Annotated in this window: 41 protein-coding genes (1 of these 41 cut by a window edge); 20 read left to right on the top strand and 21 right to left on the bottom strand. The window is 65.7% G+C overall.

Annotation, left to right across the window (positions count from 1 at the left end):
* Nucleotides 1–214: 214 nt before the first annotated feature.
* The 3 genes from AAGA68_05525 to AAGA68_05515 form a co-directional block, all read right to left on the bottom strand.
* The gene (locus AAGA68_05525; protein MEM9384501.1) at nt 215–3,058 is read right to left on the bottom strand and encodes a hypothetical protein; all 2,844 of its coding nucleotides are present in this window, start codon (nt 3,056–3,058) and stop codon (nt 215–217) included.
* A gap of 162 nt (nt 3,059–3,220) precedes the next feature.
* Nucleotides 3,221–4,600, bottom strand: coding sequence for an FAD-binding oxidoreductase (locus AAGA68_05520; GenBank protein ID MEM9384500.1), 1,380 nt, complete (start codon nt 4,598–4,600; stop codon nt 3,221–3,223).
* Nucleotides 4,594–5,697 carry a TauD/TfdA family dioxygenase gene (locus tag AAGA68_05515; GenBank protein MEM9384499.1) on the bottom strand — a complete coding sequence of 368 codons (1,104 nt, stop codon included), beginning with the start codon at nt 5,695–5,697 and terminating at the stop codon, nt 4,594–4,596. The genes AAGA68_05520 and AAGA68_05515 overlap by 7 nt, the downstream gene beginning before the upstream one ends.
* 261 nt (nt 5,698–5,958) lie before the next feature.
* Between AAGA68_05515 and AAGA68_05510 the strand changes: the two genes are divergently transcribed.
* The 4 genes from AAGA68_05510 to AAGA68_05495 all read left to right on the top strand — a co-directional run bounded on the left by AAGA68_05510 (nt 5,959) and on the right by AAGA68_05495 (nt 10,931).
* Nucleotides 5,959–6,576 carry a LysE family translocator gene (locus tag AAGA68_05510; protein ID MEM9384498.1) on the top strand — a complete coding sequence of 206 codons (618 nt, stop codon included), beginning with the start codon at nt 5,959–5,961 and terminating at the stop codon, nt 6,574–6,576.
* A gap of 198 nt (nt 6,577–6,774) precedes the next feature.
* The gene (locus AAGA68_05505; protein ID MEM9384497.1) at nt 6,775–8,982 is read left to right on the top strand and encodes a hypothetical protein; all 2,208 of its coding nucleotides are present in this window, start codon (nt 6,775–6,777) and stop codon (nt 8,980–8,982) included.
* A gap of 263 nt (nt 8,983–9,245) precedes the next feature.
* On the top strand, nt 9,246–10,139 hold the full coding sequence (locus AAGA68_05500) for a class I SAM-dependent methyltransferase (GenBank protein ID MEM9384496.1): 894 nt from the start codon (nt 9,246–9,248) through the stop codon (nt 10,137–10,139).
* A 24-nt stretch (nt 10,140–10,163) separates the two neighbouring features.
* Nucleotides 10,164–10,931, top strand: coding sequence for a siderophore-interacting protein (locus tag AAGA68_05495; protein MEM9384495.1), 768 nt, complete (start codon nt 10,164–10,166; stop codon nt 10,929–10,931).
* An 81-nt stretch (nt 10,932–11,012) separates the two neighbouring features.
* On the opposite strand, the gene AAGA68_05490 is transcribed toward AAGA68_05495, so the two are convergent.
* On the bottom strand, nt 11,013–11,462 hold the full coding sequence (locus tag AAGA68_05490; GenBank protein ID MEM9384494.1) for a nuclear transport factor 2 family protein: 450 nt from the start codon (nt 11,460–11,462) through the stop codon (nt 11,013–11,015).
* Nucleotides 11,459–12,349 (bottom strand): AraC family transcriptional regulator, encoded by an 891-nt coding sequence (locus AAGA68_05485; GenBank protein MEM9384493.1) that lies wholly within the window; start codon nt 12,347–12,349, stop codon nt 11,459–11,461. The genes AAGA68_05490 and AAGA68_05485 overlap by 4 nt, the downstream gene beginning before the upstream one ends.
* A 269-nt stretch (nt 12,350–12,618) precedes the next feature.
* Here AAGA68_05485 and AAGA68_05480 point away from each other — a divergent pair, with 269 nt between their 5' ends.
* The 4 genes from AAGA68_05480 to AAGA68_05465 all read left to right on the top strand — a co-directional run bounded on the left by AAGA68_05480 (nt 12,619) and on the right by AAGA68_05465 (nt 16,346).
* On the top strand, nt 12,619–14,376 hold the full coding sequence (locus AAGA68_05480; protein MEM9384492.1) for a hypothetical protein: 1,758 nt from the start codon (nt 12,619–12,621) through the stop codon (nt 14,374–14,376).
* A 135-nt stretch (nt 14,377–14,511) separates the two neighbouring features.
* Nucleotides 14,512–14,928: an ester cyclase gene (locus tag AAGA68_05475; protein ID MEM9384491.1), complete on the top strand. Its 417-nt coding sequence runs from the start codon at nt 14,512–14,514 to the stop codon at nt 14,926–14,928.
* A 133-nt stretch (nt 14,929–15,061) separates the two neighbouring features.
* On the top strand, nt 15,062–15,274 hold the full coding sequence (locus AAGA68_05470) for a hypothetical protein (GenBank protein MEM9384490.1): 213 nt from the start codon (nt 15,062–15,064) through the stop codon (nt 15,272–15,274).
* 190 nt (nt 15,275–15,464) lie between these two features.
* Nucleotides 15,465–16,346 (top strand): MipA/OmpV family protein, encoded by an 882-nt coding sequence (locus AAGA68_05465; protein MEM9384489.1) that lies wholly within the window; start codon nt 15,465–15,467, stop codon nt 16,344–16,346.
* 57 nt (nt 16,347–16,403) lie between these two features.
* Here AAGA68_05465 and AAGA68_05460 read toward each other — a convergent pair whose 3' ends face one another.
* Complete coding sequence (locus AAGA68_05460) at nt 16,404–17,747, bottom strand: hypothetical protein (protein ID MEM9384488.1); 1,344 nt, start codon at nt 17,745–17,747, stop codon at nt 16,404–16,406.
* A gap of 500 nt (nt 17,748–18,247) precedes the next feature.
* Here AAGA68_05460 and bfr point away from each other — a divergent pair, with 500 nt between their 5' ends.
* Nucleotides 18,248–18,715 (top strand): bacterioferritin, encoded by a 468-nt coding sequence (bfr, locus tag AAGA68_05455; GenBank protein MEM9384487.1) that lies wholly within the window; start codon nt 18,248–18,250, stop codon nt 18,713–18,715.
* Nucleotides 18,716–19,170: 455 nt separating this feature from the next.
* A complete protein-coding gene (locus AAGA68_05450; protein ID MEM9384486.1) occupies nt 19,171–19,851 on the top strand; it encodes a PEP-CTERM sorting domain-containing protein in 681 nt (226 codons plus the stop codon).
* A 74-nt stretch (nt 19,852–19,925) separates the two neighbouring features.
* On the opposite strand, the gene AAGA68_05445 is transcribed toward AAGA68_05450, so the two are convergent.
* Nucleotides 19,926–20,864 (bottom strand): DUF1028 domain-containing protein, encoded by a 939-nt coding sequence (locus AAGA68_05445; GenBank protein ID MEM9384485.1) that lies wholly within the window; start codon nt 20,862–20,864, stop codon nt 19,926–19,928.
* Between the two features lie 166 nt (nt 20,865–21,030).
* Between AAGA68_05445 and AAGA68_05440 the strand changes: the two genes are divergently transcribed.
* Nucleotides 21,031–21,540: a retropepsin-like aspartic protease gene (locus AAGA68_05440; GenBank protein ID MEM9384484.1), complete on the top strand. Its 510-nt coding sequence runs from the start codon at nt 21,031–21,033 to the stop codon at nt 21,538–21,540.
* 30 nt (nt 21,541–21,570) lie between these two features.
* Here AAGA68_05440 and asnB read toward each other — a convergent pair whose 3' ends face one another.
* The 3 genes from asnB to AAGA68_05425 all read right to left on the bottom strand — a co-directional run bounded on the left by asnB (nt 21,571) and on the right by AAGA68_05425 (nt 26,722).
* The gene (asnB, locus tag AAGA68_05435; protein MEM9384483.1) at nt 21,571–23,568 is read right to left on the bottom strand and encodes an asparagine synthase (glutamine-hydrolyzing); all 1,998 of its coding nucleotides are present in this window, start codon (nt 23,566–23,568) and stop codon (nt 21,571–21,573) included.
* A 256-nt stretch (nt 23,569–23,824) separates the two neighbouring features.
* On the bottom strand, nt 23,825–25,606 hold the full coding sequence (locus AAGA68_05430) for a hypothetical protein (GenBank protein MEM9384482.1): 1,782 nt from the start codon (nt 25,604–25,606) through the stop codon (nt 23,825–23,827).
* A 228-nt stretch (nt 25,607–25,834) separates the two neighbouring features.
* Nucleotides 25,835–26,722 (bottom strand): SDR family oxidoreductase, encoded by an 888-nt coding sequence (locus tag AAGA68_05425; protein ID MEM9384481.1) that lies wholly within the window; start codon nt 26,720–26,722, stop codon nt 25,835–25,837.
* A gap of 253 nt (nt 26,723–26,975) precedes the next feature.
* Here AAGA68_05425 and AAGA68_05420 point away from each other — a divergent pair, with 253 nt between their 5' ends.
* Together AAGA68_05420 and AAGA68_05415 are read left to right on the top strand one after the other, a co-directional pair.
* On the top strand, nt 26,976–29,174 hold the full coding sequence (locus tag AAGA68_05420) for a hypothetical protein (GenBank protein MEM9384480.1): 2,199 nt from the start codon (nt 26,976–26,978) through the stop codon (nt 29,172–29,174).
* Between the two features lie 153 nt (nt 29,175–29,327).
* Nucleotides 29,328–30,305 carry a DUF4097 family beta strand repeat-containing protein gene (locus tag AAGA68_05415; protein MEM9384479.1) on the top strand — a complete coding sequence of 326 codons (978 nt, stop codon included), beginning with the start codon at nt 29,328–29,330 and terminating at the stop codon, nt 30,303–30,305.
* A gap of 50 nt (nt 30,306–30,355) precedes the next feature.
* Here the strand turns inward: AAGA68_05415 and AAGA68_05410 are convergent, their stop codons facing one another.
* Nucleotides 30,356–31,882, bottom strand: coding sequence for a DUF945 family protein (locus tag AAGA68_05410; GenBank protein MEM9384478.1), 1,527 nt, complete (start codon nt 31,880–31,882; stop codon nt 30,356–30,358).
* A 126-nt stretch (nt 31,883–32,008) separates the two neighbouring features.
* On the bottom strand, nt 32,009–32,449 hold the full coding sequence (locus AAGA68_05405) for a DUF1801 domain-containing protein (GenBank protein MEM9384477.1): 441 nt from the start codon (nt 32,447–32,449) through the stop codon (nt 32,009–32,011).
* A 350-nt stretch (nt 32,450–32,799) separates the two neighbouring features.
* On the opposite strand from AAGA68_05405, the gene AAGA68_05400 reads away from it, so the two are divergent.
* Nucleotides 32,800–33,993: an OmpA family protein gene (locus AAGA68_05400; GenBank protein MEM9384476.1), complete on the top strand. Its 1,194-nt coding sequence runs from the start codon at nt 32,800–32,802 to the stop codon at nt 33,991–33,993.
* A gap of 272 nt (nt 33,994–34,265) precedes the next feature.
* Entirely contained in the window at nt 34,266–36,056 is a 1,791-nt protein-coding gene (locus tag AAGA68_05395; protein ID MEM9384475.1) for a hypothetical protein, read from the top strand.
* A gap of 146 nt (nt 36,057–36,202) precedes the next feature.
* On the opposite strand, the gene AAGA68_05390 is transcribed toward AAGA68_05395, so the two are convergent.
* The 3 genes from AAGA68_05390 to AAGA68_05380 form a co-directional block, all read right to left on the bottom strand.
* Nucleotides 36,203–36,922, bottom strand: a complete 720-nt coding sequence (locus AAGA68_05390) for a hemolysin III family protein (GenBank protein ID MEM9384474.1) — start codon at nt 36,920–36,922, stop codon at nt 36,203–36,205.
* A 105-nt stretch (nt 36,923–37,027) separates the two neighbouring features.
* On the bottom strand, nt 37,028–38,659 hold the full coding sequence (locus AAGA68_05385; GenBank protein ID MEM9384473.1) for a cation acetate symporter: 1,632 nt from the start codon (nt 38,657–38,659) through the stop codon (nt 37,028–37,030).
* Nucleotides 38,660–38,706: 47 nt separating this feature from the next.
* Nucleotides 38,707–39,024 carry a DUF485 domain-containing protein gene (locus tag AAGA68_05380; GenBank protein MEM9384472.1) on the bottom strand — a complete coding sequence of 106 codons (318 nt, stop codon included), beginning with the start codon at nt 39,022–39,024 and terminating at the stop codon, nt 38,707–38,709.
* Between the two features lie 166 nt (nt 39,025–39,190).
* Here AAGA68_05380 and AAGA68_05375 point away from each other — a divergent pair, with 166 nt between their 5' ends.
* Nucleotides 39,191–39,658, top strand: a complete 468-nt coding sequence (locus AAGA68_05375; GenBank protein MEM9384471.1) for a hypothetical protein — start codon at nt 39,191–39,193, stop codon at nt 39,656–39,658.
* On the opposite strand, the gene AAGA68_05370 is transcribed toward AAGA68_05375, so the two are convergent.
* Nucleotides 39,652–41,460 carry a DUF885 family protein gene (locus AAGA68_05370; protein ID MEM9384470.1) on the bottom strand — a complete coding sequence of 603 codons (1,809 nt, stop codon included), beginning with the start codon at nt 41,458–41,460 and terminating at the stop codon, nt 39,652–39,654. The genes AAGA68_05375 and AAGA68_05370 overlap by 7 nt on opposite strands.
* Nucleotides 41,461–41,548: 88 nt before the next feature.
* Nucleotides 41,549–42,223 (bottom strand): hypothetical protein, encoded by a 675-nt coding sequence (locus tag AAGA68_05365; GenBank protein MEM9384469.1) that lies wholly within the window; start codon nt 42,221–42,223, stop codon nt 41,549–41,551.
* Nucleotides 42,224–42,586: 363 nt separating this feature from the next.
* On the opposite strand from AAGA68_05365, the gene AAGA68_05360 reads away from it, so the two are divergent.
* Together AAGA68_05360 and AAGA68_05355 are read left to right on the top strand one after the other, a co-directional pair.
* Complete coding sequence (locus AAGA68_05360; GenBank protein MEM9384468.1) at nt 42,587–44,161, top strand: sulfotransferase; 1,575 nt, start codon at nt 42,587–42,589, stop codon at nt 44,159–44,161.
* A gap of 50 nt (nt 44,162–44,211) precedes the next feature.
* Nucleotides 44,212–45,057 carry a hypothetical protein gene (locus AAGA68_05355; protein ID MEM9384467.1) on the top strand — a complete coding sequence of 282 codons (846 nt, stop codon included), beginning with the start codon at nt 44,212–44,214 and terminating at the stop codon, nt 45,055–45,057.
* Between the two features lie 18 nt (nt 45,058–45,075).
* Here AAGA68_05355 and AAGA68_05350 read toward each other — a convergent pair whose 3' ends face one another.
* Both AAGA68_05350 and AAGA68_05345 read right to left on the bottom strand, forming a co-directional pair.
* Nucleotides 45,076–45,612, bottom strand: a complete 537-nt coding sequence (locus AAGA68_05350) for a disulfide bond formation protein B (protein MEM9384466.1) — start codon at nt 45,610–45,612, stop codon at nt 45,076–45,078.
* 176 nt (nt 45,613–45,788) lie between these two features.
* Entirely contained in the window at nt 45,789–47,897 is a 2,109-nt protein-coding gene (locus AAGA68_05345) for a glycoside hydrolase family 97 protein (protein ID MEM9384465.1), read from the bottom strand.
* 317 nt (nt 47,898–48,214) lie between these two features.
* Here AAGA68_05345 and AAGA68_05340 point away from each other — a divergent pair, with 317 nt between their 5' ends.
* Nucleotides 48,215–50,143: an alpha-amylase family glycosyl hydrolase gene (locus AAGA68_05340; protein MEM9384464.1), complete on the top strand. Its 1,929-nt coding sequence runs from the start codon at nt 48,215–48,217 to the stop codon at nt 50,141–50,143.
* Complete coding sequence (locus tag AAGA68_05335) at nt 50,140–51,801, top strand: alpha-glucosidase (protein MEM9384463.1); 1,662 nt, start codon at nt 50,140–50,142, stop codon at nt 51,799–51,801. Before AAGA68_05340 ends, AAGA68_05335 begins: the two co-directional genes overlap by 4 nt.
* Before the next feature lie 23 nt (nt 51,802–51,824).
* Here AAGA68_05335 and AAGA68_05330 read toward each other — a convergent pair whose 3' ends face one another.
* Nucleotides 51,825–52,904: a LacI family DNA-binding transcriptional regulator gene (locus AAGA68_05330; protein MEM9384462.1), complete on the bottom strand. Its 1,080-nt coding sequence runs from the start codon at nt 52,902–52,904 to the stop codon at nt 51,825–51,827.
* A protein-coding gene (locus tag AAGA68_05325) for an MFS transporter (GenBank protein MEM9384461.1) crosses the window boundary here: on the bottom strand, nt 52,901–53,853 show its 3' portion. Its footprint extends 577 nt past the window's final position; the window shows 953 of its 1,530 coding nt (coding positions 578–1,530); its start codon lies off the right edge, out of view — the gene reads right to left on this strand; its stop codon occupies nt 52,901–52,903. The genes AAGA68_05330 and AAGA68_05325 overlap by 4 nt, the downstream gene beginning before the upstream one ends.

Below are 53,853 nucleotides of genomic sequence, written 5' to 3'. Positions count from 1 at the left end.
GTTCAACCACCGGGGCGAGGAATTCGTCGGGGACCGCGTCCCATTGCCTGCCAACCGGCCGGATCTCGAGGACTTTCGCCTCCTCGAAGACCTCGAGCGCCGCGAGGACCATCGGATGCGACGCACTAGGGCGCTGCCCTAACCCGTGCGTCAGGCGATCTGCTGCGAGCCCAAGCAGCAGATCGCCAGCGCAGCCCTTCGGTGCGCTCGCCGCTTACTCGCGGCAATCGGACCACTGCAGGAAGAAGTCTCGCAGATCCAGCTGCGTGAACGCCCCGTCACGATTCCAGTCACCCACGCAGCGCTCTGCGTCCAAGGCGAAGCGGAACGCTCGCAAGTCGACGCCGTTCACGATGCCATCCTGGTTGATGTCCGTGAGCGCGCAGGACGTGGTGGTATCCACGCTCTGCAGCCAGGTGCGCCAGGAGTTGTTCAGCGCGTACTCGTGATGCGCCCAGTACACGGTGGGCTCCACCGGGTCGAACTGGACCGCGCTGTAGTCCCCCCAACGGCCGAGCGTGTAGCCGCCCACCGTGTCCTGGTGCTGAAGCGCTTCGACCACCGTGCCAGGGCGTGAGCAGGGGCTGCGGTAGGCGCTGCCCATGGAGATGAATTCACTGGCCGAAGAGCGCGAGTAGGTGATGGCCACGCTGCCGTCGTCACCGGCGTTGATCGCGCCGAAGTAGGTGCGCACGTCGGGCCCGAGGTCAATGTCACCGGACTGCACCAGCGCCGGCTGATCGCCGGAGGTGGGCCAGCCGTTGATGGCCAGCTCGTACCAGCGCGCCACCACGCGCGTGGGGTTGATGTGGTGGGTGGCCCATAGGTTGCCGTCTGGGCCCTGGTCGACGGACCAGAAGCGCGCGTCGAAGGTTTCCGGCCGGCTGGTGGTGCCCGCTTGCGGCGGGTCTTCCGGGGCCCCGTAGGCGGGCACGGTGACGTCCACGAAGTCCGTCGTGGGGGCGCCGAGCAGATCGCTGAAGGCGATGATGCGCACCTGCGTGTTGTTGTCGAAGGCTTCCTTGTGCTCGACCAGGTAGAGCGTGTCGCCCGTGCCCGTGGTCACCCGCGGGTAGCCCGCCGACTGGGTGATGGTAGGAAACAGGAATTCGCGGCTGATGGCCGGCGGGTCGCCCGCCAGCAGCGAGGCCTTGTCGTAGGCGTAGACGGCATAGACGGCACCGCGGCCGAAGCCATCACCGGTGATGACCAGCGCATCGTCGGTCACGCCGATGTTTGGCGAGTCGAAGAGGTCGCCCGAGGTGGCGGTGGTGTCGAAGCGGTAGCGGAACCAGTCGCCGTTGGGATCGTCGTCGTCGGAGACGGCCACCAGCACGTAGCTGCGCCCGCCCGGGGCGAAGGCCTCGGCGGCCATCGCGATGAAGCGGCCCGCGCCAGCGTCGTAGATCGCCTCCGGGTCGAAGATGAAGTCCGATGCGCCGACCGAGCCCCAGAAGCCATCGGCGCCTTCGATGCCGTCGCGGAAGGTGCGGGTGCCGTCCTTGGTGTAGAAGGCGATCTCACCGTTCACGATGGCCACCAGGTGCTCGGGGCCCACGGCGAGGTGCGGGTCAGGCGGCGTGACGCCCGTGTTCACTACCCCGGTAAAGCCGATGCCATTCGCCGAGGCGATCACCTCGCGTTGCTCGGGCCCGGCAGGGCGCTCGCCGAAGGTCGGCGGTAGGTGAGGTTGAGCGCCGAGGGCGACCTCGCCCTCGCCCTGCGGTGCCCCGGCGACCGGCAGGTAGGGGCGCATCGTGTCGGTCACGCCGGCGAGGCGGTGCGCGTCTGCCTCGACGGGTGCGGCGTGGCGTAAGGTGACGCCGACGCCGTGCTCGTCTTGCGCGTCGAGGGCGCCGTGCCAGGTGGCGAGCAGCGTGCCGTCCTTGGCGAAGGCCAAGCGCTGGGTGCCGACCGCCTCGGTCAAGGTCTTGGGTCCGGTGCTTGCCAGGGCGAGCGGTGAGGGCGCTGCGAGCGGCGAGAGCGCGGCATCGAAGCGCCTCAGCAGCACGTCGCTTTGGGCGCCACGGTGGCGGTTGAAGGCGATGGCGATGGTGCCGTCGGCGTGAGCGGCGATGGCCGCACCGTTGTGGTGATCACTTTCGTTAGGTTCGGTGACCTCCACGGCAGCGCCCAGGCGCCCGCCCAGGTCATCGAGGCGTGCCGCGATGACCTGGTACGCGGCATCCTCACCTGCGTAGGGCGCATGCCAGGCGATGACGTAGCCGCCCGGGTGGGCGGTGATCACCGGTTCCACCGCGCCGGCGGTGCTGACGCGGTGTGCCGCTCCTTCCCAGGCGCCGTCCGCGCTCAGCACGCGGCGCCACACGCCCTGGCTGCGCCCGGTGGTGGCGTCGGAGCGCACGTAGGCGACGGCCACCCTGCCATCGCGACCGAGGGCGACGCTCGGCGATGTGGTGCGATAGGTGTTGCCCTCATCGACGGCCATCTCCTCGCCGCCGGTGCCGCCTTTCGTTAAGCGCCTCAGCACCACCTGGGGCATTGCGTCCGGTGCGCTGTCCGTCCAGGCGATGGCGGCGCCGCCGTCTGGCAGCGTCGCGAGCGCGGGAGTCATCTGGTCACCGGCGGTCCTGGTGTTGACGAGCAGCTCCGAGCCGCCCTGGCCGTCGGCGTCGAAGCGGCGAGCGATGATGGCCGCGCCGTCGCCATCCTGGCCGGCGCTCTGCCACGCGGCCCAGGCGGAGCCGTCCCGCGCGTGATCGACGACAGGTGCCGTTAGGTGATGTTTGCGCCACAGGCCGAGGGGGTTCTCTTCGCCGAGGGCGAATCCCGCGGCATCGAAGCGCTGGCGAAGCACGGTGGCGCGACCAGATTCCTGCCGTCGACTCGTCCACACCACGGTGAAGCTGCCGTCCTCGGCGACGGCCAGGGCCGGCGCATGCTGAGCGGAGTAGGTAAACGTGTTGGCGCGGAATTCAGTCACCTTCGCTGTCGGTCGATCCGGCGCTCGCTCGGTGGCGACGGTGCTGGCGAGGGGGAAGCTGAGGGCGAGGCTGATCGAACTGATCAAGGCCCAGCTGGGAACGGAGCGTTGCATGTTGGGAACCATCCTTGGGGTCAAAGTGCAGCGACCCCACCAGTCTAGCCAGGGGCTCGCCGCTACGGATAGGCCAGCCGCGCCGCACCATGCATCGCCGCGTGATTCGTCGGGGTAAGTGGTGGACGGGCCCTGGCCGGCACCCTGATCTAGGGCGGGCCCCTAGATCACGCGGCCAGCGTTCAAGATGCCGTTGGGGTCTAAGGCGCGCTTCAGGCGTCGCATCAGGGCGATTTGCGCGTCGTCGCGACACAGGTGGAGCCAGTCTTTCTTGGTGCTGCCGATGCCGTGCTCAGCCGTGATCGTGCCGCCGACTCGTTCCACACGACGGTAGACGATGTCGTAAATCGTCGGTAGGTCCTGCTGCTTGCCGGTGGTCACGAGGAGGTGAAGATTGCCGTCGGCGATGTGGCCGAAAACCAAGGTCTGGCAGGCGCTGAAGTGCTCCTCGAGGGCGGCGCGCGTGTCCTCCACGAACTGCGCCATGCGCGGGATGGGTACGCCCACGTCGAAGGGGGCGACCGGTTGCATGTGGGGGATGAGCTCGCTGACCCCGTCCCGGATGGCCCACAGGGCAGCGGCCTCGCGCTGGTTCTTGGCGATCGTGGCATCGGCCAGAATCCCCTGCTCAAGCGCGCCCTCGAGGGCCGCTTCGGCCGCGGCCATCCCGCTGCTTTCGCTGATGCCCTCGGTCTCGATGAGGATGGCGAAGCCGCCGGTGCCGTCGAAGGGGTCCCGTGCGTCGATGGCCTGAACGGCGGCCCGGTAGTAGTCCTCCCACATCACCTCGTAGGCGCTGATGACCGGCAGCGTGCGCTCGAAGTGGTGGAGTAGGGCGAGCACGCGCTCGAAGTTCGCCACCTGGCAAAGGGCCGTGGGCCGGCTCGCCTTGCGCGCGAAGAGGCGGAAGGTCACCCGGGTGACGATGCCTAGCGTACCCTCCGTGCCGATGAACAATTGCTTTAGGTCGAAGCCGGCGTTGTTCTTCAGCAGCTTGTTATCGTCGTTGATGATCGTGCCGTCGGCGAGCACCGCTTCCAGTCCGAGCACCAGGGCCCGGGTCATGCCGTGCTGTACGACCTGGTTGCCGCCCGCGTTGGTGGCGACGATGCCGCCGGCGAGGCAGGAGCCGCGAGCGCCGAGATCGATCGGGAACTCGAGCCCCACCGCCTGCGCCGCTTCCTGGATGGTCTGCAGGGGCGTGCCGGCGCCCACGGTGATCGTGCGCGAATCGACGTCGAGTTCGTCGATGCGATTGAGGCGTTCCGTGGAGAGGCTGCATTCACCGGGTTGGGGCGTGGCGCCGCCGGAGAGGCCGGAGAGACCCCCTTGCACGACCAGGCGTTGGCCCGCCTCTTGGCACGCCGAGACGATGCGAGCGACGTCCGCTGTATCTCGCGGGCGAAACACGGCCGCGGGACGGTGCGGGTGTTCGCCGCTCCAGTCGCAGGCGTAGCGATCGCTCACCTGGTCGTCGAGCAGGTAGAGATCCGGCGCCAGGTCGGCGAGGACGGCTTCGATGGTCTGGCGTCGTCCTACCATTTTCCCGGCACGATGCCGAGGCGGTCGAATTGCTCGCCGAGCATCACACCGAGCTCGCGCTCCTCGCCCGTCTGGAGGTGGATGGCGGGGCGGCCGTGGGCAAAGCGGTAGTTGCACACCACGGCGATGTCGCCCACGCGCCAGTCGATGGGAATGCCGTAGCGGTCGTAGACGTCGATGAACAGCTTGAGCTCCTCGCGGGTGAAGGGGCTGTCATCGCCGAAGGTGAGCGTGAGGGGGCGCTCCTCGTAGGGCAGGTGCATGACCATCGGCCAGGCGTCGAACCACACCCCGTGGTCGGCGACACTGCAGAAGAGCAGGTTGCGCTCGAGTTGGGGGAAGAACTCGAAGGCCGAGGCGTAGTAGCGCGTCTTGAGGAGGCGCTTCGGGCCCCACTCGGTGCGCAGGCCGCGCGACTGGGCGATCGCCTCCGCCTCGGCCGGATCCTCCGTGGCCATGGAGTGCTGCCAGTGGTTGTAGACGCCGATCGGCGCCTGACTGTGGAAGGCGTCGCGATCCGTTAGGTTGCGGTGATAGCACACGCCGAGATCGCGCAGCTTCGCGCCAAGTTCGGTCTGCATGAGGGCATCGGTGGCCTGCAGATTATCCGAGACGTAGGTGTGCCCCCGGCCCGGCACCGCCTTATGGCAGAGGAAGGCCAGCATGCGCGTGCTGGCGCCGACGTAGGCCATCTCGTGGTGGTAGTGTAGCCAGGCCGTGAGCGGCGCGCCCACGTCGTACACGTTGGTCTCGATGGGGCTGCGCGGGTTGGCGCCGGCCGTGTAGTCCATCTCCCGGCGCATCACGTGCTTGGCGAAGCCGCGCATGGCCTCGAGGTCCTTGAGCCGCGTGTTGACGAGCAGCACCAAGCCTGTCGCGTCGAAGGTCCGTCGCATGCGCTCGGCGAGCGCGCTGTCGGGGGCGAGATCCTCCGCGGTCATGGCGTAGGCGTTGCAGTCGATGCGGTAGCTGTCGCTTGGCAGGACCGGTTGGTCGTAGCTCCAACGGGGCTCGATCACGTCGGGCAGGGGGGCGTGGTGTTCGGCGTGCACGGCGAAAACTCGGTTGGTCTCGAAATAGCCCGCGGGCGCCCTCACCTAAGCAGGCTTCCGCGACACCCCGGCGGGCCTCGTCAGCGGAGTATGCACACCGCATTGCGCCGCCGCTACGGTTCGGTTCATGGGCTGTGTTCGCAGGCTGCAGGGGGTGGCGTTGCTTCCACCTTTATGACGTGAAATCGAGGTCCGTTGGAGGCGCAACCATCGGGGCCGAGGGTGCCTATCGCCATCGGCCGGTGCGTCCCCTTATGCTGGCGGCACGTCGCCCTCGGCGTTAGCCCCGCTGTATAGGTTACCTAGATGATCGACTGGCTGATCTTCCTCCCGGCATGTTTCGCCCTCAATCTCGCCTTCGGGCCGAGCAATCTTCTGGCCATGACCCACGGGTCGCGACGCGGAATGGGCTTTGCCCAGCGTGCCGCGTGCGCGCGGCTGCTGGTCTTCGTCCCGATGATCGCCCTGAGCGCGCTCGGACTGGGTGTCTTGCTCACCGCCTCAGCGGCGCTGTTCACGGTGCTCAAAGTGGCAGGCGCGACGTACCTGATCTGGCTTGGCGTGTCGCTCTGGCGCGGGGCTGAGGCTGTGCCTACGCAAGTGGTCCAGGGGCACGAACTCACGCTGCGACGTGCCTTTCGAGCGGAAGCCCTGGTCGCGATGAGCAATCCTAAAGCGCTACTGATTTTCGCCGCGTTCTTTCCCCAGTTCGTGGTGGTAGAGCGCTACTGGCAGAGCTACGCTATGCTGGGCGCAGCGTTCATCGCCATGGAAGCGGTGGCGATCGCGGTCTACGCCGCCCTGGGACGCTTCGCAGCGCGATTTACGTCTGCCCGACTGCCCGCGGTGCAGCGCACCTCCGGGGCGACGATGGTGCTTTTCGGACTGCTCCTGCTGCTGAGCCCGCAGCCTTCGCGTTCCTAGCACTGTCGAGTACGCATGCGCGCCACACCGTGTGTCCTAGGTCTAGGCGCCCACTGCAAAGGGGGCGTCGGCGGGTCTTACTTCGCTCGCTCATGATTAGCCCACGCTGGCGTGCCTTACGCGTTTGTTTGCTAGCCAAGAGCGGTGAGCGCTAGCATCGCGCCGGGGAGTCGTGGCCGCGCAGGAGGGGTCGCCGTCGTGCTTGCAAACGTAAGAGTGCTGCTATTGGGTGTCGCTGCCGGCACGGTGTTGGGGATCTCGGCCGCGAACTGGTGGATGCGGGGCGCCGCAGACGGACCGGGCGCTGACCCGACGGCCCCTTCCCTCGCCAGCCTGCCGGACCGCGTGCCCGGGCAGAACCTGTCCTCCCGCGCCCTGGCGCGCGTCGACGCCCAGACCGCGCCGGCCCTGTCCTCCGCCCTGGCCCTGCCGACCGCCTTCGCCCGCGACCTTGCCCTGCATCGCCTGGCGCAGGAGAGCGACGCGGACGCGCTCGCGCAGATGATCGGTGCGGTGGCGGGCACGGGCCGTAGCAGCGGCGGGCGTTCGGCGGCGGCTGGGATCTTCCTCCAGCGCCTGGTGGGCCTCGCGCCCGAGCGGGCGCTGCAGATCGCCGTCGACGCGATGCCGATCGACACTGAGTACTTTTTGAGCGTCGTGTTCAGCAGCTGGGCGGAGAATGATCTCGAGGCGGCCCTGGCCGCCGTGGCAGGGTTGCCGTCGCGCCAGGCTCAGCAGATCGCGGGCGATGCGATCCTCTATGCCTGGGGGCGCGTGGACGATGAGCGCTTAGCCGCGATCGTGGATCGCTTGCCCAGTACCTATCAGTCTCGCCAGGCGCGCAACCGGGTGTTGGGTCGCCAGGTGGCGGAGGACCCGACGGCCGCCCTGGAGGCGGCCTTGGCGGTCGGCGATCGGGTAACGCGCTGGCAGCAGGTGGCTGCGGTGGGGCAGCTTTGGGCCAGTCGCGACCCAGCCGCCGCCCTCGCCTCGGCCGAGACCATCACCGATGCCAACGCGCGCCTGGCCTTCGAACGCGCGGTGATCTCGCGTTGGGCCAACACCGATCCCCACGCCGCTATCGCCACCGTCTCCAGACTGCGCCCGGGGCGAGAGCGCGGTCAGTGGCTGAGTTCGATCCTCGGCAAGCTGGCCAAGCAAGACGCTGGTGCCGCCCTGGAGTGGGCGGCGCAGCTACAAGCGGTGCATGGCCACCCGGGCTACGCGCAGGTGACCCTCAGGACGATTGCCGAGTACGACGCCGCCTTGGCCGCGGCCAATCTCGATCGACTGCCGAATGCGCAGGACAGGCGCTCGGTACTACCCTCCTTGGCTGTCGCCTTCGCCCGCCAGCAGCCTGAGACCGTGATGAGCTGGGTGAATTCTCTCGATAACAACAGCGAACGCCAGACGGCGTACGCAGCGGCCGTGAACGCCATCGCCCTCAGCGATCCCCTTGCAGCGCTGCAGCTGTTGCAGACCGCACCGAACGCGGCGATGCGAGATGAGGCGCTGGCCGGCGCCGTCCGCGTGGTGGCGGAGCGCAATCCCCAGGGGGCGGCGATGTTGCTCGACGCAGCGCCCGCCGGCAGCCTGCAGCATCGCCAGGCGGTGCAGACGCTGGCCTATCAGTGGGCAGTGGCAGAACCCTACGCGGCCCTCGCTTGGGCCCGCGAGCTGGACGATGGCGCGCGACGGGAGGCGATCGGGTCGGTGCTTGGCACTCTGGCGCAGCGCGACCTGTTCGCCGCGACGGAGTTGCTCGGCACCCTGAGCGGCGCCGACCGCCACCATGCGCTGCAGGGCGTGGCGCAGCGCTATGCGAGCCAGCGCCCGCAACAGATGCTGCAGTGGCTCGAGGCGTACGAGGGTGAACCTGGTTACGACGACGCGCTGCGCAACGCAATTAGCACCTGGATGCGCAATGATCCGAACGCCGCCTTCGACGCCGTACTTCGCCAGTTCGAGGCAACTGCTCTGCAGGATCTTGCGCCCTCGATGATGATGAGCTGGTCACAGCGCGATCCGGCGTCGGCCGCGGCTGCCATTGAACGCATGCCCGAGACGCTGCAGGCCAGTACGGCTAGCACGGTGGCCAGCATGTGGGCCCAGCAGGACAGCCGCAGCGCCCTGCGCTGGGCCGACGGACTGGATCGGGAGGCCGGGCGCGATCAAGCGATCGCCTCGGTCCTCACCAGCGGTCGGACCTTTGCTGGGGCCATGGGGGAGGAGGCCTTCGATTGGGTCGAGGAGATCGACGATGTGGAGCAACGTCAGATGACTGCCTACAACGTCCTCTCCAAGATCGCGCGAGACGACCCCCAACTCGCGCTCGCGAACCTCGATCGCGTGCCCTTGCCTCCGCGTCAGCGGGCGCTGTTGGTGCAGCGTATCGAGGATCAGTAGGCGGGAGCGGACGCCTCGCTGCGCGGTGATCATCGGACTACCCCCAGCACTCCAGCCGCGCCTGCCAACGAGCGCGGATCTGGCGAAGGAGGTATCCCTATAGCGGCCTCCAGGGCCTCGTCCCACCGACGCCAATCGCGAGATCGACAAGGGCCGTGGGCGCGAACATCCTCATCGCGTCGCTACCTTATGCCAGGTCCTATTTGATAATAATTCTCATTTGCATATAATGATGTTGCCTGAGTGGTCGACGAGACCGCCTGGTGCCTCTGCCACGTCACGATCCCGAGGGAGCGCCATCCATCACAGCCACGAGCAAAGCGTCGGTCGACCTCGGCGCCGTGCAGGAGACCCTGCTGATCCCGCTGGTTGGGCGGGCGATGGAAACGCGCAAGGGCCACGGTCTGATCGACGATCCTCTCGCGGTGGAGATCGTCAACGCTCTCGACTACGACTTCGATCGCTGGCGCAACGCCCCCAGCCTGGTCGGTGCATGCTTTCGCACCCGCATCTACGACGGGTTCGTGCGCGAGTTCCTCACCCGCTACCCCATGGGCACGGTGGTGGAACTCGGCTGCGGGTTGAACACGCGCTTCGACCGCGTCGACAACGGCACCGTCGAGTGGTTCGACCTGGACCTCCCCGACGTGATCGCCCTGCGCCGCCAGTTCGTTGACGACAAGCCCCGCTGCACGATGCTCGCCGCGTCGGTGCTGGACCTCGATTGGATCGCCAAGGTGCAGGCGAGCGACGGCCCGTGGATGTTCGTGAGCGAAGCGGTGCTGATTTACCTCGAGGCGGCCGAGGTGAAGACGGCCCTGCGCAACATCGTGGCCAGCGTCCCGCGCGCCCTGATCGCCCTGGACACGACCTCGACCGAGATGGTCAACACACAGGCGAAACACGATGCGATGAAGCACCTGCCGCCGGAGAGCTGGTTTCGCTGGGCCTGCGACGACCCGCGAGAGATGGAGGCATGGATGGCAGGCGTCTCCTTGGATCGCTCGCTGACCTTTCTCGACATGGACAAGGACCTGATCCGCTACCTGCCCTGGCCCCAGCGCATAGTCATGCGCTTCGCGCCAGGCCTGATGGCCCGGCGCGTGGGCGGCTATCGGATGAATTTGCTGAGGACCGGCGCCCCGCCGCTGGCCTGAGCCCAACCCCACTGGAGCGTTTGTATGCCAACGCAGTACGACCTCAGCGTAAGATCGAACCGCCCACTGTCGCCGCACATGCGCCGCATCGAGCTGCAGGGCGATTGCCTCGCGAACTTTCCCGAGGGCTACGAGAGTGCTCACGTGAAGGGCGCCTTTCCCGAGGGCGCCGGCGTGGTGCGGCGTTCCTACACGGTGCTCGAATTCAACCGCGATCAGCGCTACCTGACCATCGACTTCGTCGATCACGGCGATACGGGACCGGCCTCCCGCTGGGCTCGCCAGGCGCGGGTGGGCGATCCGCTGACTCTCTACGGACCGGGACCTAAGAAGCTCGTCGACCCCGCCGCGGATTGGTTCCTCATCGCGGGCGACATGACCGCCTTGCCGGCGATTGGTGTGAATTTGGCGCAGCTGCCTGGGCACGCTCGCGGCTACGCGGTGATCGAGGTGGTCGACGGTCGCGATATGCAAGACCTCACCGCGCCATCGGGCATCGAGGTGGTGTGGATCGTCGCCCCCGATAGCCGGCGTCCGAATGCGGCCCTGGTAGATGCCGTAGTCGCGCTGCCTTGGCTAGAGGGCACGCCGTACCCTTGGTTCGCCGGGGAGTTCGACGCCATGCGCCGCGTGCGCACCTACCTACGCGAGTACCGAGGTTTAGATAAGGGGCGCATGTACCTGAGCTGCTACTGGAAGTACGGCGACACGGACGAGGGCATGAAGCGCGCGAAGCGTTTGGATGCGCAGGCCGAGGCGTCGCGCGCCGAGGTGCTCACCCAGGCGGTGTAGTCCCGAGCGATCGTGATGCGTTTGGGGCGGTCCGCCCGGGAGGGCAGGCGGACCGCCTGATCACCGTGTCATCGCGTTGCGTTAGCGCCCCTCGCACTGCGCCGGCGTATCCGTCTCGTAGAAGACGCGGTCTTCGACAACCTTGCCATCCTCGAAGCGCAGCATGGCCGCGATGGGCAGGCGGAACGCCGCCCCGGGGAGCTCTGAGGACGCGGTGAACATCACCGCCACCCTATCGCCCTCAGCCACTACCACTTCCACCTGGTCGTGCACGTCGGGGATCTGCTCGAAGAGCGCCGCGTAGTTCGCGGCGATCGCCTGCGCGCCGATAGTCGGGCCGCAGTGCTCCGGTGAGAACACGCGCGCGTCTTCCGTGTAGAAGGTCTTGAGGGCGGTAACATCGTGGGCGTTGAAGGCCTCGAACATGGCGTCGACGATCTCCTTGTTCGACGGGGCGGTCGCGGTGGCAGCGGCACTGGCCATCAGTGCGCTCACGGCGGCCAGGGTTATCAGGCGAGTGGCGTCTTTCATGGGGTCACCTCCAGGTGATGGGTATCTAGGGGTAGGTACAGGTCGGTGCGCAGGGCCTCTTCCGGGGTCTCCTCCGGATCGTCTAAGTAGTGGAAGAGCAACGGTTGGTCGGCGATGCGCACGTCGGGGTCGGCGAGCGCGAAGCGGTACAGGTGATCAACCGCGTCGGGTAGGCCCGCGTACGTACCTATGTTTCGCGTGAGCAGGAAGCGACCACCGCCGACATTCTGGCGAGCGATATTGCTCGGTAGGTCGTTCGGCACCTGCAGAACCTTCAAGCCGCAGTCGAAGGGCAGGGCGGTGCCCTCGCTGGCGGTGATGTCCTGCCAGGGCCGGCCGACGATGGCCTCCACCAGCGCCGGATCGCCCACCGCTTCGAACAGCGCGATGTAGGTGGCGTTGAGCTTTGGGTAACGCCCCTCCGTGCGGATCGCCAGTATGCTGAAGGGCTCGAAGGACGCCAGTTCGATGCGCAGGGCAGGATCCTCCTCTCCCTGTGCCTTGGCGGGCGGTGCCGTGAGGGTCTGCACGGTTTGCGCAAGTCGCTGCGGGTCTGCCCGCAGGGTCGAGGCGGACTCGCTCACGTGGCGCCGAAAGGCCTTGGCGAAGGACTGGCTCGAGCCATACCCCGCTTCGAAGGCGGCGTCAGTCACCGACGTCTTTGGGTTCTCCAGCGCGCGCGCCGCCCTAGCCAAGCGCAAGCGGGTGAGCGTGTCCTGGCAGGTCTCGCCGGTCACGAGCGTGTACAGGCGGTGGAAGTGGAACTTCGAGAGCCCGACGTGCTGTGCCACCTCGTCGAGACTCGGCGTGCGTTCCTCAGCGAGCACGTCCGCCATGTATTGGGCAGCGCGTTCGATGCGTTGAATCGTGTCATGTGTCGTAGCCATGGGTTACCTCGTGTTTTCAGACAAGGTAATCCAAGGCAGGAGGCCCTGCGTGTCCGATCTTGCGCCCGCGGCGGTGGTGGCGCGCGGTCAGATCCAGGGTCCCTCCAACGCCCCAGGTCCATCGGCCGACACCACCGCTTCAGCGTGGGCGTGACCCTCTTTCCGATCTTCTGCGCCTTTCCTTAGTCGAGACCCTGACGCGTGTCCTGCCCCTTGCTGGCGCGGGCCGCCCGGGGTGATCCCTGACGCAGAAAACGGACGAAAACCCAATGAAACACTGTGCTCGACTCATCGGAATATTGCTGGCTTTGGCCTTGAGTGCCCCCAGCTTTGCCCAGACCATCATCCTGCACTTCGCCGACGGTTCCGAGGCCACGCGGGCCCCGGCGCTTGCGGATATCGATCTCGCCGACCTTCCCGCATCGGCGCATACCCTCTCCGGTGCCGACCTCGTGCTCGACACGCAGGTGCTGATGCGCGACGGCCAGACCCTCGAGGAGATCGTTTCGGCCCCACCAGGCGCGGAGGTCAACTTCGCCACTCGCTTCAACCGCCTTGATTCGCTGGAAGTGCCCTTCGACGATCTGGTCGGCAGGGTCTTCGTCACCGCGGTGATCGCACCGACGCTCGGCGTGCAAGTGGTGATTCCCATCGTGATAGAGGCAGACGACGGGGCGATCGTCGGCATCAGCGTGAACGCCTCGATTCCTGCCGAGGCGAGCCCGGGCCCGTTTCCGCTGATCGGCCTGAATCGGGTGGTGGGATTCACCTCGGCCGAGGACACTGCCGTGCTGGTGCGCTTCGTGGACGAGGCGATGTCGCCAGAGTTGGTGCAAGTCGGCGATGTCATTGCTGGCGCCATCAGTCAGGACCAGGACGGACGCGTGGTGGACATCTCCGATGACGGTTTACGCGTGGTGTTAGGAACTTCACTAGGTGATGCGGGGCGCGTCAACGGCGGTCAAGTGCGCGTGTTCGAATGGAACGGCAGCGCCTGGGGCCAGCTTGGCCAGACCCTGGTGAACCCGGACCCCGCACAGCGCCCCTGGGGCGAAGTGGAGGCGGTCTCTATCTCCGGCGACGGCCAGCGCCTCGCCATCGGCAATGCCCTGACGCTGCAGAGCGACGGACGTCGCGGCAGCATCTGGGTCTACGAGTGGATCGAGGATCAGTGGGTGCAGATCGGTGCCACAATCACCACGCCCTTCGATCCGGGTAACACGGGGATCAACGGATACGGGGTCGCGGTGGCCCTGTCCACCGATGGCTCACGCCTGGCCGCAGGCGCATGGCTATCGAGCGCAACGCCCAACGGCGTGGAGGGCGCCTTCACAGTGTTTCAATTTGAAGGCGGCGGCTGGACGGAACTCGGCGCCAGCGTGTTCGGTACCCAGCCGGGCGAGGACTTCGGCGCCTCGGTCGACATCAGCGGTGACGGCGCGCGCGTGATCGTCGGGGCCCCCGCCTACGACGAGTTGACTGAGGAAAACGTCAGCATTACGCGAGGACGCGCCCTGGTTTACGACTGGGACGGTGTTAACTGGGTGGCCGTAGGCGGCCCCATCCTCGGGCGCTTCGACGGCCCCAGTGACATCCGCTTGGGTCAGAGCGTCAACATCGCCCAGGACGGCTCGCGCGTTGCCACCTTCGGCAATTTCTCCGGCGACCGCGTGCGTGTATTCGAGAACTTCGCTGGAGACTGGACGCAGCTCGGCGAGTTCTTCGAAGTGATCGCAGCCTTCGACCTGCACCAGCCGATGGCGCTCTCCAGCGACGGCAACCGCATCGCCATCGGCGGCCCCTTCGCCACCGGCAACAACAATGGCCGCCTGGCCATCTTCGACTGGGACGGCAATGTCTGGATGCCCTACGCGCCGCAGGTTGAAGGTGAGGTGATCGGCGATCAGTTGGGTTGGTCCGTGGCGATGACGCCGGATGGTCAGCGAGCGATCGCTGGCATGCCCGGCTGGGATGACGGTAACCCCGGCGCGATCGTCGGCGGCGCCCGTGTCTACGACATCCGCTAGCACCTGCGCTTAGGCGCCAGCAGACGCCCGGTGGCATTGGGCTGCCATCGGGCGTCGTCAACCGGCGGCGGCTATTGCCGTGACCTTGCACTTGGTCATGCTATGTTTCGAAGGGTCCTCACATGGAGACGTGCCGTGAGCCAGCGACTTGAAACCGCCGCGAAGTTCTTCGATGCCTGCGAAACCGGAAAGGGCTGGGAGGTGTGCCAAGCCTACTGCCACGCCGATGCCAGCTTTTCCGCCCAGGCCGACGCACTGGCGCAGATCGACACCCTGGCCGCGTACGCGCAGTGGATGAAGGGGCTCTTCACTCCTGTGCCGGACGCGCGTTACGAACTCAAGGCCATCGCCGAGGACGAGGGTCGCCAGACCGTGCTGGTCTTCGCGGTGTTTTTCGGCACTCACACGGGGCCCGGTGGTCCGGTGGATCCCTCCGGCAAGGCGGTGGCTGCGGATTACGTCTACGCCATGCAGTTCGACGGCGAGGCGATCAAACACATGACGAAGGTCTGGAACGACGCCCTTACGTTGCGTGCACTTGGCTGGGCGTGAAGCCTATCCTCTTTACCCGGTGATTACGTGAAGCTCTTCTCATCCTACGCGTTCGCCCGCGTACTAATGCACGGTGGGTCGGTCGCTACTTCTAGTGAAATTGTCGGGGAGTAGGCCACCCGCGAGCACGCCCTTGAACGAGCCCCGACACCTGATCGGTTGCGTCCTAAGCTTGATCTTGTTGTACAGCCTGCAACAGCACGCCACCGCCGTCGACACGCCGGACCCCGAAAGCGGATCCCCGCCAGCGGCGTTGGCGCAAGATGCCCCAGCTTCGGGAGTGCGAGACTCCGCGGCGCTCGACGACCCGCTACAGGCCAACCTCGCCCTCGACGTGATCGAGTAGGTTGATCCGTGTTCCCGTGCGGCCTGGTTCGCAGGTCCGAGGACGCCGGCACACTGCACCAGCCAACAATTTGCCACAGGCCCGCCGGAAGCCCCTGCTGCCCCGGTAGACTCGGACGCCTGAATTCGGGTTGATCACTCGCCACGTGCTCACCTGAAACCCTCCGTAGTCGACCCGCGCAGGAGTTCCGGTGACAGACGTCTTCCGCTGCGGCTGCTGTCGCTTGCTGAATGCGGCGGCAATCGCCTTATTGCTGATCAGCAGCGTCGCCCTGGGGCAGGGGCTTGCCCCGCGCGACGAGACAGGCGAGCCCGGCCGCTGGGCGCGGTACTGGGAAGATCTCAAAGATGACATCTACGTGGGCGTCCAGGTGAGTTTTTCCCAGGACCCCTACATCGGCGACGACGTGGACATCCTGCCCCTGCCCCGCCCAGAACGTCTCGAGGACTACGTCTTCAACGATGACATCTTCTCCGTGCGCGAGCGCCTGGCCTGGTGGCGCGTCCACGACCCTCTGGACTCCCCCTTCGAGTTCGCCCTCGTGGGCCTGCTCGATACCCGCCGCTACAACGCTAGCAACCTGGAGTTCTTCGAGGGCATGGACGATCGCAAGTTCACCCTGGCTGGCGGCATGGGCGCGGCGTGGCGCGGTGACGGTGTTTTCGTGGAGGCGTGGGGCGTGACGGACTGGCTGGAGCGCAGTGAAGGGCAGACCTACGCGGTCTCCGTCGGCTTCCCGCGCAAGTTCTTCGACGGGCGCCTCGAGGTGATCCCCCACCTCGATGTGATTCGCGATTCCCCGTCGGTGGTGAACTACTACTATGGCGTGCGTCGCGAGGAGGCGACGCCTGAGCGGCCCCAGTTCGAAGGTGAAGCGAGCAATACGCTTAGGCTGGCGACCCGCGGCAGCTTCCGTTTCGCGCGCTGCTGGGCCCTGACGGGGCGCTTCCTGGCCGATTTTCTTGACGATGCGGTTACCGACAGTCCCCTGGTTGATCGTGATTTCGCTTGGAGCGGCAACATCTCCTTTGTCCGTCGCCTGCGCTGCGGCAAAGAGGAACTCACCCCCTAGCGGGCAACCGGCGGCAAGCGCTAGGGACGCTTCCCGCCGGTCCACGCTTACCTCACCTCACTGCACCGTGCGCACGGTGAAGCCGCCGCTGCGCAGGGTGCCCACAGTCCAATCGTCGAACTGGATGTTGGTCACCGCCCCGCCTCGCACGGAGCCCACGTGCGTGAGGTCGTAGCCGCCCGTATCGCTCGCCACGTCCTGGTTAAAGCCGCCGAGGCCATCGTCGGCGATGATGAAGGGCGAGTGGGTGTCCGCGCCGTCCACGGTGCCGTCGAGGTTGGTGTCGCCGTCCAGGAAGCCGTTCAGGAACGCTGGGTTGGCGACCAAGCCGTTGCCGAGGCCGCGGATGTTGTCCAGGTACCAGCTGGCGGTGAAGTTGTTGCCGCGCTCCACCAGCTCGCCGGTGAACTGAATGCCACCGGCCAGGGCGTCGAAGGGCACGTTCGCTTGCGCTAACGCGCCACCGGCGCCGGCCTCGTTGGCGCAGTGCACGCCGTCGAGGTAGTTTGGGCCAGGCGTCGAGGTATCGATGGCGCTCAGGTCGGCGCCCGAGTCGGCCTCGTAGCAGCCGTTGCGGAAGTTGGCGATCAACACGTTCCCTAGGCGAATCTGGTCCGTGTTGTCGGCGAACAAGATGCCGAACTCATTATCGGCATCGCCGCCGACCACACTTGCGCTGTCCCTACCCACCAGGGTGGCGTTGACGATGCGCGGGTTGGAGTCGCCGTTCACGATGTGGAAGCCATCGCGGGCGGAGTTGTGGGACTGGACGAAGGTGAGCGTCGTCGTGTCGTCGACACCGTTCAGCACGATGTTGTCCTGATAGGTCACGGTTTGCCCGTCGATGGTCACGGCAGTGGCAGCGCCCGCCTCGGCGACGACCACGTAGTCCAGTCGATTGGCGCCCTGGGTGCCCGTGAGCGTGGGCAGGCCGTTGAAGCCGCGCAGGAACACGCCGCCCCATTCGCCGCGGCCATCAACGCCGTCGTCGTCGGAGAGCAAGCGCACGGGGCTGGCGGCGGTGCCGTTGGCGCGCAGGGCGGAGCCAGGGAAGACGAGTAGCGCGTCGACCGCGCCTTCGGCGTCGCCGCGTATCTCCGTGCCCGCGTCGATATCTAGAGTGACCGCGTTGGTCTCGTCACCGACCTGCAGGGTGCCCTCGAGGAACCAGGTCTGGCCGACCGTGAGCACGCCCGGGGCGGTGAGCACGCCGCCGAGCTCGCATTGGTCGGGGCCGAGTTCCACGGGGGTGAGGTTGCCGACATCCGGGCAGGTGCTGGCGACCGGTGGCGGGGCGTCGTTGTCATCTTGAATGGGGTCGATGCCGTCACCGCCGCTGCAGGCGGCGAGCAGGCTCATCGTCCCGAGTAGGGACAGGGTGCGAAGGGGGGGTAGGCGCATTGTCGTATTCCTTGCGGATCATGTTCCAAACAACGGACGAGGGGGCGGGGGTAACGCTCGTCCACTGTGTGGGTAGTCGCCTGGTCGCCCGGAACGGTTCAAACGCGTTGTTGCAATAGCCATGGTCTATACTATTGATAGAGATAGGTGAGTTATCACGCATTGATAACGACTTGCGCGCGAACGAGGGGGCGCCGAGATGGGCGGCGCCCGCCGTCACTGTCTTGTGTTGTTTTGGGGTGGGGCTCGTGGTGGGGAGAGGGCGTCGATGGGGCGATGCGGTTGATGCGTCGCTGGTTGCTGCGTGGCGCACAGGCGGGCGCTCGCAGAATCCCGAACCAACGAACGCGTTAGTCAAGGGTATGGCTGCAAGGGTTGCGAACGATTCGTAGTGCGCTTCTCGTGCAGGAACGCGTTTGAGGCCCCTCGGAACTTCCCAGGTATCATGTGAGCCCGCGCAGGTAGCGCACACACCGCGCCGCACACATGAGGAGTGGACGATGAAAGGCAGTCAACGGGTGATCGAGCAGCTGGCGAAGCTACTCAGTGGCGAGCTCGCCGCGCGAGATCAGTACTTCGCTCATGCGCGACACTACGCCGATTGGGGCCTTACCAAGCTCTACGAGCACACCAAGCACGAGATGGAGCACGAGACCCAGCACGCGGACGAGCTCATCGCGCGCCTGCTGTTTCTCGAGGCGGACGTGGATCTCTCAAAGCAGGATCCGCTGAACGTGGGCGACGATGTGCCATCGATGCTGAAGAACGACCTCGACCTTGAGTACCAGGTGGTGGGAGACCTGCGCGCAGCGATGGCGATCTGCGAGGAGGAGCGGGACTACGTGTCGCGCGACATGCTGCTCAAGATGCTCGACGACACGGAGGTGGATCATGCGCACTGGCTAGAGCAGCAGCTTGGCCTGATCAAGCGAGTGGGCTTGCCAAACTACTTGCAGAGTCAGATGTAGTCGGCAAGGACGGTGTTTCGGGACCGGGCCATTCGCAAGCGGGGGGCCTCGGGCCGTAGTAGTGCCCTCATGGCGTTGCTGCAGTGCAGCCCGCGGGTGTGTCGTCTAGGCGGTGGGTGCTGCGCAGCAACAGTGCGGCGGTCCCCCAGCGTGGCCCGGACTTTATCGAGCGGAAACGAAACGTCACGGGTGCGAAGGCGGGACGAGTTGACAATTGACAGCGATGTCAGACACTGTGCCTGAGAGCCCTTGGGAAAGAACCGCATTGAACTTTGCCGAACGCCCGAAAATGACAGCGCTGTCAAAATGGGTGTCACCAAAGTCGCGTGACCGCCTCTCGGGCTGCTCCATCTGGGAAGAGGGTGGTGCAGCTGTTCCTGCCGTGGCATGCGGACGGGATGCTCGTGATCTGATGTTTGAAGCTTCGAACCCGACCTAAGAAGAATGGGGGACTAATGATTAATCGAAACAACGCAGCCCTAGTGTGCTTGCTCGGGCTGTTTTCGCTGGCCGGTGCCGCGCAGGCAGCCAACGTCGACATCGCGATCGACGGGGGCTTTGAGGATGCCGGCGTCAACGGATTTCCTATCGATCCGCCGGGGCCCACGCCTCCCGGTTGGGTAGGCTTCACGGGCGGTGGCACGATCGGTATCACCACCGACAACCCGGCTGAGGGCACCTATGCCGCGCAGATCGCGACCACCGGTCCGATCCAGGGCGTGGTAATCAAGAACGCTAACCTGGCTATCGGCCTTGTGCAGCCGAACAGCGAGATCACGATCTCCTTCTCCGCGCGCGGCGTGGGCCTCGATGGTGGCGTGCACTTCGCCGAGCTGCTCTCCGAGTTTTCCGGTGGCGGTGCGACCAACGAGATCCTCGGCGGCGGTCCGCTGGCCCTGAACCCGGATCCGAACGTGTGGACGGACTTCATGTTCACCACCACGACGGGTGGTGATGTCTCCGGCGGTGTCTCGCTGCAGTTCGTAGCAGCCTCCGGTGGTGCGGCGAACAGCTTCTCGGAGCTCTTCGTCGACAACATCTCGATCGAGGTGGCCGCTGTGCCCGTTCCGGCAGCCTTGTGGCTGTTCGGCACCGGCTTGGGTCTGCTGGGTCTGCGTCGCCGTCGCGCGGCCTAAGGCTCGACTCGTGACGTTGCTGGCGCCCGTGTGCGCCAGCAACGTTTTTTCGGCGAGCACACCTCTCAGGCTAGCTAACCTCCCGAGCAGCGGACACCGTCCGCGGCCGCGCTCAGCGATGCGGCCCATCCAGGGTTTAGGACCTGGAATCGGCAGGCGCAGCGCCTAGCCATCTCCTCCCAGCCCCGCGCTGCCGCCAACCGTGCTGCTGCCAGCCAGAGGCGATCCCAGGTGGGGGCTCTCTCGAGAGCGCTTTCCACCAGTGCAATCGCCGGCCCATCCTCGGACAGTCGCCGGGCACGGAACAGCATGGTGCGTGCCCTATTGGCATTGTAGGCAGTGCGAACCCGAGCAATAGCCTCACCGGGGGCGAAGTCCGCGCGCAGATCGATGTCTACGGGCCAGCCCTCAGGGCTTGCCACCCGCAAGGCCGCGGACAACACTCCGGTTCGCTGACCGCCTGCCGCGTATCCCGCCTCTAACGCTTGCAGCAAGCGCTCTGCGAGGGGCCCTTCGCTGGCGTGATAGGTCTCCCACATCGCTTCGATCACCTCAGGACCGGTCAGACCGTTGCCCGCCACTGCGACGGCTTCCCCGATGCGCTGGCCGGCATACTCATTGGCATTACTGCCCGTGTGGGCGGCGGCTCGACCCGTTGGTGCTACCACCGTGGTCTGGCGATCCTCGTCGGTGTAGCCGTCAGGGCACCGCCCCGATGCGTCCAACGCGGCGCTCAGCGCATTTTCTGTTGAATCTCCCTGGCGCAAGGCGTCCAGTGCGACGGGCGCATGACACGGGTTGGTCTCGGCCTGGGAGATACCCGCGCCGACCCACGCCTGGGCGAACGGGGCGCCGTGGCCGACGGCGAGGTTGTTGGTGGCGACGGCGACGCCGCAGCGCCCGCTAGGGACCTCGCACGCGGCGATCGAGAAGGTGGCTCGGGCGGGCCGCAGCGACAAGGCGGCGGCGAGGACCGTCACTAGGGCGAAACAGATCGCAGGGGAACAACGCATCGATTGACTCGCTCTGAAAACAGATGGGATCTTGGCGCTTAGATGCACCGGCCCAGCACCGGGGTTTGAGCCACCGTGCGAGGATGTATCTGACGTACATGGAATCTTGCCTGCATGGCCCCGGTGCCAATCGGGTATACCCGATCCTCAAGAGGAGGAGCTCTCGTTGTCTGAATCGATGCGATCCCTAGCGCCGATGCTGGTGGTTTTCGCCGGGCTCATGGGGTTGATGTACCTGGGTTTCGATCGCGTGCTCGCCCATCGCAATAACCCAAATCTGCAAGTGGCAACGGGCGTAGATGCGCCCACGCGCGTGGTGCTGAAGCGTAGCCCGGCCGGTCGTTACCTCGCGCCAGGCACGATCAATGGCGAGCCGGTGACCTTCCTCATCGATACGGGCGCAGACCACGTGGCGGTACCTGCGCGGATCGCTGAGCGCGCGGGACTGACCAGGCGATCGTCGACTCTGGTCAACACGGCGGGCGGCGTGGTGAAGGCCTACGACACACAGATCGAGCGCATGAGGCTCGGCGGTATCCAACTCAACTACATCGAGGGCTCGATCAACCCGTCGATGACGGGCGACTACGTGCTCCTCGGAATGTCGTTCCTGCGCCATGTGGACTTCAGCAAACGGGGCGATGAGCTGATTATCGAGCCTCCAGCCACTTACTAGCGTTGCGATTAGGCGGCGCCTATGCCTAGCCTAGGACGCACTGGCAGTGGTAGAGACGTCGTTCGTGCCGCCGCCTGCGGGCAGCGAGATGCCGAAGGTGTCGGCCCATAGGGCCAGATTGACCAGAGGCCATAGCGCGATGCTCAGGCCGTTGTGCTCGCAGTTGTCCAGCAGGAACTTGACAGCGCCCGTGTCACACAGGCCGTTGATCAGCTCGGATTCGCGAAGCGTGCGCGTCGCGAAGTCATGCCAGGGGCCCGCGAAGCACTCCTGGAATGGCACCGGGAAGGACATCTTTGCGCGAGTTAGGATCTGCTCAGGCACGACATCCCGGAATGCTTCGCGCAGGGCGCGCTTAGCGTTTAGATAGCCGCCCTGCTCTAACTCAACGGCATTCATCGCCTGGCCGCGCGCGCGCGCGGTTTCATCGATGAAGTCCAACTTGTCCGTGTCACGCAGGTTGAAGGCACTTCTGATGAGATCCGGGTCGGTGAAGGGTACGCGGCTCTCGACGCTGGCGGCCATGGTGCTCGAATCCAGTCGACTGAGTAGACCTTCCAGGTTGGTTTGGGCGAGCAGGTGTAGGTAGCGATCCATGGGCGTGAGGTGCTCTAGGGCGCCGAGCAGGTGTCGATAGTGGTGCAGCATCGGTTCGTCGTGCTGTGCGCCGACGATCGCGTCCACGGTGAGAATCTTGTACTTGAGGCTCAGGGGGATCCACGAGTTTAGGCGCAGGTAGTGATCGGCTTGGTTGGCGAACTCGCACGTTCCGTAGAGGCGCGTCAGGGAGGCCTGGTAGCGCTCGCGTGTCTGCGCGGGCCAGGCGTTTGCGAGCGTCGCACGTTCGAAGTCCCATGCGGACGCGTAGGCCGTGGCGTAGCCGGCGTATACCTCATCGGCACCTTCGCCGCTAAGCGCCACCGTGTAGCGCTCTCGTAGCGCCTGGGCCAGGCGGAAGATCCCCACTTCGTTGGGGGTGCTCAAGGGCTGTCCCTTGTCGTGCACCAGGTACGCCCAGTCGTCCAGGTAGTCGCCCTCGTCGAGTTCGATGCACTGGCACTGCACGCCGAGGTCGCGGCACGCTAGCTCGACGTAGGGGAATTCATGGTAGGCGTTGCCGTTCGCGCCCCGGCGGGCGTAACCCACGGAGTAGCAGTGGTAGCTGCCGCCGCTGAGCTCGCTGGCCACGCTGGCGATGATCGTGGAGTCCAAGCCGCCGCTCAGGAAGCCGCCTAGGGGCACCTCGCTGATGAGCTGTCGATCGACGGCCCTGCGCACTTGGAAGCGTACCTCTTCCGCTACCTCGCCGATATCGCGTTCGCGCTTGGCTTGCGCGGGAACGATGGGGAGTGACCACCAACGCTGCGCTGGCGCGCCCTCGGGGTGGCGCGGGGACAGTTCCAGGAAGTGACCCGGAGCGAGCGTACGGACTCCCTCCACCAGCGTGCGCGTGCCCAAGGTCGAGCGGACGGTCGATAGGTAGTGGGAGACGGTGGCGAGATCGAGGCCACGCGGTACGTCCGGAAAGCTCAGCATGGCGGCCATCGTCGATGCGAAGTAGCAGCGCTCGCCTAGGAAAGTGAAGTAGAGGGGTTTGATGCCCAGGTGGTCGCGGACTAACCACAAGCGCCGGTCACGCGCACGGTACCAGGCGAAGGCGAACATGCCGTTGAGCCGTTGCAGGGCGGCACGACCCCAGTGCTGCAGGGCGCGAAGGAGCACTTCGGTGTCGCCTGCGGAGCGGAAGTGAGCGCCTTCGTGCGCGAGCGCCGAGCGCAGGTCACGGAAGTTATACAGCTCGCCGTTGAAGACCAGGACGTCACCGGTTGTGGCGTCAACCCAGGGCTGCGCGCTTCCCTCCAGGTCGATCACGCCCAGGCGGCGGTGCGCCACGGCTAAGCCAGGCGCTTGCGCAAAGCCCTCCGCGTCCGGCCCCCGGCGCCGCATCGTTGCGGCGGCGGCTTGAACGTAGGTGAGCGGAAGTGGGACTTGGGTAGTGGCGTCAAAGGCGCCGGCGATTCCGCACACGCTGATAACATCTCAACCAGGGCACGAGCCTTGTCGGCGAAATGCGGCTGGGGTTGAGCGAGAGCGCGCGTAACTACTGCCCAAGTAGCGTTAGCACGCCGCTGAATCCTGGCTGGGTCACAGAGTGGACGTCGGCTGGGGCCGAGCGAGATGTCTAGGTCACCGCATGGGAAGGGCCTGCCCACGTGCGATAGCTTGGCCTAGGCTTGAATGGGGGCGCGGAGGCAGCCGAGCGATCTACCTCCGCGCACGTCGGTCAGGGTTGGAACTCGAGCAGCTCCCAGCCGCCTCCGCGGGTGAAGTAGGGTGGTGCGTTCGGCAGCACAAGGTTGTAGGGGTTGGCCGATCCGATGAACATGCGCCCGTCCAGCTCCACGGCTGTGCGGAAGCCGTAGTTGAACGGATTGTCAGCGCCTTCGGTCGTCACCGGCGTTGCCGGCGCCTCCACCGAGTCGAACACCCACAGATCACCGCCGCCCTCGCGCACCAAGTCCCCCTCGTCGGTAGTGGGGGAGGTGAGGTCGAAGGTGCCGATGTAGCAACGGTCTTGATAGTTGAAGGCAAGCCAAATGTAGTGGGTTTGCGGGTTGCCGAAGCCCGCGCCGTCGGGGCTCAGGTTCTCCGACGGTAGGCCGCCCGAATTCGGCACCGTCTCCCATAGATCGACGCCGTCGAATGCGGGCAGCATTTCGCTGCCGTAGAGCATCTGCAGCACCGGATTCTCACTGCCCGGATCGCGCAGCGTGAAGACGGAGGCCGGCCGGGCCACCAGCGTGTCGATCTGGCCCTGGTAGGGGCCACCCGGTTGGTACAGTTCCGGGTTCAGCGAGAAGTGCGCGACCTTGGCCGATGAGGGGAAGGTCATGGTGCCGAAGAGCAGATCGCCGTTGCAATCCACCACGTCGCCCATCCCGATCAGACGGCTGATGAGGTCGTCGGGTTCGTAGTCTTCGCGAAGGTTGAACAGCACCTCCCAACGCTCCTGCGAGGCGCGGTAGCCCTGTGGAGGGTGCACGGGCCCGCGCCAGACAGACGCGCGCCTGGCGACGGAGACGCCCGCCGTGCGGCGGTTTGCCCAGCTGGTCACGAACACGCGATTGTGAGCCGGCGACCAGGCGATGTTGGCCCCGCGCCCGTTGAGACGGCCGACCACGGCGTAGTCGAAGGGCGAGGACTTGTCGCCGATCATCCGGATGATCGCTCCCTCATCGCGCGCCGTACCCACGGCGCAGTAGGCGATGTTGGGCTCGCTGCCCGGTACCACAACACACTTGCGCAGGAGGCCGAGCTCGGGGAGCAACGCCCAGTCGATGAACTCGAGCGTGCTCGCATCGAAAGCGAAGGCGTTGATGCCACCGCGAATCGATGGGCCGAACAGAATTACTAGGTCATTCCATGCAACGGCGCCACGCACCCCGTTGGTGATCTCCAGTGCCGCTTGCGCATCCGGCGGCAGGAGGGGGCCCTGAGCGCCGGACAGTGGCACCAGCGTGCCGCTGTCGAGCAGGTAGGCGTACATGCCTGGTGGGCGCAGATCGGCGATGAAGTCCGGTAGCGGGCCGCCGTTCGACTGGCTGTCGGGCGCGAGGGCGAACTCGCAGGCGACCGTACCGTCGGTGAAGGGCTCTAGGCCGTTGGTCAAGCCGAAGGCGCCAGCCGTTTGGCACAGGGGATTGGAGGCAGTGCCGAAGAAGATCTTGGCGCCCGGCTCTCCGCCGTTCTCGCCGCTGGCGACGATGCCCGCCATCGACCAGATGTAAGCCTCGTTGATCTTGGGCTGGTAGCCGGCCTCGGCGTCGCATCCCGTGTTCGGAAAGGCCTCGAAGTCGATGGGTGCGCTATCGCCTAGATCACGAAAGCACTCGTCAGGCAGGGCGCGCGCCACCTCCGTGAAGGTGGCCGCGGTGGCCGGCCCCGACATCGCCACGGTGGCCACCAGGGCGATCGGGGCCAGGGCGGCGAGCGGGTAGCTGCGGTGCGGCATCGGCGTGTATTGCGCTGAATTGCTCGGCCGGTGCTGGGGGTGGCTGCGCGTCATCGTTCCCTCCTTGGGCGAGATCCGGATCGATCCTTGACCCTTGCTGTTGTTGTAGCCGTTGGGTCAGGTTATGCCATTGGGCTTAGGTACTTTCAACCGAGGGCTGGCCTTGCTCCAGCCTCGCAGGGCGGGTCCTCCGCCGCCCTGCCGACATCGTACGGACACGCCCTGCCACCGCGACAGGTAGGTGTGTGGGCGGTCGCTAAATTTGGGCGAGCGATCGCAAGCCTACTCTGCCTCTTCGGCCAGCACTGCAGCTAAGCCCTCACGAAAGGTGGGATACGCCGGCGAGAACCCAAGTTCCCGCTTGGCATTAGTGGTGATCAGGCGCTTGCACTCCGAGTAGAACTGTCGGGCCATCGGCGAAAGATCCTCGTCCTCAAAGGTCGTGGCGGGTGGAGGCGGCAGACCCAACAGGCTGGCGGCGTGCGTGAGCACCTCATCGGCCGGGGCGGGCTCGTCGTCCGCAAGGTGGAAGATCGGCCCTGCCTCCGGCCGCGCCATGGCTAGCGCCAAGGCCGAGACTATGTCATCCACGTGGATGCGATTGAACACGTGCCCGGCCTTGAGAACGCGTTGGGCGGTGCCCGCCCGCAGGCGCGCAAAGGGCGAGCGATAAGGCCCGTAGATCCCAGGCAGACGCAACACCTGCACCGCCTTGCCGGTGGCCTCGGCCCAGCGCAGCCAGCGTGCCTCGCACGCGACTCGCCGGCGGCCCCGTTCAGCGCTCGGGCGCAAGGGAGCAGTCTCATCGATCCACGCGCCATCGACATCCCCATAGACGCCGGTGGTGGAGAGCAGGGCGCTCCAGCGCAAGGTTGGCAGGTTTGCCAGGGTCTCGCCATGCACGCTAATCACTCCGTCCTCACCGTCCTCACCGGGCGGGATCGAGCAGAGGACCTCCGTGACGCCATCGAGAGCATCGGCGGGTAGTGCGCCTCGGCCGTCGAATACGTGGCCTACGACGCCGAGGGCGGTCAGCCGCTCGATGCCCTCGCGGGTGCGCGTGGTGCCCGAGACACGGGCGCCGCTAGCGAGCATCCGCTGGGCGAGGCGCTGGGCCGTGTAGCCGCATCCAAAGCAGAACAAATGACGGGGGGATATGGGATCAGCCACGGGCAGCTCGCTGTCCTCGGGCGGGTGACGGCACAGTGTACGCCCCTGCTCGATGAGGGAGGCAACGGCCAGCGCTGCCAAGCCGATGACTACGATGCGACGAGTTCACGGAAGTTAGCGTCGTTTTGTTGGCTATTCGCGCGCGACCTCCTTACCATTCGACACGATCTCGACCGGTTCAAATGGGGTGGGAACTGGGAGATCGCAGACACTATCAACGATCAGCCAAGGGCGCGCTGGCGCAGGGAGAACCATGGCGAAGCAACACAGGCATCAATGGCGCTTTCAGCGCCTCGGGGGATTCGATCAGGTCACGCTGGAGACGGCGGAGGACCTAAAGAGCCTAGGGGAGTTCGACCAGAAGCTGTGGGCGGCGTTGGCTTGCCCCACCAAGGGCATCGAGTTCGATGAGCGCACGCTCGCCTTCCTCGATACGGACGGTGACGGGCGCATTCGAGTGCCGGAACTACGCACCGCCATCGCCTGGGCCTGCGGCTTGCTGAAGAACCCTGCAGAGCTGCTGCAGCCGACGCAGGGGCTGCCCCTGAAGTCGATCGATGACAGCTCGGAAGACGGCGCCAAGCTGCGCGCCAGTGCGGAGCAGATTCTGAGCAACCTGGGCAAGGGCGACGCCGCGGTGATCACGCCGGAGGAGACGGCGGACACGAGCCGTATCTTCGCGGACACGGCCTTCAACGGGGATGGGGTGGTGCCGGCGAGTTCGGCCGAGGACGACACCGTATCAGCGGCGATCGACGAGATCATCGGCTGCGTCGGTGGGGTGGCGGATCGGTGCGGCGCCGATGGCATCGACGGCGAGCACCTCGAGCAATTTTTCTCCGAGGCGCAGGCCTTCGCCGACTGGTGGGGCGAGGGCGAGGCGTCTAACGTGCGCCTGCTCGGCGACAAGACCGACGCGGCTGCCGACGCTCTGGAGGCGGTGCAGGAGAAAGTAGAGGACTTCTTCACCCGCGCGCGCCTGGCCGCCTTTGACGAGCGCGCGGCGGCGGTCGTGAATCCGAGTGAAGCGGAGTTCGCAGCGGTGACCGCCCACACGCTGTCGCCGGACACGGAAGCCCTCGCGGCGTTCCCTCTGGCACGCGCCGAGTCCGACCGCGCCCTGCCTCTGGCCGCCGGTCTCAATCCCGGATGGGCCAGCGCCCTGGCCACGTTCCGCGAGCAGGTTGTGGCGCCCCTGCTCGGCGAGCAGAGTGAGCTCACGGAGGAGGCTTGGCGCGATATCAGCGGTCGTTTCGCGGCCTACGCCGCCTGGCGCGCAGAGCAGCGCGGTGACATCGTCGCCGGCCTTGGCATGGAGCGGATCAAGGCACTGCTCGAAGGCAGCGCTCGAGCGGATATCGAGGCGCTGATCGCGAAGGATTTAGAGGTGGCGCCCGAGGCTGACGGCATCGAGGCAGTGAACAGACTCGTTCACTACTATCAGCACCTGGACAAGCTGCTGCACAATTTCGTATCCCTGCGTGATTTCTACAGCCTCGATCAGAAAGCCGTCTTCCAGGCCGGCACTCTCTACCTAGACGGTCGCGGCTGTGAGCTGTGCGTACGGGTGGACAACGTGGCTGCCCACGCCGCCATGGCCACGCGCAGCAACACCTACCTGGCCTATTGCGAGTGCAAGCGCCGTGGCGGGGCGGAGAAAATGACCATCGCGGCGGCCTTTACCGGTGGTGATGCGGACAACCTCATGGTCGGTCGCAACGGCGTCTTCTACGATCGCGATGGCGGTGACTGGGACGCCACTATCACCAAGTTGGTGGAACACCCGATCAGCCTCTCGCAGGCCTTCTGGTCGCCCTACAAGCGCTTTGCTCGCATGATCTCCGACCAGATCGAGAAGATGGCCGGTGCCCAGGACAAGGCACTCACCGCCAGCGCCTCCAAGGGCATCTCTGGTGCGGCGACCAGCGCGGCGAGCGGCAAGCCGGCCGCGCCGGCCTTCGACATCGCCAAGTTCGCCGGTATCTTCGCTGCGATCGGGCTGGCCGTCGGCGCCATTGGCACGGCCTTGGCGGCCGTGGTGACCGGCTTCCTGGGCCTGAGCTGGTGGCAGATGCCACTCGCGATCATCGGCATCATGCTAGTGATTTCCGGCCCGTCCATGGTGCTGGCCTACATGAAGCTGCGCCAGCGCAACCTGGCGCCTATCCTCGATGCCAACGGCTGGGCGGTGAACACGCGCGCCAAGATCAACATCCCCTTTGGTGCCACGCTCACCCAGACGGCCGAGCTTCCCGACGGCTCGAAGCGCTCAATGCGCGACCCGTTCGCCCAGAAGGGCAGCATCTGGCCTTGGCTGATTGCGCTGGTGGTCCTGGCCGGTGGCGCAGGGGCCGCTTGGCAGCTGGGGTGGGTAGACCTCGCCATGAGCAAGTTGAGTGGCGAGACGCCCGCCGCCGAGGAGGCGGCCGCGGCCGAGGGCGGCGCGGCTTAGGGGTAGCGGAGGCAGGCCGAGCACCGAGCGTCGGCGGCGCTCGGTGCTCGCTCCCCTACCTGGGGATCGCGAGCCGCCGATCGGCCCGATTACAACCGTCCCGCCTCACCCGGCATCCAACCCCTCTGTAACCACTCCACAGAGGATGAACGGATGCGTGTTCTTCTTGCCGCCGCGCTGCTCGCGGCCAGCGCTGGCGCGGGCGCCGAGACCGTCCGGCTCGACGGTCAGTCCTTCGCCGTCTTCAATCTGGCCGGCTCCGTCCGAATCGAGACGGGCGCCGGGCCGAGCGCTGTCGCCGAGGTGACGTTGGCCGGCCCCGACGCCGACCTCCTGTCGATCGACACGCTGGTCACGGAGGTGCGCGGCGAGCGTGCTACGGCCCTCGTCGTGCGCTATCCGGACGCCGATGTGGTCTACCGGGAGGTCAACTGGCGCGGCCGCTCCGATGTCAAGGTGTCCAGCGACGGCACCTTCCATCGGGGGCGTGGCAAGCGAGTGCGCCTGCGCAGCTCCGGCAGCGGCACGCAGGCGTACGCGGACATCGTCTTGCGCGTGCCGCCGGATCAGCGGATCAGCACCTATCTCGCTCTCGGCGAGATCCGCGTGGCGGATGCCGCGGGTGACTTCTACCTGGACACGCACCACGGCGCCATCATCGTCGATCGCGTGCTGGGCGATATCACGGCTGATACGGGCTCGGGCGATGTGCGACTCGAGGGGGTCGACGGCGGTCGGATCAACGTCGACACGGGCTCAGGTGACGTGCTGCTGCAGAACGTCGCGGCTCAGCGCCTGCGGGCAGATACGGGCTCTGGCGAGGTGGTGATGCGCGGGCTGCGTGCAGAGCAGGTGATCGCGGACACGGGCTCGGGCGATGTGGAGATGGAATTCGCTGGCCTCGGTGGTCGCGTATCGTTGGACACTGGCTCCGGGGATGTTCGGGTCGTGCTGCCTGCGGGCGTCGGCGTCGAGCTCGACGTGGACACGGGCTCAGGTCGGATAGATTCCGAGTTGGGTGGCTTGGACGTGCTCGACAAGGATGATGACAAGTTCATCGCCCGCCGCGGGGGTCGCGAGCTGCGTCTCAGCGTGGACACGGGCTCAGGCGATGTGTCGCTAATGGAGTGATCGACAGCTAGCAGGGAGCCGAGCGTGGCGATCGCTCGGTGCCATGCGTGCTACTGGGCGAACATCCCTAGGGGTAGGACCAGGCCGTTCATGTCGACGCTGCCGTCCTTCACCTTGATGGCCGCCGTGTAGTTGTCACCCTCGCGCTCGATGATGCCCTGCTGCACCAGTTCCGAGAGCATGCCTGGGGCCTGTTGAGCCGCCATCTCGGCCGCCTGCTCGGGCGTCAGCTGATACTCCGGTGGTTGCCCCGCCATACCGCTGGTGATCTGATCCGTGAGCACCCATTTGGCGAGACTCTCCGCCTGCGCCACCGGTACGGACGCGTCCAGGGTGGCGCTCAGTACTTGTCCAAGCACGTTCGGGTCTGCCATGGCTGCGATTCCCACCTTGGAAAATTCATCGCCCGACACCAGCACCCGCATATCGACGTTGAGCGTGCCGTCGGGAAGGTCCACCTTGGCCGGACCCACGCGCAGCTCCGGCGATGCGGCGAGCCACGGTTCGAATATCCCAAGCAGCTGTTCAGTGAGCTTCTCGGTCACGGGGGCGGTGTCGTCTTCGAAGGCAGCGGCGGCCGCGGGATCGTCTAGGAGCGACATGTACCCCTGCATGGTCTCGACGGGGATGTTGCGCACGGTGATTGGGAGGTTGAAGCCACCCTCGTACTCCTCTGCCACCATGTGGTCGATGCTGTAGCCCATCTCTACGAACAATAGGTTGCTGTCCTTGTCTTGATCGACAGCCATGTTGGAGTTGAATCTTTCCATCAGCAGGTCATAGGTATCGCCGGCGTCCTCGTCCACGGCGGAGATGCGCATCTGCGCTGTGGTCCAGTTGAAGTCTCCGAGCCAGACATCCTCCGTCAGCTCCTGGCCGGTTCCCTCGAATGCGGTGTTGTCGACGCTGATGACGACGTTGTCGCCGATCTTCACCGAGAGCAACGGCATTGTCGCCGCGTAGACCACCTCGCTGGCCACGGTGTCGTAGCGCCCGCTCGAGGCTAGGCCGAGGAACTGCACCTCGCCAGCCGGTTCATCTGGCGGCTCGAAGCGCAGTTCGAAAGACGGAATATCGAAGGCGAAGTCTACGGATCGGTCGAAGGCGACACGCATGGTGCTAGTCACCTCCCCGTCCATCTCGAGCTCCGGCAGATCCTCCTTGAAGGTGTCTTCGAGGGTGAGCACCGCGGACGCTGCGCCGAGGCCGAGTCCATTTTGGAAGAGCAGGGCGCCGTGAGCGATGTCGAGGTCGAACTCGACCGGTTCGAGCAGGGATGCTCGGACTTCCTCCATCGAGGCGGCCGCTTGCGAATCCTGGGCGGATTCCTCAGCCGCCCGCTCAGCCAATACCGCGTCGAGGTACTCCTCGCGCGCCTGCACGACGATGCGCCCTTCAGCGCCGAACCAGCCGCGCGTGTACTCCGTGAGTCGGATGCTGGCCACGGGGTTGTCGCTCGCCTGGGCGATGCCGATCTGCACCTGCTCCTCCACCTGAGGGCCGATTAGGGCGGGCGGAACCGCGATCAGGGCTGCGACGGGCAGGGAGGCGATGAGCAGGATTCGGATGAGGTTCATCGGGCGGACGCTTGCGTGTGACCGGGGGAGGGAGGACCGTAGCAGATGCGCCGCATCGCGTCATGGCGCATTTTCGGTGTTTCTAGCGATGAAAGTCGGTGATGAGATTCGATCGCTCGCGATCGATCACTCCTCCCAGGTGTCCCACCGCCCGCGCACCTTCTCCAAGCCCGCCAGCACGATCTCCTCCAGCACGTCAAGATCGACGTCGGCGAGCTTGTTGATGTACAGGCAGGCCTTACCGAGCTTGTGCTTGCCGAGTCGCTCGAGCATCTCACTCATCCCGTCGAATTCGTAGCCCGGCATGATGTAGAGCGATAGGTTCTGCTTGCGCGGGCTGAAGCCGGTCATCATGAACTCGCCCTCGCGGCCGCTATCGTAGCGGTAGGCGTAGCGCCCGTAGCCGACGATGCTCGGCCCCCACATCTTCGCCTCCATGCCGGTGACACGAGCGAAGAGCGCCAGTAGGAGCTGCGCATCTTCGCGCCGTCGCGGCGGCTCTACGTTGTTGATGAAGGTCTGCACATCCACGTCATTGGCCACGGTTTTTAACTCTGCTTTCGCCATCGGCGATGACTCCTGTCTGGGCCGAGCCTGCCGGCACGGTCTGGTAATCGACGCGCTGCTCGGGATCGAACACGATACGGTCGCGGTTTGTACTTGCGCGAGATCGCCTGTCCGCCCAAATGCGCCGCCCAAGCCGATGGTGCCACAGTTGTAGGTACTGTCCGAAAGTGTCCCGGGAAGGCGTTCAGCGCCACGGCTTGGGTTTTACGGGAGCCCGCACCTAGCCTTTGTCGTTGCGGTGCGCAACGGCAGCACCCTAATGGTGCAGCGCCTGCCACGCATTGAAATAACGATTTGCCTCGGAACGCGCTAGAGTAGGCTCAGGCTAATCATCGGGCAGGGAGAGCCCCATGGGAGCATCCTCCAATAGCGCACACACGCGCTACGCGCTAAGTGGTACCCGCTTCTATCATCTGCGAGTGTCCACGCCCGCCGCGCTCCCCTTGTGGTGGTGGGCACTCCTGCTGTTGGCCTTGCTGCTGTTTCTGATTGCCACCCTGGGCGTCGCTAGGCAGGTGGAGCAGGACGTAGCGCGCGAGTCGCGGGCGCGACTCGAGGCCGTCGGCGTGGAGGTGTTCGACAGTGATGCGAATGGGCAACGCGTGACCCTGTCCGCCATTGGCCTAGATGATGCTACCGAGCGTTACGAGTGGATAGCCGAGTCGGCACGGTGCGACACCTGGGCGGGACGGTTGCGCTGCCCGACGATCGCGCGCGTCGAACTGCAGGCACCGGTGTTGATCGACGAAGCACCGGCCCCAGCGCTACCACCCGAGCGCCCGCAAGCCCCTGTTGCCTACGACTTCAGGATCGATAAATCCGAGGATGCCCTGCGCCTTGCTGGCCAAGTCCCGACTGAGCAGGTGCGCGCCTCTCTCGTGAGAGACGCTAGCGTGAGCGCTTCGCGGGTCGTGGACGAGCTGCGGGTGCTGGCCCCGGCGCCGGGGCAAGGCGAACCGCGCACGCAAGCGGCAGCAAGCGCCGCGCTCGCAGTCCTCACCGGGCTAATACGCGGGGAAGCCCACTGGCTCGACGGTAAGCTAAGCGTTGCCGGCATCGTGGAAGCGTCGGGGCAGGCTGATACGACGCTGGCGTTCAATGCCGCCGGTGAGCAAGTCCCGACGGCACACCTCTGGTTGCAGGTGGCTCGCGACGCGCTCGACTGCAACGCCACCTTCGTCGAGTTGCTCGATGAGGCCACGATCCACTTCTCCACCGGCAGCGCGCAGATTCCACGTGGGGACGACGGATTGCTTGCGGCCCTTGCAAGTCTCGCCAACCAGTGTCCAGGCGCGCTCCTGGTCGAGGGTCACACGGACAACGTGGGCAACGCCGCAGACAACCAAGCCCTTAGTGCGGCGCGTGCTGGTGCCGTCGTCACTGCCCTGGTGGGCCTCGGCGTGGATGCGGCGCGCCTCGATAGCGAGGGCTTCGGTGAGACCTCACCGATCGCTAGCAACGAATCCGCGTCTGGACGGGCGCAGAACCGGCGCATCGTGGTGCGCCTGCGCGATGTCAGCGGTAGTGGGCCGCTTGGTGAATAAGGTGACGCTCAGCGAGTAGCACGGGCGCCAGGGCAAGGTGGTCGACTGCAGCCATAGCCGAGCTATGGCTGCATTGGACCAACGCCGCGATGGCGCCCGTGCTACTCGCCCTCGGGGTCTGCCCCGGGGGCAGCGTCCGCGGCGTTGCATCGCTTGCCAATGCGACGCCATTGGCTGCGCGACGCGCCTTGCTGCCGCTGCCCCTACGACCACTGCGCGCAACATTATTTACCACGCGGCCCACTAGCACGCCCTAAGAGGATGCGAACGAGATGATCTACCTACTTGCCAAGTTCACCCTGATATACCTGCTGATCGCCATTATCGCGTTCGTGCTCGGCTACTGGTGGTGCCGCCGTCGCTTCGTGGATTACACGGAGCATCACGCGCAGCTCACCGAGGCCTTGGCCGACAGGGGGCGCCTGGTCGGTGAGTTGCAGAGTCAGCTGAAGGCCTTGGAGCAGAGCGTAGCAAGCACGTTGGTCAATCGCTTGACGCCGCTGTTGCCTAGCGTCGATCTCGCTCCGCTCGAGGATGGCGTTGGCGAGCTGCGCCAGCAAGTCGATCAGCTGCGGCCAGCCCTCGCACCGATCGAGACACATGTCAGTGCCTTGCGCACCCGCGTCGACGAAGTGGAGCAGCGCCTGGCGCCCACGGTGGCGCCGCTTGAGAAGTCTCTGCTCGCCTTGGATGCGCGGGTCGCCGCCTTGCCCGTGCCGCCGCCGGCCACCAACCTGACACCGCTGCAAGGTGCGCTGGATGCCTTGTGCGAGCAGGTGGCGTCGCTGCCGGCGCCCGAGCCGGTGGATCTGTCGTCGGTGCACGAGGCGATCGCATCGCTGTCGGCGCAGATCCGTGCGTTGCCGGCACCGAAGGAGGTGGACCTGCGGCCCCTTGGCGCGGCGCTCGACGCCGTCTCCGCGCAAGTTGAGGCAATCCCCGTGCCGCCAGCTGTGGAGTTGGCTCCGCTACATAGCGCCATCGAGCATGTGGGCGAGTTGATCGCCGCGCTGCCTGCGCCCGAACACGTCGATCTCGCTCCGGTGCGCAGTGGCATCGATCGAGTCGCGGCCCTGGTAGCGGCCCTGCCGGCGCCAGAGAGGCTCGACCTGTCGCCAGTGCATGCTGACGTCGAGCGGGTGGCGAGCTTAGTGGCCGCTCTGCCCACCCCGGACCGGGTCGATCTCGCGCCAATGAAGGGTGCCATCGACCGAGTCGCTGCCCTGGTTCAGGACCTGCCCGCCCCCACGGAGGTCGATCTCGGCCCGATCCGCGCGGCCATCGAGCGCGTCACTCAGCTGGTCGAGGCCCTGCCCGCCCCGCAGCGCGTCGATCTGCAGCCCTTGCATGGGGAAGTGCAACGTTCCATCGCTCTAATCGAAGCGCTCCCCGCGCCTCTGGAGGTGGATCTGAGCGCTGTCTTCGAAGAATTCTCTCGCCTCGATACGGCGCTTCGAAGCCTACCGATTCCCCCTGCGGTGGATGTGCTGGGGCTGCAGCGGCAGATCGAGGCCCTGTCGCAGGCGGTCGATGCCTTGCCGCCACCCGCGGAGTCCATTGATCTATCGCCTGTCCTCGCCTCACTAGCTGCCCATAAAGAGGTGACCGACGCCTTGCCCAGTCGCTGGGAAGCACCGCTGGCGGCGCTTCAGGCGCGGGTGGATGCGCTGCCGACGACCTTCCCCGAGGTGCCGGATCTCAGCGACGCTCTTGGACAGCTACGAGAACTGATCGTTGAGCGTTGCCAGCCCGCAGCGCAAGCTCCGCGGGAAGAAGAGGCAGCCCGCGCCGAGGCCCGCCTGCTGACCGCGGCCGACTTTGGGGCACCGGATGAGCTTCAACGCATCTCTGGCGTGGGCCCGGTGCTGGAGAAGCTCTTGCACGGGCAGGGGGTCTTCTACTTCTGGCAGATCGCAGCCTGGAGTCCACGCGATGTGGCCTTTGTGGACTCACTGCTGGAGGTCTTCCAGGGCCGAATCGAGCGTGATGAATGGGTCGCCCAAGCGGCCAAGCTGATGCGTGAACCCGGCGCCGCCCAAGCGCCGGACGACGCTCGCCCCTGAGCTGGCGCACCTGAAGGTTCGCGGAGGGCGTCGGCCGACGCCGCGCTGAATCGCGCCAGCTAACCTTAGGCGCAGCGCATCGCCAGGCTCAGTAGGTCCGGGCAGGCGCTCAGCCGCGCGTGAGGGCTCGGCTGGCAGCGACGCTCCTAAGGTGCTGCGTAGGGCCCCACCACGTAGAGCAGCACGGAGAAGACGTGGCAAAGGCTGCCTGCCAGCACCAGCACGTGCCAGATGGCGTGATGAAAGCGCAGGGAGTGCCACAGGTAGAACACGACGCCTAGCGTGTAGAACACTCCGCCCGCCGCGAGTAGCACCATGCCGGCGGTGGGCATGGCAGCGATCAACGGCTTGATCACGATGAGGACTAACCAGCCCATCACCAGGTACAGGCCGAGCTGCACCGTACGTCCACGGCTGCGCAGTACCGCTTCTAGGGTGATGCCGAGCACCGCGAGGCCCCAGATTATCCCGAAGATCGACCAGCCCCAGGCGCCCGGCACCTTCACCAAAGCATAGGGCGTGTAGGTGCCCGCGATGAGCAGGAAGATGGCCGAATGGTCGAGCACCTCGAATACACGCTTTGCCGACCCCTTGGGTAAGGCGTGGTAGAGGGTGGAGGTGCCGTACAAGACGATGATGGTGGCGCCGTAGATGCTTGCGGCGACCACGGCGGTGGCCGTGGCGAAGCGCGCGGCGAACACCACGAGTAACACCAGTGCCGCGATCCCAAGCAGCAGCCCCAGGCCGTGGGTAAGGCTGTTGGCCACCTCCTCGGCTACGCTGTAGCGGGCCGCTTCCGCGCCAAGCCCCGTCGGGGCAGCGTGGCGCTCAGAGATGTTCCTGTTCGTCGTTCCGATGTCGCTCATGGGTCCCGTTGCAGCCAGAATTCGTCAGCATCGTAGCGACCTGCCAGGCGCCATGCACGGCGATGCGGGCCGTGGGGGAATGGTTGCTCAGGCTCCGCGGATATCTCAGTGCTCCGATGCCCCCGAGGCGCCGATGCCGGTCTGTGCCCGCACGAACTGATCCTCGAATCCGGCCCGATCCGTTGCCGCCCGTTCGGAGTGGTCCGTAATCGACCCCAGCCAGGTGACCAGGAAGGCTGCCGACACGGAGAACAGCCCCGGGTAGCGATAGGGGAAGACAGGCTCATCGAAGCCGAGCACGGACACCCACACCGTTGGCCCGAGGATCACTAGGGCGAGGGCGGTCGCCAAGCCGGTGACCCCGCCGATGAGGGCGCCGCGGGTGGTGAGCCTTGACCAGAACATTGAGAGAAAGAGGATCGGGAAGTTCGCGGAGGCTGCGATGGCGAAGGCGAGTCCGACCATGAAGGCGATGTTCTGCTGCTCAAAGAGTATGCCCAGGCCGATGGCCACGAAGCCGAGGACCACCGTGGCGATGCGTGACACGCGCACTTCTTCTCTTTCATCCGCCTGGCCGCGCTTGATCACGGAGGCATAGAGATCGTGGCTAATCGCGGAGGCGCCAGCGAGGGTTAGGCCTGAGACCACGGCGAGGATGGTGGCGAAGGCCACGGCGGAGATGAAGCCCAGGAACAGGGAGCCGCCCACCGCATCGCTCAGGTGGATGGCGGCCATGTTGGTGCCGCCGATCAGGCCGTTCGCGTCGAAGTACTGTGGGTTGCCCATCACCAGCACGATGGCACCGAATCCAATGACGAAGGTGAGGATGTAGAAATACCCGATGAAGCCCGTGGCGTAGAACACTGAGCGCCGCGCCTGCTTGGCATCGCCTACGGTGAAGAAGCGCATCAGAATGTGCGGAAGGCCCGCGGTGCCGAACATGAGGGCGATGCCAAGGGAGATCGCCGAGATGGGATCTGAGACCAGGCCGCCCGGCTCCATGATGGCCTGGCCTTTCTCATGAATGTTGACCGCCTCCGCGAACAGCGCTTCCGGTGAGAAGCCAAACTGCCAGAGCACGGCCACGGCCATGAACGTGGCCCCTGAGAGCAGCAAGCACGCCTTCACAACCTGCACCCAGGTGGTAGCGATCATGCCGCCAAAGGTCACGTAGATCACCATCAACACCCCGACCACGACTACCGCGTATGCGTACGGCAAGCCGAAGAGCAGTTCGATGAGCTTGCCCGCACCCACCATCTGCGCGATCAGGTAGAGGGCGACGGTGGCTAGCGAGCCTGCGGCCGCGAACACGCGGATCTCCGCCTGGCGCAGGCGAAAGGAGGCGACGTCGGCGAAGGTGTACTTGCCGAGGTTGCGCAAGGGCTCGGCGATGAGAAACAGGATCACCGGCCAGCCGACGAGAAAGCCGATGGAGTAGATCAGCCCGTCGAAGCCGGAGGCGTACACCAAGCCGGAGATACCGAGGAACGAGGCGGCGGACATGTAATCCCCAGCGATCGCGAGCCCGTTCTGGAACCCTGTGATGCCGCCGCCGGCCGAGTAGAAGGCCGCCGCCGATTTGGTTTGGCGAGCGGCCCAGTATGTGATGCCAAGGGTAAAGAGCACGAAGGCGAGAAACATCGCAATGGCGGCCACGTTAACCGGCTGGCGCTCGCCATCCACCGCAAGCTCCGCAGCGTAGGCCGCGATCGGGCTCGTGCCCAAGGCGATCAGTGCAAGCAGAAGGCCGAACCGCGTAAGCGGCCTTTGCAGGTTAGGTATCACGGGCGCACCTTGTGTATGGCGCGCGTGAGTTGATCGAACTCGGCGTTGGCCCGTGCCACGTACACGCCAGTTAGAACGAAGGCTGCCGATATGACCGCGAGGCCCACGGGAATACCTAGGGTCATGACCCCGCTGCCGAGACGGATGGCGAAGACGCTGGGGGCGAACGCCACCACCAGCACGAAGCCGAAGTAGATCGCGAACATGATCAGTGTCAAGCGCGCGCTGAGGGCCCGTCGCTTTTGTACCAATTCACGGAAGCGCGGATCTTTGCGCACCGCATGCAAGTCGGGCGTTGGCTGCGTTGGGGGCATCGCGGGTCGCGCTCCATCGAGTAACCTGGGGCCGGCATTCTGACCAATTCGCGCGGGCTGATCCAACCACCGGTGTGCAGGTCGCCGGGGAATACACCGCGTGCGTTGCCCGTCGCGCCTATTCGATGCACCATCAAGCGATAGCTCCAACGCTCAGTCTCAGTCGATGACCCAACTATTGCTCTATCGCGAATCCCCCGCCAACGGCGGCATCGTCTTAGCGCCTCCGCGTCTGGCGCGCTACGTGGCGCGCATCCACGACGCGATCAACAGCTCGCGAACTTGGGCCGAGTTTCGGGTCGCACTGCCGCCGGGAGAATACGTCGCCATCATGGGCTACATGGTGCAACACGGCGCCAGCATGAAGGGACTGCCGGCTCCGAATGCTCCATTCAACCCTGAGCTGCTGCCAGGTTACGTGGAGGGGGATTACCCCATGTGGCTACAGCAGGAGATGTCGAACTACCTCGACATGCTGGTGCTCGACGTCGTCGAGCGCGTGGCCATTCTAGAGTCGACACCGGCAAACGGTACCTACCTGTTCATCCCGCCAGCGGCCCTTGATCAGCTGGAGCAGGAGCTTATCGAGCTCGGCTACGAGCTCCGCTACGCATCGGATCTACAGTTCTACTGAGTACCGCTCGGCGGCACGAGTGGGCCGAGCAACAGCTCGCGGTAAGCGCTGACGGGCAGGCCGCCGTGGGCTACCACCGCATCGAGGTACTCGCGCAGTACGAAGCGTTCGCCGAAGGCCTCGCGTACCTCGCGGAACAGTGCCTGATGCTGCTCGTAGCCTAGCCAATAGCTGGTGAGCTGCGGGCTCGTGGTGATCGCGCGGTTCCACATGTTGCCGGCAAAGTGCGCCTCCTGCAGCGCTTGCTCCTGCACGAACTTAACCGCCTCGTCGCGGGTGACGTCGCTGGTGTGGACTCGGATATCGATGATCGTGCGCGCGATGTTCTCAATCTGCTTCTTCAGATGGGCCAGGCGGTCCAGGGGGTCGCCCCAGCCTTCATCGAGCATCAGGCGTTCGCTGAAGGTGCCCCACCCCTCCACGTACACGCCATCGCCAAATAGTGCTCTTACCTTACGCTCCTGTTGGGCGGCAATCTTCAGCTGGAGGTAGTGACCGGGAATCATCTCGTGGGGCGTAATCATGCGGTTGAAGTGATCGTTGAAGTCGCGGAAGAAGGCCTCGCGCTGGGCATCGCTGAGCTGTGGCGGCGGCGTGGGTAGGTAGAACAGAGTATCCGCGTCCGGTGCGTAGGGTCCTGCCGCGTACACGCCGCCCACGCCCTGACCGGCGAAGTAGTCAGGCGAGCGGCGCGTCGCCACGGTCAGAGGGTCAGGGAGGGTGATTAGCTCGCGCTCGCGCACCCATTGCTCACTCTCTTCCAGAAGTCCAATGAAGTCGTCGACGAACTCCTCGACAGTACTGGCATGATCATCACCCACGCGGCGGAACAAGGCGCGTACCACCTCGATGTCATCGGCCGGTGGCACGCCTTCCATCAGCTGCGGCCACACGCTGCGGCCGTAGGCGGCCGTCTCCTCGCGCTTGGCCACCAAGGCCGCTTCGGCTCGTGCCAGCACCTGTGCGGGCGGGGTGCTGCGGTCGGAAAACAGGGCGAGCTTGTGGGCGTAGGCCTGCGTGCCGAGGCGCACGCTGCCGTTCGCGACGTCGCTCAGGGAGTCCAAGTAGTTGGCGAAGTAGGTAAGGGCGCCCGTGGCCGTGATGCCGGCGCGGCGTGCCTCGTCCTCCAGTGCAGGGGCCTGGGCGGCAGCGACGCGGGCGAGTCCATCGGCGTAGAAATCAGCGGCTCGTCGGGTCTGAGCGGTTGCCGCCGCTAGCCACTCTGGCGGGATCTCCTCGGGGCGGGTGCCGAGTGCCGAGCGCGCAGCGGCAACCAGGCGCGGCATCTGGCGCGCCCGCGCGCTTGCTGCCGCGAGCCGTTCGTTGGCGGGACGATCCTCGCGTACGGTCAGGAACACCACCGCGTTGGCCATTCGGCCCGACCAGAACAGCGGGTTGCGCTCGGGTTCGCGCTGATCCACCCAATCGAATAGCACCCGCTCGATGCGCCGGCGCAGCAGCTTCGCGTCCTCGCGGTCGTCGAAGGAGAGTCGCTCCGGGTCAGCGAGCAGAGCGTCCAGCGCCGCTCCCGTGCGGCGATTGACGGCGACCCACGCCGCGCGGCTCTCGCGGTCGAGGCGGTCCAGTTCGCCGTCGCGGTCGTGGCGACCGGCGCTCGTAGAGCGGATCGGGAAGGTCTCGAACCAGCTCTCGAGGTAGCGCTCGACGATGACCTCTACGGGGCTCGGCCTAGGTTCGGGCGATTGGCCTCGCGCGTCCTGCGCTAGGGAGGCGTCGCACAGGGCAGCGCTCAGCAGCGAAAACAGCGCGATTGGGGACCAGCGGGCTAGCGGTTGAGACAAGGGGTGATCTCCAGCGACGGCAGTGAGGTGGTGCTGGCAGCTCTACCAGCCACTGCTCCCCCTGGCAAGGCGATAGGTGGTCAGCCGCTCATTCGTCGAACACCCAGTCCGGGCAGGAGGCGTCGAGGTCGCTGCGCGCGCGGGGCTGACCGTCGCTGCTGATCATGAGCATGTAACCGTGGGGACCGCCGTAGGCGATCATCGGCAGCGGTTGCGCCGGGTTGTGAAAGCGCATGTCGTGGCCGATGTCCGCGTTGGTAAGGTCCGGGGCGTAGAACATCACGTGGGGCGGGAAGAACCCGAGCGAGCCCGTTTGCCGATTCACCGGACGGTTGTAGCGACTCAGCATATAGGCCACGCCCGGGCGTTCGACGCGCTCGAAGCGCCCACTGGCGAAGCCCGCGCGCACTTCTTCCCGAATGTCCTGCATTGATCGACCGGCCAGGAGTGCCTCGCCGATCCAGCGCACCTTCGGCAGGATGGTGCGGGTGCCCTCCGCGTCGTAGCAGGTGGGCTTCAGGACGCGTGGATCGTCGCGGTTCACCACACAGGTGAAGTGGTTTCGAGTCTTTCGGGCCTCGTGAAATCCCTTATCTGTGAGCACCCAAACTCCCGCCTGCGCTCGCAGGTGCTCGGGTGCGGCGCTCAGGGCCAAGGCAGCCTCGCAAGCGGGGCTAAGCAGGGGGATGGGGCTGGCGAGCGCTGTGCTTGGCAGCAGCACGGCGCAAAGGGCTTGGAGAATCCATAGGTGGCGTAGGGTCATGAGATCACCTCGATCCTGGGAGTACTGGCTCGTCGCGGCCCGCACTCAGATCGGGGCATGGCTGGGCGAGCCCCGACAAACGAGCGAGTTGGTTGCAACTCGCGATTGCGCTCGTGCCCGACCTTAGGAGGTCGAAGAGCGGTCGCTGAAGGGCCAATAGGATCCCTTTCCAGTGGTCCACTAGGGCGAGCGATCCCATCGATTACGCGCTGCGGTCGGGGTGAGGCGTTTCCTCGCGGCATACCAATGCCTACCGGGAAAGGAGAACCAGGCCCGCGACCGCACTCGCCGCCACCCACTATTCTCTACGGCCGTTCGACATAAGTGGCCACGATGGGCAAGGGCGATCGACGAAAATCCAGCATGTCACCCCGCGCCGCCCGCCACGCGGGCGCCGACGCCAGCGTGCAGGCGCGCGGCGTCTCGATGGCCGCCGCCTTGCGGCAGATGGAGGCTGGCCAGTACGAGCGCGCCTTGCGGATTCTCGAGCAGCTTTGCGCGAAGCGCCCTGACAGTGCGATCACCCTGAAGAAGATCGCTCAATGCAACACAGCGCTGAACCGCTTGGTCGATGCGCACCAGTGGTGGCAGCGTGCGTGTGATGCGAGTCCGCATGATGCGCAAGCCTGGTATGGCCTTGGCACCTGTCTGCAGGTGCTCGGTCGCCGCGAGCAGGCCCGGGCGGCCTTTTGCCGCGCCGTCGAAGCCGATCCCACCCATGCCGATGCGCTCATCTGCTTGTTTTATGCCGATGAGAAGCGTCAGCGCCACGAGGATATGGATAATTGGCTATCAAAATTAATCACTCATCACCCGAGCCATCCCATCCGTCACTTTCTTCAGGCGCTGCTCCTCGAGCGGCGTGGAGCGCTAGCGCAAGCGCTTCGGGTCATGGAAGAGGCACCGCGACCTTCCGAGCAAGAGATCTTCTTTCCTAGGTGGGCACATCTGTTCGGCCGATTGCTGGACGAGGCGGGCCACTGCGCGGCAGCCTTCGAGGCCCACGCGTCGGCCAACAGCTACCACCTGCGCACGAGCGTAGGCGTGCAGCGCAAGGTGGATGGTTATCTGGCGAAGGCCAAGCGACTGCTGACGGGGCTCGCGGGCGAGGACTACTCGCACTGGGCACGTGAAGAGGCACCCGGGGAGCCGCAGGTGGTCTGGCAGGTTGGGTTCCCCAGGTCCGGCACCACCTTGTTGGACCAGGTGCTGGACAGCCATCCGAACGTCACGGTTGTGTCCGAGGCCGATACGCTGTCCAACATCATCGCGATCTTGGACCAGTTGCCCGGCGGATACCCGGCGTGTCTGGATCAGTTGGACGATGATCTGGCCGTGAAGCTGCGGCCTATCTACCTCTCGACCCTCGCCACCTACAGCGGTCCTCCTCGCGACGGACACCTCTACGTGGACAAGAATCCCTTGTGGACCCTCCACCTGCCGCTGCTCGCCCGTCTGATGCCCAACGCTCCTGTGCTCGACTCACGCCGCCACCCAGCTGACGTGTGTCTCAGCGCCTTCGCACAGCACTTTGGGCTGAACGAGGCCATGTGCTGCTTCCTCTCCATGGACAGCACGGTAGCTCTGTACAACACCGTGATGGACTGCGATGAGCGCTTCGCGCGCATGCTGCCGTTCCAGCGCCGCCAAGCGGTGCGCTATGAAGATCTGGTCAGCGATCCGGAAAGAGAGGCGCGCAAGGTGATGGCGTTCCTCGGTCTGCCTTGGGATCCGTCCGTGCTTGACTATCATCGCCACGCCGCCGAGCGCGGTATCCAGACGGCTAGCTTCGACCAGGCGGTAAAGCCGATTTACACGAGTGCCGTTGGGCGCTGGCGCCGCTACGCAACGTCGCTCGCGCCGTGGTTACCTGCCCTGAGGCACCACGCCGAGCGCTTAGGCTACTCGGTGAGCAACGCCGATAGCTTAGTGGCCTAGAGCGCCGGCCCAAGCACTCAGGAGTGTAAGCCGCGCCGGTCGCGGCACCTGTGAAGGACGCCATTTTCCCGATCTACGATACTGTCCGCTGGGGGTTTCTCATGCTCTGGAAAGCAAAGCTCCGCGCGTTTATCGTGCACCTGTCCCTGAGCAGCCTCATCGTAGGGGCCGTGCTCACGCTGGCGCTAGTCGCTTGGTATCCCGCGCCGTACTTCCAAGCGATGGAGGTTTGGCAGGTGGTCAAGATGCTGGTCCTGGTCGACCTGGTGCTCGGGCCCATGCTCACGCTGATCGTCTTCGACCCCGCCAAGCGCAGCCTCACGCTAGACATGACGGTGGTCGCCTTGGTCCAGGTCGCCGCCCTGTCCTACGGTAGTTTCACCCTCCACCAGGAGCGGCCGTACTTCATGGTGTACTCAGGTGATCACTTCGAGGTGTTGGCGTATCGCGACGTCGATGTCAGCGCGTTGCCTGATCCCGCCCTGGCGCGCAAGCCCTGGCGTGGGCCCCGCCTGCTGGTGGCACCGCTGCCTGAGGATCCGCGGGAGCGCACGGCCATCGTCGCCGCCATTCTCATGGGTGAGCGACGCTCGCTCCACCTCGATCCTGCCTTTTGGCAACCCTACGAAGATCGAATGGATCTGATCGCTAGTGAGATGCGTCCGGTGCAGGCGCTGGTGGAGATCGGCCCGGGCCCGGCGCGCCAGGTGGAACGGGTGACGCGGCGGCTCGGTAGCGCATCGCATGTGGCCTACCTCGCCTGCAAGGCGCGAGGGCGTGACATAGCGCTGTTGGTGGATCGCCGCGACGGGCGGCCGCTGGCAGCAGTGGTAGAGACCTTCGATAGGCGCAGTGAGGTTGCGACGGCTGCCGTCAGTGGGGAGGCGGAGCCCTGAGGCGCCAGGCGCCGACGTCTAGGTAGCGGTGTTCGCGCGCCCCCCGCCGAAGCTACCGATCAGGCCTGCGCCGAAGGCGGCCAAAAAGGCCATGGTGATCGCGGCGAGGCCATCCCCCATCGACAGGCCGAAGAGTACCTCGGGCGTCTCTGCGCAGGTGGCCTGCACGCGAAACAGCACGGGTAGCCACTCATCGAGAGGCGCCCAGCTCGGAAACTGCGCGTAGAGGTTGCAGGCGCCGGCCTCGGCGAAGCCGTAGTCTAGGGCGAGCAACTTCCACACCACACCCGCGAGACCAAGGCACAAGGCGATCTCGCCGATCAGTACGGCGCGCGTGGGCCAGCGTCGCTTGCGCACTAGCAGGCCGAGCAGGGCGAGCAGGGCGATGGCGGCGATCCAGACCCGCGTGTAAACGCACAGCTCGCACGGGAAGTACATGAGCGCTTCCTGGTAGTAGACGGCGCCTGCTTCCAGGGCCACGCAAATTGCGATCACCAGCGCCCAGCTCTGCCAGCGCTGGGCCAGGCGCCCGACGGCGTTCATCCACCCTGACATCTGTCTCCAGCCTCGATGTGAACCCGACGCACTGTACTTAGCGATCGCGGTGGAGAAAAGGGGCAAGCGGGTGGCCCGAAACGGACTGCGGTGAGCTGGCCCGCCCCGCAGACACCACCGAGCCGCCCAGGGCAACCTGAAGTGCTACGGCGTCCGTCGGTCCCGACCGATTGCGCTCAGCGACCGTCGTAGCGAAGGCGCACGGCTGCGCCGCCGCCGGCGGCGAGGGGCAAGCGCAGCACGTCTCCCCGACGGATCTCGCGGGATTCCACCGCGAGAGATGTCGGGTTGTGCTCCCAGTGCGCGTCGGCGCCGTCGCGGTAGATTTGCGCCGTGTAGCGCGCACCGTCCTTCAGGAAGTCCAGGCTTAGGCTGAGTGACCGGGCGTGCTCATCGGTGAGCGCGCCGATGAACCAGTCCTCGCCGCCGCGCTGGCGGCGGGCCGTCGCGATGTAGTCGCCCACGGCGCCTGCAAGCGTAATGCTCTGCTCCCAATCAGTTGGCACGTCCTCGATGAATTGAAACGCATCCGGACGTGCCTCGTAGTGCTCGGGGAGATCAGCGGCCATCTGAATGGGGCTGTACAGCACCACGTACAGGGCGAGCTGCTTGGCGAGCGTCGTCTCGATGCGGCTGCGCGTGTCCGGCCGCGGCATGGATGGATCGACCGGTGGCTGCTCGTTGGGTCGCAGCTCAAAAATGCCCGGGGTGAAGTCCATCGGACCCGATAGCATGCGTGTCCACGGCAGGATCGCCGTGTGTTCAGGTGGGTTCGGTGGGATGCCCCATGCGTTGTACTCTTGGCCGCGCGCCCCTTCCCGAGCCAACCAATTCGGGTAGGTACGGCGAAGGCCCGTATCGCGGATGGGCTCGTGAGAGTTGATCGAGATTCTGTGGCGCGCGGCACTCTCTAAAACGCGCAGGTGGTGGCGCGCCATGAATTGACCGTTGTGCCACTCGTAGCGGGCGATACCCTGCATGTCGAGACGCTTGATGTCTCCCGCGTCTGCCACGTAGCCGGTCTTTACTTGGCGCACGCCCAGCTTCGCGTACAGGGCGAAGGCCGCTTCCAGCTGTGCCTCATAGTTGCTCACGTTGCCGGAGGTCTCGTGATGGCCGATAAGCCTTACACCGCGCTCGTGGCCATAGCGGGTGATCGCCTCGATGTCGAAGTCCGGGTAGGGCTCGGTAAAGCTGAACACGTCCCCGTTGTGGTACCAGTCCCCATCCCAGCCTAGGTTCCAGCCCTCGATAAGCACTCCGTCGAAGCCGTGTTTGGCGGCGAAGTCGATGTAGCGCATGGCCTCTTGCGTGGTCGCCCCGTGGATGCCGTCGCGGCCCCAGGTGCGGTCGCGGATGTGCATCGCCCACCAGATACCGATGTACTTACCGGGCTTTACCCAAGCGCCGACATCACCGAGCTTATTAGGCTCGTTCAGGTTCAGGATCAGGTCGGAGTCAATGAGGCTGGGCGCGTCGGGAGCGATCTGGATCGTGCGCCAGGGGCTTTTGAACGGACCCTCCACGTGCACCTTGGTGCCGTCGTGCCAGGGGAAGAGTTCTGCCTCGAACTGGCCGTCGCGTACCTGCTTCAGGTACATACCCGCGTAGTCGACGAGGGCGGCCTCATGGATAGACAAATGCACGCCGTCGCTGGTGCGCATAGTGATGGGCGTGTGGGCTCGCGTTACCTCGCTCACGGGCGTCGTGCGGTAGAGGTATTCCTGTCGGTTCGGTAGACCTGCCTCGATCCACCAGGCGGTCGCATCGCCCGGTACGCGGAATTCGGTCAACTCGTCGGTGACTCGCGCTGAGGGGCCTACTGCCTGTGGACCCACGAGGTAGCGCAGGCCGATGCCATCGTCGTACGCCCGCACGCGAACGGCGAAGTGCCGATCATCGTTGCGCTCGCTGACGAAGCGCGCCGTGATCTCGGCGAAGGCGAAGCTCACGAGGCGCCGCTCGCCCCACGGCTGCTCCCATTCGCCGCGCTCCGTACGGTGCGTGACCTCGCCTAAGACAAAACCCTCGTCGAGCCCGGCGCGTTGCGCAAAGCGCAAGCCGAGGCGAGAGCGGCCCAGCAGCTCGGCCCCTCGGTAGTACACCGTGTAGGCGGGCCTGCCGTCCGCCGCCTCCAGCATGACGACGATCTGCCCATCCGGCGAGCGCACGACAGCGCGCTCCGCCGGCGCTAGCGGAGCGGAACCCGCCTGCTGTGAATGGGCCGCAAGCGCGGTCAACACCAACAGCAGTGCCAAGGACGAACTAGCGAGGCGAGGCGGCATCGGGGGGCTCCCGTAGCAGGTGGGTTGGGGTGTGCGGCTGACCGAAGACCTAGGGCGGCGACCAGCACCTCCCGTACCCAGTCATCGTGCTCCCGAAAATCATTGCAGTGTTTACAGACAGATTGCAAACTTCGAGCTTTGAATGCCCTAGATAGCCGCCGCTCTAGACCTTGCAGTGCAACAAGAACTGTCGCATCAGGAGCGGTGATGGTTCTACAATGAAAGGGTTTTTTGCCTGGAAGAGGGTGGATCTGCGCTCGTGTCAGGCATGCCGAGAAAATCTTGCAAACAGATGAAAAATAGCGAGGCATAGGCGAATGAAGTTGGCCGTATGGCACAGGGTTGCAGGGCCGAGATTACCCAGGCGCTGGCTTGGCTCGGCGCCGCTCTTCTCGGGCTTGCTGCTCTTGTCCTGGAATGTGAACGTCGCAGCAGACGGTCACCTCGGAGCGCACGGCGTGCGTCCCCTGGCGGAGCGATTGCCCCAAGATGAGGTGATTTACTTTCTCCTGCCCGATCGCTTCGATGACGCAGACCCGCGGAACAACCGAGGGGGGCTAACCGGCGATGCCCTGCGCCACGGCTACGACCCCGCCCACAAGGGCTTCTATCACGGTGGGGACTTGGCGGGGGTTACGCGCCGCCTCGACTACCTCGCCGGCCTGGGCGTCACCGCCATCTGGCTGGCGCCCGTCTATCGCAACCGGCCTGTGCAGGGTGCGCCGGGGGAAGAGTCCGCTGGCTATCACGGCTACTGGATTACAGACTTCACCGATGTCGATCCGCACTTCGGCACCCGTGAGGCCCTGCGCGAGCTCGTCGACGCCGCCCACGCTCGGGAGATGAAGGTCTACGCCGATATCATCACCAACCACACGGCCGACGTCATCGCGTACCGTGAATGCCACGACCCCGAGTACCGCGGCGCCGACCGGGTCGCCACGGGGCGCTGTGCCTACCGCTCCCTCGCCGATTACCCTTACACCACGCGCGGGGCGGCCGACGGCGCGCCGATCAACGATGGGTTCATGGCGGACGGCCCCGCCTGGGCGACCGATGAGCATTGGGCCCGCCTCAATCGCCCCGATTACGCCTACACCCCGTACGTGCCGCCGCAGCAACGTGGCGTGAAGCGGCCTGAATGGCTGAATGACGTGCGCTACTACCACAACCGCGGCGAGACCACCTTCGAGGGCGAGAACTCTCGCTACGGTGACTTCGCGGGTCTCGACGATTTGATGACCGAGCATCCGCGCGTTGTTCGCGGCTTCATCGAGATCTACCAGCAGTGGATCACCGAGTTGCGTTTGGACGGGTTTCGCATCGACACGGCACGCCATGTGGGTGACGCATTCTGGCGGGCGTTCAACCCCGCTATGCGTGCGCACGCAGCCACCCTAGGGATCGATGACTTCTACATCTTTGGTGAAGTCTACGACCCGGATCCGGCCACGCTGGCGCGCTTTACTCGAAGCGGCGGCTTTCCCACGGTGCTGGACTTCGCCTTTCAGCGCGCGGTGCGAGACGTGCTGGTGGACGGTCAGCCAACCCACCGACTCTCTCGCTTGTTCGCTGCCGATGCCCTGTACAGAAACGGCGCTGAGACGGCGGCGCAGTTACCGACTTTCCTCGGCAATCACGACATGGGGCGCTTCGCCGGCTTTCTGCGCCAGCAGCTGCCCAAGGCCGGCGAGGGCGAGCTCCTCGGTCGCCTGGTGGCGGCGAATGCGCTCCTGTTCTTCGCTCGGGGCGTACCCGTGATCTACTATGGCGACGAACAGGGCTTCGTGAGCGACGGCAACGATCAGGACGCCCGCGAAGACATGTTTCCGAGTCGAGTCGACATCTACAACGACAACGAACTGCTCGGCACCGAACGCACGACGGCCGATGACAACTTCGATTCACAGCATCCTCTGTACCGAGCGCTCTCCCATATGGCGCGCCTGTACCATGGCCACCCGACCCTGCGTCGCGGGCAGCAGGTACTGCGGCTCACTGAGCTCGATGGCGGTGTGGTGGCCCTGTCCCGGCACCACGGCGACGAGGAGTATTTGGTGGCGATAAACACGCGCAACGAGTCGCGTGAGGTGAGTGTGGCCGTGGCGCCTGAGTCTCGCGAATGGCGAGCGGTCCACGGTGAGTGTCCGCAGGCGGTGCAGGCGACGGCGAGCCTCCCCCTGAGGCTCGCGCCATTCGCCTACACGATCTGCGCATCGACGGTCGCCGCGAGCAGCCGCCGATGACTGAGAGGCAGCGCGAGCCGTGGTGGCGTGGCGCCGTCATCTACCAGGTGTACCCCCGCAGCTTTCGCGACGCCAACGGCGATGGTGTCGGTGATCTTCGCGGGTGTATCGACGGCCTCGATTACATCGCCTCGCTTGGCGTGGATGGCATCTGGCTATCACCATTCTTCACCTCACCGATGCGCGACTTCGGTTACGACGTGGCGGACTATCGCGGGGTAGATCCTGTATTCGGAACCCTGGACGACTTCGATGAGCTCGTGGCGAAGTCTCACCGGTGCGGACTGAAGGTCATCATCGACCAGGTGTACTCTCACACCTCCGACGTGCACGCCTGGTTCACGCAGAGCCGGTGCAGCCGCGACAATCTCCGCGCCGATTGGTACGTCTGGGCGGATCCGAAGGAGGATGGCACACCGCCGACTAACTGGCAGTCCGTGTTCGGCGGCAGCGCGTGGACGTGGGACAGCCGCCGCGGTCAGTACTTCCTGCACAACTTCCTCTCCAGTCAGCCAGACCTCAACTTGCACAACCCCGAGGTGCAGGATGCGGTGCTGGAGGTGGCGCGCTTCTGGCTTGGGCGAGGTGTCGACGGCTTCCGCCTCGATGCTCTCAACTTCTCTATGCACGATCCGGAGCTGCGCGACAATCCGCCGGTGGATGCCACGCGTCGGGCGCTCGCCCGCCGTCCCCACGACTTCCAGCAACATCTACGCAACCAGTCGCACCCGGACATCGTGCAATTTCTGGAGCGCATTCGCGGGGTGCTCGAAGACTACGATGGGGCCTTCAGCGTCGCCGAGGTAGGCGGACCTGAGCCCTTGGGCGAGATGAAGGCGTTCACCGCCGAGGGTCGGCGCCTGCACTCGGCCTACGGCTTTGACTTCCTCTACGCCGATGCGATTTCCCCTGTGCTCGTGCGCGAGACGGCGGCGGCGTGGCCCGGCTTGCCGGGCGAGGGCTGGCCGTCGTGGGCCTTCTCCAACCACGATGCGCCTCGGGCGATCAGCCGCTGGTGTCCCCTGGATCCCGCTGTCGACGCCGGTCGCTACGCGCAGCTGATGCTCCTTCTGCTGTGCTCTATGCGCGGCAACGTCTTCCTGTACCAAGGCGAGGAGCTTGGATTGCCGACGGCGAATGTACCCTTCGAGTACCTGCAGGACCCTGAGGCCATCGCCAACTGGCCGGCTACGCTCGGTCGGGACAGCGCGCGCACGCCCATGCCCTGGCGGGCGGAGGCGCCCAATGCGGGGTTCACTGACGGCGCGCCGTGGTTGCCGGTCGATCCGCGCCACGTGGCCTTGGCGATCGATCAGCAGGATCAGCCGGGTGCGAACAGCACCCTTAACTTCACCCGTCGCCTACTGCAGCTGCGATGCGACTCGGCCCCTTTGCGCTGGGGGGAGACGCACTTCATCGACACGGTGGCGGACGACTCGCTGCTGGCGTTCATCCGTGAGTACCAGGGCGAACGGGTGCTGTGCCTGTTCAACCTTGACCCGAGCGCGGCCTACGAGTTGCCGGTCGCGCCTGAGGGTTGGGCGTGTGTGCTGGGCCATGGCGCTATGGGTGGCGACGCCGAAGAAATGACCTTCAACGATGCGCTACCGGCGTTTCTTCCGCCGGTGAGCGGCCTCATCGCCAAGCGCATGGGCTGAGCGGCGAGCGCGGCGCATGGTCTTCAGGCGCCGCAGCTCTCGCGCACGATCAAGTCCGTCGGCAGGCGCTCTGAGCGCACGGTGACGGCGTCCGGGGCATCGCGCAGCTTGGACACGAGCAGGCGCCCGGCCTTGCGCGTGTCCTGGCGCACGGTGGTGAGGGCGGGGCTGGCGAAGCGCGCTAGATAGAGATCGTCGTAGCCCACCACGGAGACGTCATCGGGCACGCGCAGGCCCGCGCGCTGGATGGCCCGCGCCGCGCCCACGGCGATCTGGTCGCTAGCCGCGACGATCGCGTCGAAGTCGACCTCACGCGCCAACATGCGATCGACGGCGCTTTGCGCCGATTCGATCTCGAAGTGAGTCGGCGAGACCAAGGCTGGATCGAGGGGCAGGTCTGCCTCCTCCAGGGCTTGCCGGTAGCCCCGGTAGCGCTGGGAGATCTCGGGGGCTTCCACATCGCCGCAGAAGGCCAGGCGCCTGCGGCCGAGGCGCAGCAGGTGCGCGGCTGCGCGTCGGCCGCCGCGCAGGTTGTCGCTACCGACGGAGCCGTAGCGCTGACCGGCCAGCTCGGCGCCCCAGACCACGAAGCGGTGTTCGTGGGTGGCGAGGCGATTCAGATGCTCGTGCATCGAGCTTTGGCCCAGGAAGATGATGCCATCCGCGCGGTTGCTCGCCATCAGGGCGGCGAGTTCATCGTAGTTGCGTGGCGAGGCTTGTGAGAGCAGTAGGTCGCAGCCCGATTCGCGCGCCGCCTCGCCAATGCCGCCGATAAGCTCTAGGTAGAAGGGATCGTACAAACCCACTTCTCGGCCCTGCGGCGGGGGGATGACCACGGCGATGGTGGCCACGGCGCCGCTCGGCACCGCCGGCATGTGCGGGCGGAAGTGGTAGTTGTGATTGCGTGCGAGGGTCCAAATTCGCCGCTTAGTGTTCTCGTTAACTGCGGGGCTGTCATTTAGTGCGCGCGACACGGTGGCGATGGAGACTCCGGCGAGCTGCGCGAGGTCTTCCAGTCGCGTCACAGTGCCGGAAGGTGTCGAGGGATTGCTGCCGCCCTTGTTGGGGCTGGTCGATTTCTTGTCGGAGGCCTTGCCGCTCATGCTGTCTGTACGTTGGTTTGTGCCGAGGTCGAGGGTGCTGCGCGCACGAACAGGGTGGCGACGGCGGCGATCAGCAGGGAAGCCCCACCTGTCACGATCGCAAGCACGGCACGCCCGTCGAGGAGATCGCGCACGATCGGCCCCATCAGGCCCGCCACGGCGATCTGCGGCAGTACGATAAAGAAGTTGAAGATGCCCATGTACACTCCCATCTTACGCGCGGGAAGAGCGTCGGAGAGGATGGCGTAGGGCATCGTGAGGATCGATGACCAGGCGATGCCGATTCCTACCATGGAGAGAAACAGCCAAGCGGGGTCGCTGATCAGGAGGTAGGAAATGAGTCCCGCGCCGCCTGCGCACAGGCTCACCGCGTGGGCAGCGCGTTGACCGATACGGTTAGCTAGCGCGGGTAGCATCAAAGCGTACAGGGCTGCTACGGCGTTGTAGGTGGCGAATAGCAGCCCCACCAGGTCTGCGCCCTCGTTGTAGCCCGGCGCGGTGGCCTCGGCAGCGCCAAAGTGGTGAGCAGTGATCGCCGGCGTCGTGTACACCCACATGGTGATCAGGGCGCCCCAGGTGAAGGTCTGTACCAGAGCGAGTTGCCGCATGACTCGTGGCATCGTGGTGAGATCGTTGAGAATGTGGCTAAAGAAATTGTCGTCGCGACCTTCGCGGCGCAGCCAAGCGTTGATCAGAAAACCAACGCCTGTGGCGGCGATGGCAATACCGATCAGCAGCAGCTGCCGATCGGCCTCGAGGGCTGCTACAGCTGCCGTGATCCCTGAGCCCGCCACGGCAAAGGCGATGCCCGCCTTGATGAACCAGGTCCAGGGAGGCGGCTTATCGAACACATCCTCATCGGATCGAAACTGACTTGGCGGCTCGCGGAACTTGGCCAATTCCTCGGGGGAGTACTCGCGGGTACTCACCACGGTCCACATGATCGAAG

It is taken from the genome of Pseudomonadota bacterium (assembly GCA_039193195.1).
GTDB lineage: Bacteria > Pseudomonadota > Gammaproteobacteria > Steroidobacterales > JBCBZW01 > JBCBZW01.
Note: the sequence above shows the minus strand (reverse complement) of the source record. Positions and strands in the feature narration are given on the sequence as shown.

Bases quoted from the DNA above. Each gene is read 5' to 3' on its own strand.
- AAGA68_05525 (MEM9384501.1), bottom strand. From the start codon at position 3,058: ATGCAACGCTCCGTTCCCAGCTGGGCCTTGATCAGTTCGATCAGCCTC.
- AAGA68_05520 (MEM9384500.1), bottom strand. From the start codon at position 4,600: ATGGTAGGACGACGCCAGACCATCGAAGCCGTCCTCGCCGACCTGGCG.
- AAGA68_05510 (MEM9384498.1), top strand. From the start codon at position 5,959: ATGATCGACTGGCTGATCTTCCTCCCGGCATGTTTCGCCCTCAATCTC.
- AAGA68_05495 (MEM9384495.1), top strand. From the start codon at position 10,164: ATGCCAACGCAGTACGACCTCAGCGTAAGATCGAACCGCCCACTGTCG.
- AAGA68_05490 (MEM9384494.1), bottom strand. From the start codon at position 11,462: ATGAAAGACGCCACTCGCCTGATAACCCTGGCCGCCGTGAGCGCACTG.
- AAGA68_05485 (MEM9384493.1), bottom strand. From the start codon at position 12,349: ATGGCTACGACACATGACACGATTCAACGCATCGAACGCGCTGCCCAA.
- AAGA68_05480 (MEM9384492.1), top strand. From the start codon at position 12,619: ATGAAACACTGTGCTCGACTCATCGGAATATTGCTGGCTTTGGCCTTG.
- AAGA68_05460 (MEM9384488.1), bottom strand. From the start codon at position 17,747: ATGCGCCTACCCCCCCTTCGCACCCTGTCCCTACTCGGGACGATGAGC.
- bfr (MEM9384487.1), top strand. From the start codon at position 18,248: ATGAAAGGCAGTCAACGGGTGATCGAGCAGCTGGCGAAGCTACTCAGT.
- AAGA68_05450 (MEM9384486.1), top strand. From the start codon at position 19,171: ATGATTAATCGAAACAACGCAGCCCTAGTGTGCTTGCTCGGGCTGTTT.
- AAGA68_05445 (MEM9384485.1), bottom strand. From the start codon at position 20,864: ATGCGTTGTTCCCCTGCGATCTGTTTCGCCCTAGTGACGGTCCTCGCC.
- AAGA68_05430 (MEM9384482.1), bottom strand. From the start codon at position 25,606: ATGACGCGCAGCCACCCCCAGCACCGGCCGAGCAATTCAGCGCAATAC.
- AAGA68_05420 (MEM9384480.1), top strand. From the start codon at position 26,976: ATGGCGAAGCAACACAGGCATCAATGGCGCTTTCAGCGCCTCGGGGGA.
- AAGA68_05415 (MEM9384479.1), top strand. From the start codon at position 29,328: ATGCGTGTTCTTCTTGCCGCCGCGCTGCTCGCGGCCAGCGCTGGCGCG.
- AAGA68_05410 (MEM9384478.1), bottom strand. From the start codon at position 31,882: ATGAACCTCATCCGAATCCTGCTCATCGCCTCCCTGCCCGTCGCAGCC.
- AAGA68_05405 (MEM9384477.1), bottom strand. From the start codon at position 32,449: ATGGCGAAAGCAGAGTTAAAAACCGTGGCCAATGACGTGGATGTGCAG.
- AAGA68_05400 (MEM9384476.1), top strand. From the start codon at position 32,800: ATGGGAGCATCCTCCAATAGCGCACACACGCGCTACGCGCTAAGTGGT.
- AAGA68_05395 (MEM9384475.1), top strand. From the start codon at position 34,266: ATGATCTACCTACTTGCCAAGTTCACCCTGATATACCTGCTGATCGCC.
- AAGA68_05390 (MEM9384474.1), bottom strand. From the start codon at position 36,922: ATGAGCGACATCGGAACGACGAACAGGAACATCTCTGAGCGCCACGCT.
- AAGA68_05380 (MEM9384472.1), bottom strand. From the start codon at position 39,024: ATGCCCCCAACGCAGCCAACGCCCGACTTGCATGCGGTGCGCAAAGAT.
- AAGA68_05375 (MEM9384471.1), top strand. From the start codon at position 39,191: ATGACCCAACTATTGCTCTATCGCGAATCCCCCGCCAACGGCGGCATC.
- AAGA68_05365 (MEM9384469.1), bottom strand. From the start codon at position 42,223: ATGACCCTACGCCACCTATGGATTCTCCAAGCCCTTTGCGCCGTGCTG.
- AAGA68_05360 (MEM9384468.1), top strand. From the start codon at position 42,587: ATGTCACCCCGCGCCGCCCGCCACGCGGGCGCCGACGCCAGCGTGCAG.
- AAGA68_05350 (MEM9384466.1), bottom strand. From the start codon at position 45,612: ATGTCAGGGTGGATGAACGCCGTCGGGCGCCTGGCCCAGCGCTGGCAG.
- AAGA68_05345 (MEM9384465.1), bottom strand. From the start codon at position 47,897: ATGCCGCCTCGCCTCGCTAGTTCGTCCTTGGCACTGCTGTTGGTGTTG.
- AAGA68_05340 (MEM9384464.1), top strand. From the start codon at position 48,215: ATGAAGTTGGCCGTATGGCACAGGGTTGCAGGGCCGAGATTACCCAGG.
- AAGA68_05335 (MEM9384463.1), top strand. From the start codon at position 50,140: ATGACTGAGAGGCAGCGCGAGCCGTGGTGGCGTGGCGCCGTCATCTAC.
- AAGA68_05330 (MEM9384462.1), bottom strand. From the start codon at position 52,904: ATGAGCGGCAAGGCCTCCGACAAGAAATCGACCAGCCCCAACAAGGGC.